This window comes from Pectobacterium sp. F1-1, from assembly GCF_025643735.1.
GTDB lineage: Bacteria > Pseudomonadota > Gammaproteobacteria > Enterobacterales > Enterobacteriaceae > Pectobacterium > Pectobacterium colocasium.
Genome location: NZ_CP104733.1, coordinates 3,056,583 through 3,114,253 on the forward strand (window position 1 = coordinate 3,056,583; position 57,671 = coordinate 3,114,253).

At 46.0% G+C, this 57,671-nt stretch carries 59 protein-coding genes and 2 pseudogenes (2 of these 61 cut by a window edge); 25 read left to right on the forward strand and 36 right to left on the reverse strand.

Going from position 1 to position 57,671, the window contains the following annotated elements:
* Positions 1-969, forward strand: partial view of a glycosyltransferase gene (locus NAL19_RS13540; RefSeq protein WP_263057630.1) — the 3' portion only. Its footprint begins 72 nt before the window's first position; 969 of the gene's 1,041 nt are visible here — the last part of the coding sequence; the start codon falls outside the window, past its left edge; its stop codon occupies positions 967-969.
* Between the two features lie 272 nt (positions 970-1,241).
* Here the strand turns inward: NAL19_RS13540 and NAL19_RS13545 are convergent, their stop codons facing one another.
* The 6 genes from NAL19_RS13545 to NAL19_RS13570 form a co-directional block, all read right to left on the reverse strand.
* Positions 1,242-2,696, reverse strand: coding sequence for a class I SAM-dependent methyltransferase (locus NAL19_RS13545; RefSeq protein ID WP_263057631.1), 1,455 nt, complete (start codon positions 2,694-2,696; stop codon positions 1,242-1,244).
* Between the two features lie 34 nt (positions 2,697-2,730).
* The gene (locus tag NAL19_RS13550) at positions 2,731-3,057 is read right to left on the reverse strand and encodes a hypothetical protein (RefSeq protein WP_263057632.1); all 327 of its coding nucleotides are present in this window, start codon (positions 3,055-3,057) and stop codon (positions 2,731-2,733) included.
* The gene (locus NAL19_RS13555; protein WP_263057633.1) at positions 3,057-3,548 is read right to left on the reverse strand and encodes a glycosyltransferase family 2 protein; all 492 of its coding nucleotides are present in this window, start codon (positions 3,546-3,548) and stop codon (positions 3,057-3,059) included. The genes NAL19_RS13550 and NAL19_RS13555 overlap by 1 nt, the downstream gene beginning before the upstream one ends.
* A 22-nt stretch (positions 3,549-3,570) precedes the next feature.
* Positions 3,571-5,190 (reverse strand): glycosyltransferase, encoded by a 1,620-nt coding sequence (locus NAL19_RS13560; RefSeq protein WP_263059719.1) that lies wholly within the window; start codon positions 5,188-5,190, stop codon positions 3,571-3,573.
* The gene (locus tag NAL19_RS13565) at positions 5,187-7,250 is read right to left on the reverse strand and encodes a glycosyltransferase family 2 protein (protein WP_263057634.1); all 2,064 of its coding nucleotides are present in this window, start codon (positions 7,248-7,250) and stop codon (positions 5,187-5,189) included. The genes NAL19_RS13560 and NAL19_RS13565 overlap by 4 nt, the downstream gene beginning before the upstream one ends.
* Before the next feature lie 159 nt (positions 7,251-7,409).
* A complete protein-coding gene (locus NAL19_RS13570) occupies positions 7,410-8,285 on the reverse strand; it encodes a flagellin (protein WP_317630286.1) in 876 nt (291 codons plus the stop codon).
* Positions 8,286-8,547: 262 nt separating this feature from the next.
* Between NAL19_RS13570 and fliD the strand changes: the two genes are divergently transcribed.
* From fliD to NAL19_RS13590, 4 genes are read left to right on the forward strand one after another with little or no spacing between them, the layout of a single operon-like run.
* Entirely contained in the window at positions 8,548-9,936 is a 1,389-nt protein-coding gene (gene fliD / locus NAL19_RS13575) for a flagellar filament capping protein FliD (protein WP_225085069.1), read from the forward strand.
* Between the two features lie 30 nt (positions 9,937-9,966).
* The gene (gene fliS, locus NAL19_RS13580) at positions 9,967-10,377 is read left to right on the forward strand and encodes a flagellar export chaperone FliS (RefSeq protein ID WP_225085070.1); all 411 of its coding nucleotides are present in this window, start codon (positions 9,967-9,969) and stop codon (positions 10,375-10,377) included.
* The gene (gene fliT / locus NAL19_RS13585) at positions 10,377-10,757 is read left to right on the forward strand and encodes a flagella biosynthesis regulatory protein FliT (RefSeq protein ID WP_225085071.1); all 381 of its coding nucleotides are present in this window, start codon (positions 10,377-10,379) and stop codon (positions 10,755-10,757) included. The genes fliS and fliT overlap by 1 nt, the downstream gene beginning before the upstream one ends.
* Before the next feature lie 55 nt (positions 10,758-10,812).
* On the forward strand, positions 10,813-11,013 hold the full coding sequence (locus tag NAL19_RS13590) for a hypothetical protein (RefSeq protein ID WP_225085072.1): 201 nt from the start codon (positions 10,813-10,815) through the stop codon (positions 11,011-11,013).
* Positions 11,014-11,020: 7 nt separating this feature from the next.
* Here NAL19_RS13590 and fliE read toward each other — a convergent pair whose 3' ends face one another.
* Complete coding sequence (fliE, locus tag NAL19_RS13595) at positions 11,021-11,335, reverse strand: flagellar hook-basal body complex protein FliE (RefSeq protein WP_225085073.1); 315 nt, start codon at positions 11,333-11,335, stop codon at positions 11,021-11,023.
* Between the two features lie 260 nt (positions 11,336-11,595).
* On the opposite strand from fliE, the gene fliF reads away from it, so the two are divergent.
* From fliF to fliR, 13 genes are all read left to right on the forward strand, one after another.
* Entirely contained in the window at positions 11,596-13,320 is a 1,725-nt protein-coding gene (fliF, locus tag NAL19_RS13600; protein ID WP_263057635.1) for a flagellar basal-body MS-ring/collar protein FliF, read from the forward strand.
* Positions 13,317-14,309 carry a flagellar motor switch protein FliG gene (gene fliG / locus NAL19_RS13605; RefSeq protein ID WP_181844700.1) on the forward strand — a complete coding sequence of 331 codons (993 nt, stop codon included), beginning with the start codon at positions 13,317-13,319 and terminating at the stop codon, positions 14,307-14,309. Before fliF ends, fliG begins: the two co-directional genes overlap by 4 nt.
* The gene (fliH, locus tag NAL19_RS13610; protein WP_263057636.1) at positions 14,302-15,027 is read left to right on the forward strand and encodes a flagellar assembly protein FliH; all 726 of its coding nucleotides are present in this window, start codon (positions 14,302-14,304) and stop codon (positions 15,025-15,027) included. The genes fliG and fliH overlap by 8 nt, the downstream gene beginning before the upstream one ends.
* The gene (gene fliI, locus NAL19_RS13615; protein ID WP_015840783.1) at positions 15,027-16,397 is read left to right on the forward strand and encodes a flagellar protein export ATPase FliI; all 1,371 of its coding nucleotides are present in this window, start codon (positions 15,027-15,029) and stop codon (positions 16,395-16,397) included. Before fliH ends, fliI begins: the two co-directional genes overlap by 1 nt.
* Positions 16,398-16,405: 8 nt before the next feature.
* Positions 16,406-16,852 (forward strand): flagellar export protein FliJ, encoded by a 447-nt coding sequence (gene fliJ, locus NAL19_RS13620; RefSeq protein ID WP_263057637.1) that lies wholly within the window; start codon positions 16,406-16,408, stop codon positions 16,850-16,852.
* Positions 16,849-18,147: a flagellar hook-length control protein FliK gene (locus tag NAL19_RS13625; RefSeq protein ID WP_263057638.1), complete on the forward strand. Its 1,299-nt coding sequence runs from the start codon at positions 16,849-16,851 to the stop codon at positions 18,145-18,147. Before fliJ ends, NAL19_RS13625 begins: the two co-directional genes overlap by 4 nt.
* Positions 18,148-18,302: 155 nt before the next feature.
* The gene (gene fliL, locus NAL19_RS13630) at positions 18,303-18,782 is read left to right on the forward strand and encodes a flagellar basal body-associated protein FliL (RefSeq protein ID WP_225085078.1); all 480 of its coding nucleotides are present in this window, start codon (positions 18,303-18,305) and stop codon (positions 18,780-18,782) included.
* Between the two features lie 5 nt (positions 18,783-18,787).
* Positions 18,788-19,801, forward strand: a complete 1,014-nt coding sequence (gene fliM, locus NAL19_RS13635; protein ID WP_225085079.1) for a flagellar motor switch protein FliM — start codon at positions 18,788-18,790, stop codon at positions 19,799-19,801.
* On the forward strand, positions 19,794-20,207 hold the full coding sequence (gene fliN / locus NAL19_RS13640) for a flagellar motor switch protein FliN (RefSeq protein ID WP_015840788.1): 414 nt from the start codon (positions 19,794-19,796) through the stop codon (positions 20,205-20,207). The genes fliM and fliN overlap by 8 nt, the downstream gene beginning before the upstream one ends.
* On the forward strand, positions 20,207-20,629 hold the full coding sequence (gene fliO / locus NAL19_RS13645) for a flagellar biosynthetic protein FliO (protein ID WP_263057639.1): 423 nt from the start codon (positions 20,207-20,209) through the stop codon (positions 20,627-20,629). The genes fliN and fliO overlap by 1 nt, the downstream gene beginning before the upstream one ends.
* A 77-nt stretch (positions 20,630-20,706) precedes the next feature.
* Positions 20,707-21,402 carry a flagellar type III secretion system pore protein FliP gene (fliP, locus tag NAL19_RS13650; RefSeq protein ID WP_263059721.1) on the forward strand — a complete coding sequence of 232 codons (696 nt, stop codon included), beginning with the start codon at positions 20,707-20,709 and terminating at the stop codon, positions 21,400-21,402.
* 20 nt (positions 21,403-21,422) lie between these two features.
* Positions 21,423-21,692, forward strand: coding sequence for a flagellar biosynthesis protein FliQ (fliQ, locus tag NAL19_RS13655; RefSeq protein WP_015840791.1), 270 nt, complete (start codon positions 21,423-21,425; stop codon positions 21,690-21,692).
* A 2-nt stretch (positions 21,693-21,694) separates the two neighbouring features.
* Positions 21,695-22,480 carry a flagellar biosynthetic protein FliR gene (gene fliR, locus NAL19_RS13660; RefSeq protein ID WP_225085081.1) on the forward strand — a complete coding sequence of 262 codons (786 nt, stop codon included), beginning with the start codon at positions 21,695-21,697 and terminating at the stop codon, positions 22,478-22,480.
* Positions 22,481-22,796: 316 nt separating this feature from the next.
* On the opposite strand, the gene flgL is transcribed toward fliR, so the two are convergent.
* From flgL to flgB, 11 genes and pseudogenes are all read right to left on the reverse strand, one after another.
* Positions 22,797-23,750 carry a flagellar hook-associated protein FlgL gene (gene flgL / locus NAL19_RS13665; RefSeq protein WP_225085082.1) on the reverse strand — a complete coding sequence of 318 codons (954 nt, stop codon included), beginning with the start codon at positions 23,748-23,750 and terminating at the stop codon, positions 22,797-22,799.
* 31 nt (positions 23,751-23,781) lie between these two features.
* Positions 23,782-25,476 (reverse strand): flagellar hook-associated protein FlgK, encoded by a 1,695-nt coding sequence (gene flgK / locus NAL19_RS13670; protein ID WP_225085083.1) that lies wholly within the window; start codon positions 25,474-25,476, stop codon positions 23,782-23,784.
* Positions 25,477-25,600: 124 nt separating this feature from the next.
* The gene (flgJ, locus tag NAL19_RS13675) at positions 25,601-26,563 is read right to left on the reverse strand and encodes a flagellar assembly peptidoglycan hydrolase FlgJ (RefSeq protein WP_225085084.1); all 963 of its coding nucleotides are present in this window, start codon (positions 26,561-26,563) and stop codon (positions 25,601-25,603) included.
* The gene (locus NAL19_RS13680) at positions 26,563-27,672 is read right to left on the reverse strand and encodes a flagellar basal body P-ring protein FlgI (protein WP_225085085.1); all 1,110 of its coding nucleotides are present in this window, start codon (positions 27,670-27,672) and stop codon (positions 26,563-26,565) included. The genes flgJ and NAL19_RS13680 overlap by 1 nt, the downstream gene beginning before the upstream one ends.
* 16 nt (positions 27,673-27,688) lie before the next feature.
* Positions 27,689-28,401, reverse strand: a pseudogene (locus NAL19_RS13685) (flagellar basal body L-ring protein FlgH).
* Positions 28,402-28,581: 180 nt separating this feature from the next.
* Positions 28,582-29,364 (reverse strand): flagellar basal-body rod protein FlgG, encoded by a 783-nt coding sequence (flgG, locus tag NAL19_RS13690; RefSeq protein WP_039359858.1) that lies wholly within the window; start codon positions 29,362-29,364, stop codon positions 28,582-28,584.
* Positions 29,365-29,391: 27 nt separating this feature from the next.
* A complete protein-coding gene (locus NAL19_RS13695) occupies positions 29,392-30,147 on the reverse strand; it encodes a flagellar basal body rod protein FlgF (protein ID WP_010301656.1) in 756 nt (251 codons plus the stop codon).
* Positions 30,148-30,168: 21 nt separating this feature from the next.
* Positions 30,169-31,371, reverse strand: coding sequence for a flagellar hook protein FlgE (flgE, locus tag NAL19_RS13700; RefSeq protein ID WP_263057640.1), 1,203 nt, complete (start codon positions 31,369-31,371; stop codon positions 30,169-30,171).
* A gap of 75 nt (positions 31,372-31,446) precedes the next feature.
* Positions 31,447-32,127 carry a flagellar hook assembly protein FlgD gene (gene flgD, locus NAL19_RS13705; RefSeq protein ID WP_225085088.1) on the reverse strand — a complete coding sequence of 227 codons (681 nt, stop codon included), beginning with the start codon at positions 32,125-32,127 and terminating at the stop codon, positions 31,447-31,449.
* A 15-nt stretch (positions 32,128-32,142) separates the two neighbouring features.
* On the reverse strand, positions 32,143-32,547 hold the full coding sequence (gene flgC, locus NAL19_RS13710) for a flagellar basal body rod protein FlgC (protein ID WP_039347429.1): 405 nt from the start codon (positions 32,545-32,547) through the stop codon (positions 32,143-32,145).
* A gap of 28 nt (positions 32,548-32,575) precedes the next feature.
* Positions 32,576-32,992 (reverse strand): flagellar basal body rod protein FlgB, encoded by a 417-nt coding sequence (gene flgB / locus NAL19_RS13715; RefSeq protein ID WP_039298683.1) that lies wholly within the window; start codon positions 32,990-32,992, stop codon positions 32,576-32,578.
* A gap of 165 nt (positions 32,993-33,157) precedes the next feature.
* Between flgB and flgA the strand changes: the two genes are divergently transcribed.
* The 3 genes from flgA (at position 33,158) to NAL19_RS13730 (ending at position 34,705) form a co-directional block, all read left to right on the forward strand.
* A complete protein-coding gene (gene flgA, locus NAL19_RS13720; RefSeq protein WP_263057641.1) occupies positions 33,158-33,826 on the forward strand; it encodes a flagellar basal body P-ring formation chaperone FlgA in 669 nt (222 codons plus the stop codon).
* A 142-nt stretch (positions 33,827-33,968) separates the two neighbouring features.
* Positions 33,969-34,265 (forward strand): flagellar biosynthesis anti-sigma factor FlgM, encoded by a 297-nt coding sequence (gene flgM, locus NAL19_RS13725; protein ID WP_225085090.1) that lies wholly within the window; start codon positions 33,969-33,971, stop codon positions 34,263-34,265.
* A 5-nt stretch (positions 34,266-34,270) separates the two neighbouring features.
* The gene (locus NAL19_RS13730; protein WP_225085091.1) at positions 34,271-34,705 is read left to right on the forward strand and encodes a flagella synthesis protein FlgN; all 435 of its coding nucleotides are present in this window, start codon (positions 34,271-34,273) and stop codon (positions 34,703-34,705) included.
* Between the two features lie 60 nt (positions 34,706-34,765).
* Here the strand turns inward: NAL19_RS13730 and NAL19_RS13735 are convergent, their stop codons facing one another.
* From NAL19_RS13735 to NAL19_RS13805, 15 genes and pseudogenes are all read right to left on the reverse strand, one after another.
* Positions 34,766-35,128: a flagellar protein FlhE gene (locus NAL19_RS13735; protein WP_225088182.1), complete on the reverse strand. Its 363-nt coding sequence runs from the start codon at positions 35,126-35,128 to the stop codon at positions 34,766-34,768.
* 53 nt (positions 35,129-35,181) lie between these two features.
* On the reverse strand, positions 35,182-37,266 hold the full coding sequence (gene flhA, locus NAL19_RS13740) for a flagellar biosynthesis protein FlhA (RefSeq protein ID WP_225085092.1): 2,085 nt from the start codon (positions 37,264-37,266) through the stop codon (positions 35,182-35,184).
* Positions 37,259-38,410 carry a flagellar biosynthesis protein FlhB gene (flhB, locus tag NAL19_RS13745; RefSeq protein WP_225085093.1) on the reverse strand — a complete coding sequence of 384 codons (1,152 nt, stop codon included), beginning with the start codon at positions 38,408-38,410 and terminating at the stop codon, positions 37,259-37,261. The genes flhA and flhB overlap by 8 nt, the downstream gene beginning before the upstream one ends.
* Before the next feature lie 243 nt (positions 38,411-38,653).
* On the reverse strand, positions 38,654-39,298 hold the full coding sequence (cheZ, locus tag NAL19_RS13750) for a protein phosphatase CheZ (RefSeq protein WP_225085094.1): 645 nt from the start codon (positions 39,296-39,298) through the stop codon (positions 38,654-38,656).
* A gap of 9 nt (positions 39,299-39,307) precedes the next feature.
* A complete protein-coding gene (gene cheY / locus NAL19_RS13755) occupies positions 39,308-39,697 on the reverse strand; it encodes a chemotaxis response regulator CheY (RefSeq protein ID WP_005970714.1) in 390 nt (129 codons plus the stop codon).
* Positions 39,698-39,735: 38 nt separating this feature from the next.
* On the reverse strand, positions 39,736-40,788 hold the full coding sequence (locus tag NAL19_RS13760) for a chemotaxis response regulator protein-glutamate methylesterase (RefSeq protein WP_180742564.1): 1,053 nt from the start codon (positions 40,786-40,788) through the stop codon (positions 39,736-39,738).
* The gene (gene cheR / locus NAL19_RS13765) at positions 40,788-41,660 is read right to left on the reverse strand and encodes a protein-glutamate O-methyltransferase CheR (protein ID WP_198998679.1); all 873 of its coding nucleotides are present in this window, start codon (positions 41,658-41,660) and stop codon (positions 40,788-40,790) included. Before cheR ends, NAL19_RS13760 begins: the two co-directional genes overlap by 1 nt.
* A 514-nt stretch (positions 41,661-42,174) precedes the next feature.
* Entirely contained in the window at positions 42,175-43,860 is a 1,686-nt protein-coding gene (locus NAL19_RS13770) for a methyl-accepting chemotaxis protein (RefSeq protein WP_225085095.1), read from the reverse strand.
* Between the two features lie 135 nt (positions 43,861-43,995).
* A complete protein-coding gene (gene cheW / locus NAL19_RS13775) occupies positions 43,996-44,493 on the reverse strand; it encodes a chemotaxis protein CheW (protein WP_005970723.1) in 498 nt (165 codons plus the stop codon).
* A gap of 31 nt (positions 44,494-44,524) precedes the next feature.
* Complete coding sequence (cheA, locus tag NAL19_RS13780; RefSeq protein WP_411561434.1) at positions 44,525-46,522, reverse strand: chemotaxis protein CheA; 1,998 nt, start codon at positions 46,520-46,522, stop codon at positions 44,525-44,527.
* 33 nt (positions 46,523-46,555) lie between these two features.
* Positions 46,556-47,607: pseudogene (motB, locus tag NAL19_RS13785) on the reverse strand (flagellar motor protein MotB).
* Positions 47,604-48,491 carry a flagellar motor stator protein MotA gene (motA, locus tag NAL19_RS13790; protein ID WP_225085097.1) on the reverse strand — a complete coding sequence of 296 codons (888 nt, stop codon included), beginning with the start codon at positions 48,489-48,491 and terminating at the stop codon, positions 47,604-47,606. Before motA ends, motB begins: the two are co-directional and overlap by 4 nt.
* 134 nt (positions 48,492-48,625) lie before the next feature.
* Positions 48,626-49,204: a flagellar transcriptional regulator FlhC gene (gene flhC, locus NAL19_RS13795; RefSeq protein ID WP_015840815.1), complete on the reverse strand. Its 579-nt coding sequence runs from the start codon at positions 49,202-49,204 to the stop codon at positions 48,626-48,628.
* A 3-nt stretch (positions 49,205-49,207) separates the two neighbouring features.
* Positions 49,208-49,558 (reverse strand): flagellar transcriptional regulator FlhD, encoded by a 351-nt coding sequence (gene flhD / locus NAL19_RS13800; RefSeq protein WP_015840816.1) that lies wholly within the window; start codon positions 49,556-49,558, stop codon positions 49,208-49,210.
* An 810-nt stretch (positions 49,559-50,368) separates the two neighbouring features.
* The gene (locus NAL19_RS13805; protein WP_263057642.1) at positions 50,369-51,301 is read right to left on the reverse strand and encodes a DMT family transporter; all 933 of its coding nucleotides are present in this window, start codon (positions 51,299-51,301) and stop codon (positions 50,369-50,371) included.
* A gap of 310 nt (positions 51,302-51,611) precedes the next feature.
* On the opposite strand from NAL19_RS13805, the gene NAL19_RS13810 reads away from it, so the two are divergent.
* Entirely contained in the window at positions 51,612-53,333 is a 1,722-nt protein-coding gene (locus NAL19_RS13810; RefSeq protein WP_225085099.1) for a methyl-accepting chemotaxis protein, read from the forward strand.
* A 68-nt stretch (positions 53,334-53,401) separates the two neighbouring features.
* On the opposite strand, the gene dsrB is transcribed toward NAL19_RS13810, so the two are convergent.
* The gene (gene dsrB / locus NAL19_RS13815) at positions 53,402-53,605 is read right to left on the reverse strand and encodes a protein DsrB (protein ID WP_225085100.1); all 204 of its coding nucleotides are present in this window, start codon (positions 53,603-53,605) and stop codon (positions 53,402-53,404) included.
* A gap of 210 nt (positions 53,606-53,815) precedes the next feature.
* On the opposite strand from dsrB, the gene NAL19_RS13820 reads away from it, so the two are divergent.
* The 3 genes from NAL19_RS13820 (at position 53,816) to NAL19_RS13830 (ending at position 56,284) form a co-directional block, all read left to right on the forward strand.
* Positions 53,816-55,231: a diguanylate cyclase gene (locus tag NAL19_RS13820; RefSeq protein ID WP_263057643.1), complete on the forward strand. Its 1,416-nt coding sequence runs from the start codon at positions 53,816-53,818 to the stop codon at positions 55,229-55,231.
* A 277-nt stretch (positions 55,232-55,508) separates the two neighbouring features.
* Positions 55,509-55,727, forward strand: a complete 219-nt coding sequence (locus NAL19_RS13825; protein ID WP_263057644.1) for a KTSC domain-containing protein — start codon at positions 55,509-55,511, stop codon at positions 55,725-55,727.
* A 398-nt stretch (positions 55,728-56,125) separates the two neighbouring features.
* Positions 56,126-56,284 carry a hypothetical protein gene (locus NAL19_RS13830; protein ID WP_263057645.1) on the forward strand — a complete coding sequence of 53 codons (159 nt, stop codon included), beginning with the start codon at positions 56,126-56,128 and terminating at the stop codon, positions 56,282-56,284.
* Positions 56,285-56,886: 602 nt separating this feature from the next.
* Here the strand turns inward: NAL19_RS13830 and NAL19_RS13835 are convergent.
* Entirely contained in the window at positions 56,887-57,084 is a 198-nt protein-coding gene (locus NAL19_RS13835) for an AbrB/MazE/SpoVT family DNA-binding domain-containing protein (RefSeq protein WP_263057646.1), read from the reverse strand.
* 133 nt (positions 57,085-57,217) lie between these two features.
* Positions 57,218-57,671, reverse strand: partial view of a DUF4942 domain-containing protein gene (locus NAL19_RS13840; protein ID WP_137742060.1) — the 3' portion only. 380 nt of this gene lie beyond the right edge of the window; only the last 454 of its 834 coding nucleotides appear in the window; its start codon lies off the right edge, out of view; its stop codon occupies positions 57,218-57,220.

Below are 57,671 nucleotides of genomic sequence, written 5' to 3' on the forward strand. Positions count from 1 at the left end.
GTTGTCGTTGACACAGGTTCGACCGATAACTCAAAAAATATCGCCAGAAGTTTTACTGACAAAGTTTATGACTTTGAATGGATATCAGATTTCTCTGCTGCGAGAAATTACTCACTGCAATTTGCCAAGTATGATTGGATTTTAGTTGTTGATGCCGATGAAGTGATTAATAAATTTGATGTAGCATTGCTTTCAGAGCTTATTAACACACATCCGACACAGGTAGGCGCTGTAGAAATTGCCAGCGTAACTAATGATGAAAGTTCGGAAGAAGCAGATTTAATTCAAGAACGTATAAGTCGCATTTTCAATAAAAATTATTATGAATTTTTCGGTATTATTCATGAACAAATTTATAAGAAAAATACGGGAAAAGCACCAGATGGACGTTTTGACGCCCCTCTATCCTTTATTCATAATGGTTACACAAAAGAAGTTATAGAAAACAAAAACAAGATCGCTCGAAATATTACATTACTCCAACACGCCATCAATAAAACAAGTGATGACGCTTACCTACATTATCAATTAGGAAAAAGTTACTATCTGGGGAAAGATTATGAGCGAGCAGCACAAAGTTTTGAAACATCACTACATCTACAAAAAGGTATGCATCAGGATTACAATGAAGTCCTGATTGAATGCTACGGTTATTGTTTAATTAACACCGCACAGTATGAAAAAGCATTAGAAATTTTACAATATGAAGATCTCTGCTCCTCAACCGACTTCATGTTTTTAAAAGCATTAATACTCATGAATAACGCTGATTTTCAGAATGCTATCAATGCATTTCAGCTCTGCACGAAGATGGGGCCAGGTCGAAAACAAGGTGTTGGAACGTATAAAGCCAATTACAACATAGCAGTTATATTGGAGTGTTTTGGTATGAAGTCTGAAGCTCTTGATTATTACCAACGATGCGGGAAGTATAAGTTGGCGCTTGATGGGATAAAAAGAATAAAATAGATAAAATCGCAACAGTATAAAAATCAGTTTCTTTTCTGAGTCAATAAAATCTGCCTATTAATCAGGTTTGATTTTAATTAATTCATTTCCGTGCATTCACACAGCACTTAACAATTTCATATTGATAGTATAATCATAAAGTGAAAAAACCCGATGCGAAACTCTGAGTTTTAAAATTTTCAGAGTGATAGTAATTAAACCAAACGTAATCTGACAGTTACCATTATAAATAATCAGTAACTGCCAGAGCTAATACACTTTATGCTTAAAATTCAGTAATCAAATATTGTCCCCACCCCTCCCATGTCCGCTTGCATTGTTCGTGCTAAACATTTTTCCTGAAGTGTAGTTGGTGTTTTTTCTAAAATAACTCTCATAAATGCAGCCGTGTGTTCTCGGCATTGAGAAAGATTTATATCAAGATAACATGATTCAATCATTTTGAATTTAAACTCAAACCAACCAAGATACCAGAACCAATCGGTGTAATATATCCATGAGTTAGAATTCAATGCTCTTACATGCGTAGGATCTTGCCAAGCCGTATCAGATTTTTCATATGGAACTTCGATAAAAAAACGCCCACCAACTCTTAGCAAAGAGAGGCAATTACCCATCATAGTAACAAGGTCTGGCACGTGTTCTAAAACATTGTTTGCATATATAAAGTCGTAATGATTTTCTTTAAATAAAACCTCTCCATAAAATGGAGACTTCTTAATGACTGGGAATGATTGTTCCCTGCTCAAATCTAGAATGACATCAGGAGAGGCACTCTTTGATATATCAATATTAATCCATCCTGGCTTATAATCTTTACCTGACCCTATGTGTATTTTTTTAATTTCATCAGAAATTCTTACAAAATTTATTTTATTTATAAGAGAATCACCCAGATCAATTATATTTTGATAATATGAAGAGACATCAACTAACTTAAACCGTTCAAGCTTAGCATAAACATCATCATAAAAACTTGATGTTCCGAATACATCCCTAAAGTAATTAACTAACTCATCCTCTTTAACAAAAACAACACTATCTTTATATTGAGTTGGGATAATTTCGTCATCATCAATCAATGAAATAAATGGCGTTGATTGTGATAACACATTGAAAGCCCTAACTTCTTCAAATAAAGAAGAATCATAATAGTGGCAATTGAATACACATTTTGCGTTTTTTATAAAGTAATCTTTCTCTGGCCCATATAATGGACTATCAAACGTACTAACTGAAAGACCGGTAGACTCTATAATTTGAATAATTCGCTTTCTTTTTTCATTCATAGACCCAATAAAGAGAATGTCAATCTCTCGATTTTCAATGGGCTGGACATCAATATCTAAGTAAGAAGCATAACCAAAAGGGACATGATATATGTTTTTTTTGTTTTTTAAATTATTAATATTCAAAACACTGTAATCAATAACTGTTGCTTCTTTTATTAACTCTTTATACTCATCACTTGCATTAAATCCACCATCAGTTAATTGTTCAAGGTTGACGAATAAGCAACAATATTTATTCCAATTTTCGGGTATAACATCATTCGCACCAAAAATGATGTTGATAGAATCGAAAACCAACCTATTTTTTGTTAATGTAACAAACCTTCCCATCTTTTCTATTTGATACTTATAAAATAGTGCTGCGTCTAAGAACCCAAGGCTACTCATATTACCAACATTCTGCATTATAACGATATTAACTTTAGTCTGAATCATAAAAATCCTGCCTTCTCTTTTAAAATAAAATAGATTATTTCTTAAAAAAAATGTTCACTTGAGTATACTTTGCTCTTATTCCTTTCAGCATAGCAATAACTTTCCCTTGATCCTTCTCCATAAATTCTATAGGAAAGCATCCATGTTTTTCTTTAAAAAACTCTACCGCAGCAGATCTTAAATCATTATAACCATCTTTTCGACATATTGTTGATTGAGACTCACTCCATTCCTCATCACCAATATATTCCCAAGAGTTAGGAATGTCTGGAAAATAGCCAAATTGTGGGTGCAACCCAGCCTTAAAAGCAGAAACAGTATGGTCAACATGTTCCATTGCGTTATAATAACCCTCATCCATTAAACCAATCTTATCCAAACATCTTTTGGTATAATACGAAATGCACCAACACAGAATCCATATAAAGGCAACTCCAGCCCTTCATATGCAACTTTCAGGTTTACAATAGGCTTTCCGTTTGTATCTTTATTATTATTACCATGTTGGCTAAAATTCAAATGCTGTATACCTGTTTTCTTTGAAACCGATATATAGGTTTCAAACACATTTTTGTCTTTTATAAAAACATCATCTTCGATCAAAAAGAAGTGTTCGACTTTTTTAGATTGAAGATACTTCAATGCTATATTTTTGCTTTTCCCGACACCTAAATTAACATGATTATGAATCACATTGCAGGAAATTGAATCAAACTGGTTATGTTTTTCTCCATCATTGACAATAACCAATTCATCTATAAAATCAAGAGGAAGAGAGTTATATAGTTTCGACAGCCCTTCTGGCCGATTATACGTCACTATACCAACACCGACCTTTTTATTTCCAATCATAATTCACCTCAAAAAAATATATTTATTGCGGCAACCAGGCTTGTAACCAATCAGTTAAGCCATCACCTTCTAACATCCAATCCTGATAAACAGCATCACGTAGTTGATCGCCCATTTTCTCTGTAGCATCCCTATCAGCCAAATGCATACGTATTGCATCCACCCAATTTTTAAAACGGTTATCAACACGAGTTACAGGTAAACCACAGCGATAAGGCTCAATATCAGTACAAATTACAGGAATGCCACAAGCACCTAATTCCATCAAACGCAAGTTGCTTTTGCATTCATTAAATTGATTATATTCCAACGGGACCAATGCCAAATCAAGATTCAAACTCGCTGTCTTTTGTGGGTAGTAATCAATAGGAACACCCGAATGAAACTCACATTTCACGCCTTCGGGCTTCATCCCCATAAAGACCCATTCAACCTCATTTTCCAATTCTTTTACGACTGAGCGGAGAATCGCCAAATCGCCCTTATGGCTACTTCCCCCAGCCCAACCAACACGGGGCTTTTTACCTTGTCGACGTAAACTGACAAGCCCCTTCCACCACGATGCAGGTAAGCGGTTATAAGCAACACGAATATCAGTGTGATATTTAGAATAAGCCTCAGCTAGAGCTGGCGTCGACACCACCACCCAATCTACGGCGTCTAACGCTTTGCGGAAGTTTTTAATCAATTTTTGAGTGAAATGCTTTCTGTTACCACTATTAATTGGCACATTCAGAATATAGTCATCAAATTCAGCAACAACGGCAGCCTGAGTATATCGACGATATTGAGCTGCAACATTCGGCAATGCCACACCAGCTGCGCCTTGAATAATGACAACATCAGGTGCGATATCAACAACATCTACCGTCTTTATCAGACCATGTTTTAAGCCACCTTCAATATGCATTTCTCTTTCTAATTCCTGAAAAGGAAGTATTACTCTATAGTGACCACAACCATGCCAATCAGAGTGCACCCCCATGACGACAGGTAAAGGGCGGCCTGGGAGCGGCCGCTGGAAGCGCGACATTTCGGGTGTTAACGCAAAACCAGGGGAATATTTCCCATAAGCAGGATGATAACATGGGTCATTAGTGAGTTGTGGTAACCAACGTTCATAGAGTGCATCAATGTCTGTGATTTGTGGTTGAGAAGGTAAATTAAAGCGTTGCAATAGACGTGACGCCCCGCCCAAATGAATCAACTCAGCGTCTGGCGTCCAAACAACCAAATACCCTTGTTGTCGAGCTTTTAGCGCAAGATCGACATCGCCAAAATAAGTAGGGTACTGTTGCTCATCGAATCCCCCCAGTTCAAAGTAGACATCGCGGCGTATCATCATGCAAGCGGCACTCACTGCACTGACATTATGCGTCGTACATAAACGATTCATATAGCCTTTTGAGTCTGCAGGCGCCCCCTGAAAAGCAATCGCAGCACTGTCATTCATGCCCAAAACAATGCCACCGTGCTGAACTCGCCCATCCGCAAACGCTAATTTTGCGCCAACAATGCCTACCTCTGGGCGCAAAGCATGGTTTAGTAATGCAGCCAACCACGTTCCATTCGTGATTTCAGTGTCATTATTAAGAAAAAGTAACACATCTCCTTTCGCTTTTTCGGCTGCGAAATTATTTATGGCAGAAAATTAAACGGGTGTGGCCATGATAAAATCTGAATTTGGGCCAAATTCATCTCGGCAAGTTTGCTGAGATACTGACAAGTGCCTGGGTCTGTTGACTGATTATCGACAACCAACAATTCATAATAGGGATATTGTGTATGCTCCATCAGCGTTTCAATACACCGGCTGATTACAGAAAGATGATCACGGGTAGGAATGATGATCGATATCAGCGGTTTATGCTCATGATGATATTGAATATGGCACATTCCCTCTTTCTCGTCGGAAGCGATGTGCGCATCAATATTGCAACGAGTGAGATGCCGCTGAACGACATAGGAATAATCATTGCTCACGTCGCCACTGCGTAGCCAGTCAAACAAGGTTTGCTCAGTGTAAACTAGCACTTCAGGAACATGCCCTAATGCCTGCGGGCCTTCTTGTTCAATCAATTGCCAAACAGCATCATACAGTTCAAGACCACCATCAAGAGGAATAAACTCCTCCAGTGAACGTAATGATGGCACATCGAAAGCCAAGCTGCGCCCAATATAAGGGTAGCTGCGTAACATATCGATATTGCACTCAGGCTTAAGCAGAGGATTATCAGCCTTACCCTCTTTAATAATCGCTTCATCAAAATAGAATGCCCGAGCGGAAGGGAAACGCAATCGATATTCTGCCAGTAATAACAGCGCATGTGGCAAAAGTCGCTCGCCAGCAGGCAAAATAAATAAAAATGAAGACGATGTTTGATTAATAAGTTCATTTAATGTGTTGCTGGTATCAGTATTAGCAGATAGCCAGACGGCACCATCAGGAATGGTGCCACGGTTATCAATGTCATCTGCCAATACATAGACATGACTTGCTGCATAATACTGCGACTGCACACTGGCTAATGACAGTGATGTTGACAACTCATCACTTCCTTGAGCCATAATGACCACACCAATATTACCAACTTCTGGGTAAGCCTGAATAAACGCCTGCAAAAAATGACGCCGAGTTGGACTAATGCATCGTTCGCTTAGCCATTGATCAACAGAATAAAAAGGTTTGGTTTTATCGCGTAAAGTTAAATTATGGAGCGTAAGCCGCTGTAACTCTTGGTCCGTTATGGTTTTAAGCGCAGGCTCAGGGAGCGTTTTCAATAGCTCATCCAGAGCCGTGGAAAAATCCCAACGCGTCTTATAATAAGCCATCCGTTGTTGCGTGTATTCCACTGCGCGTTGATGGCCTTTAACGATGTCGTCTGCAACTTCTCTAGCCGAAAGCGGTTTTCCTGTTGTTTCCTCACGGAACACATTACCTTCAGTTAACTCTGTATTAACATAGCCAATAAACTCATTACCACGATATAAATAAACAGGTATACCCGAGCACAACACACACTGGCCAATGCGACCACTCGTGAGGACGGCATCGTAATCTTGCAGGTGTTCACTTTGAAGCCATTGATCTCGACTAAGCAAATCACAGTTAACGTAATGAGGCAAAAGTTCATCTGCAAGTGAGCCCAAAAAAGGTGAATTTGCATCAGCGATCACAAGCAATTTTTTAAGACCGCGTTTTCCTCGTGCGGTCACCTGTGCCTCATTATGTTTAGACACAGGAGTAGGGAAAACCTGGATAATTGATGGTTCAATACCGCCATCACGTAAAAAATTGCACAGTCGCGGCAATGTAACGAGTGCTTTATCTGCCAAGCGGTTTTCTAATGTAACATCCGCAGGCATCACTTCCCGTCCCTGCAATGACAGATGATCAAAAATAATATTTGTCGGTATGCCGCCGTTTAACAAGCGTCTGAGCAGGCTGGTATTCAACGATGTGTACTGTAACCAAAGGAGATCATAGTTCTCGATAAATTCGTATTCTGCGCTATCAGTTACAAACAGTGTTTTATCCACATACCGCTGCTCAATGAGCATTTTTACTTCGTTATCATATTGATGACAATAAACATCAACACACCAGCCTCTATCGAGAAATTCATTGATGAGGTCTAACGCTGCTAATGTCTCATCCTGATAGTCAGTAAGTTGAAGAGTGCTGATAAAAACACGTGGCATGACAGAAAACCTTCTACAAAAGGGAAGGACGACGATGCTATTATATTACTGGAAAAGAAGGGTATTTACCTATCAATAAACCTGCGTATGATTGCTTTATTTCAGACATAAAAAACCCGGCGCGTTGCCGGGTTATGAAATACCTTATTTTGCTGACAATTAACGCAGCAGAGACAGTACAGTCTGAGGAACCTGATTCGCCTGAGACAGGACAGATGTACCTGCCTGTTGTAGAATATTTGCTTTACTCATATTCGACACTTCGGTTGCATAATCTGCATCCTGAATTCGACCACGAGCATTAGACAGATTGTTGATAGTGTTGTTCACGTTAGTGATTGTGGATTCAAAACGGTTCTGAATCGCACCCAGGTTACTACGCGCGGTATCTACCGCTTGTAATGCCAAATCAACAGCAGCAACGAGCGCTTGAGCTGTACCACTTGAACCACCTACACCGCTGGTAGCAGTGGCATCAAAACTACTAATACCAGATGCAACACCAGATAAGCCACCACCAGTACCAGTGGTTGCATTAATCAATGCACCAGAGTCAATAGTAATGACTTCATTCGCACCGGTGTTAGCACCCACCTGGATATCAACGTTATTGCCCGACGCATTCAGGAGGCTTTTACCGTTAAAAGAGGCTGACTGAGCCACACGGTCAATCTCATTTAAGCGCAGTTGCATTTCTTTTTTGATAGAATCACGGTCAGTTGTACCGTTAGTATCACTCGCAGCCTGAACAGCCAACTCACGGATACGTTGCAAGTTGTTGTTGATTTCGTTCAGGTTACCTTCTGCAGTCTGCGTCAGAGAAATACCGTCGTTAGCGTTACGCGCTGCCTGAGTCAGGCCTTTAACCTGTGCAGTCATACGGTTAGCAATCGCCTGACCAGCAGCATCGTCTTTCGCGCTGTTGATACGCAAGCCAGAAGACAAACGCTCAATAGCAGTACCCAGAGAAGATTGTGATTTGTTCAGGTTGTTCTGGGTAACCAGAGACATCATGTTAGTGTTAATACCGGCCATAATAGATTTCCTTAATCGATGAGATGTAAGTTTCGGGTTAGACCCACGGGTTCATCCCCGTCGCTAACATTTATCGGAACACTTTTCAGAAGCTTTAATTTTTTTTCCAAATTTTTTCCGAGAATAAAACATCTCGGTCTTAACCTTCCATATGCTAGTAGCCAACTCAGCATCGCATCTATGTTAATGCTAAACTTATTGACGACTCTGCCGATACTCATATAGGTAGATCAGTAACCCTGAACAATAAAAGGACTCGAACATGGCAAGTATTTCTTCTTTAGGAGTAGGCTCCGGTCTGGATTTGACGACGTTGCTAACTAATTTAAGAACCGCTGAAAATCAGCGTTTGACACCAATCACTACCCAGCAGAGCAGTTATAAAGCTCAGCTTACCGGCGTAAGTGCACTAAAAAGTGCTTTAGACAAACTCAATACGGCTAACAATGCCTTAGCCAAATCCGAGTCTTTTGGTATCGTTACGGGGTCTATTGACGCAATCACCAATACCAAAGTTTCAAGTACCAATAAAGCGTTCACTGCGACAACAGCGAGCAAAGCCGTTGCTGGAAGCTACAGCATAGAAGTAAAACAATTAGCGCAAGCACACTCGATTACTTCCTCGGTGCAAGCCAGTGCAACCACTGCATTAAGCGCAACGGATACTACGCTAAAGATTGCTCAAGCTGACGGAAAATCACTGACCATTGACATTAAGGGAGGAGAAACCTCACTCAATGATGTTCGCGATGCGATTAACAAAGCGAATGGTGGAGTGACCGCCAGCGTAGTGAAGGCGAAAGATAACGAATACTATTTAATGTTAACCGCTAAAAATAGCGGTGAAAAAGGTGAAATTACATTAACTGATAGTAGCAATGTTTTGGGTTCAACAACCGAGAAAGTCGCGGCACAAAACTCAGTAATTATTGCAAACGGTATCGAAATTGAACGCCAAAGTAATACGATCGATGATGCATTCGAAGGTGTCACGCTAACGTTACAAGCAAAAACAGAAGCAGACAAACCTGAAACCTTGACCATCGATCAAGATATTACTGGGATGAAAGACGCAGTTAAGGCATGGGTTGATGCTTATAATGCGTTACAAGACACTATTATTGCGCAAACAAAATATACCGCAGTTAAAGCGGGTGAGGATCAGTCCAGTAGTAACGGTGCGCTGATCGGCGACTCAACTATTCGTAGTATTCAAAACCAACTTAAAGCACAACTCACCACAATTCAAAGTGAAAGCGGTGAATTTCGTATTCTTGCTGATTTAGGCGTTACACAAAACTTTAAGACCGGTAAACTTGAAATAAATAATACTAAACTCGAAAAAGCACTAAAAGAAGAACCGGGCAAAGTTCAAACCTTTTTCGTCGGTGACAGTAAGGAAACCGGTTTTGCTACGCAAACCCGTAGCTATATGAAGGAACTTCTTGATACAACCGACGGAACGATTAAAAACAAGCAAGATAGCATTGATAAAACATTGAAATCACTGAGTACTCAGTACACGAACGTCAGTGACAGTATTGAACAAACGATTGCTCGTTATCAAAAACAATTCACCGCGTTAGATAAAGCAATGTCTAGCATGAACAGCACAGTCAGCCAGTTAACCAGCATGTTCAAGAATCTCTAAAGTTTGCCGATTAAGTAGATAGGTAACGAGATGTACAATATGAAAGGCAGCCAGGCCTACGCTCAGGTAGGCCTTGAGAGTAGTGTAATGAGCGCTAGCCCTCATCAGCTTATCGTTATGCTGTTTGATGGTGCGCGCAGTGCCATGGTGCGTGCACGCATCCTCATGGAGCAAGGCGACATACCCGGCAAAGGTATGGCCTTATCTAAAGCTATCGATATTATCACTAATGGACTGAAAGCTGGCTTAGATATGGAAAGGGGCGGAGAACTCGTTGAAAACCTGTCTGCTCTGTATGACTACATGTCTCAGCGTTTGCTGATTGCAAATTTACATAACGATGCAAAAGCGATAGAAGAAGTTGAAGCGTTGTTGGAAAATATCGCTGATGCCTGGCGGCAAATCGGTCCTAATTACAAACCAGAGCAGGAAGTACGTTAATGGCCTCCCCCCATCGGCTTCTAAAAGATTACCAACAACTTTTGTCTTTGAGTCAAAAAATTCTTCATTTGGCCATCACCGGTCAATGGGATACGTTGGTTGAACAAGAGATTGTTTATGTTCAGTCCGTTGAAGGCTTAGTGAACACGCCCATTCCTGACGAAATTGACAGTGTGATGCGTCTGCATCTGCGACAAATTTTGCAGGAAGTGATGGATAATGAAGCGAAAGTAAAACAACTTCTGCAGAAGCGGATGGACGAGTTAAGTTCGTTAATGGGGCAGTCACTGAAACAAAAGTCAATTAATACGACTTATAGCGAATTTTCGGGACAAAGACTGCTGCCTGGCGATGCCTTACCTGATGAAACACATTCATAGCACCACGTTATAGATATAACGTTCTCACAGCGCCTCTATTTTTGAGGCGCTTTTTTTGGCTGTTTTTAATCGACATGACCAAACACTATCGGCAGAACGACATCAGCGGGCGCTAAAAAAGCTGAAAATTAACGAGCGTGAAAACCAGGAAGAATCGGGTAAGAAATCAGTAGAAATAAAGATTGCGCGCAACCTCATCCGCATTAACAGCGAGATCGCGCACAATAACGTTGATAATTACAGCCTGATGCCATGAGGCGACATCAAACGGACATATTCATCACTTCCTGATACGCAGAGACCAGTTTATTGCGTACCTGAATGCCCATCTGCATTGAAATAGATGACTTCTGCAAATCCACCATCACGTCATTCAATGCTACACCAGGTACACCCAAGGTAAATTTCTCAGCCTGCGTACGAGCCGTTTGTTGCGTGTCGCTGATCTTATCGATCGCTGCCTTCAGCTCACTGGCGAAACCAGGTTCTACCGATGGTCTGTCTATTGGCGTACCCGCTGCCTGCAGGGCTTTGACCTGCATTTGCTGTAAAACGCCATCAATACCTTGAACCGACATAATACCTCACTAAACCATGCTGATTAGGCTTTTTCATAAACATTTATGACAGCGATACCCTATCACACCACGCTTAGGCTAAATGGGGTAATTAGCGTGAAAAATGCCACCTTATCGACCCATCGATTTTTCTTTTACGGAAAATAATGACATGCCGACAAATGTAGGCGAAATGTTTTATTGATTGCGCAATCAGGGAGTTCTGTTTTGTCACGTCACAACGTTAAGTATATCGTTCAACAACCAAGCAGAGATAGAGTATGAACGCCTCATTAACCGGCGCCGCTACCGGTAAAAATAGCTTTGGCGAAATACTCAACCGGTTACGCGCCAATCCGAAGATTCCGCTTTTGATCGCAGCTGCTGCGACCATTGCCATTGTCGTGGCCTTAACGCTATGGGCTAAAGGTCCAGATTATCGGGTTCTCTATAGCAATATCAATGACCGGGACGGCGGTGCGATTGTCAGCGAATTAACAAAGCTGAATATTCCTTATCGCTTTGCCGAGAGCGGCGGCGCGATCATGATTCCCGCCGAAAATGTCTATGAAACCCGACTCCGACTTGCTCAATTGGGACTGCCAAAAGGCGGCGCAGTTGGCTTTGAGTTGCTCGATCAGGAAAAATTTGGCATCAGCCAATTCAGCGAACAGATCAACTACCAGCGTGCGCTGGAAGGGGAGCTGTCCAGAACGATAGAAACGCTCGGCCCTGTTCAGAATGCACGAGTTCACCTTGCCATACCGAAGCCCTCACTGTTCGTTCGTGAGCAAAAAGCGCCCTCTTCTTCCGTCACACTGACGTTACAGCCGGGCCGTGCATTAGATGAAGGCCAAATCAATTCCATCGTTTACATGGTTTCCAGCAGCGTTGCGGGCTTGCCGCCAGACAATGTTACGGTCGTCGATCAAACCGGACGTCTGTTAACCCAGGCTGGCGGCAGCGGTCGCGATCTGAATGCCGCGCAGCTTAAGTACAGCAACGAAGTCGAATCGATGTACCAGCGCCGCATAGAATCAATCATCGCCCCTATGGTAGGTATGGGTAACGTGCATGCTCAAGTCACCGCACAAATTGATTTCTCTGCCCGCGAACAAACTGACGAACAGTATCAACCGAACCAACCGCCAGATAAAGCAGCCGTTCGCTCTCAGCAGACCAGCCAAAGTGAGCAGCGAGGCGGTCCGAACGTAGGTGGAGTTCCAGGTGCATTAACCAATCAACCAGCACCGGCTCCTACAGCGCCTATCGCAACGGCGCCAAATAATGCTAATGCCAATGCGAACAATCAGGCTGGCCAGCAAAACCAAAATAATGCGACAGGTGCGCAAGCCAATGCGGCAAACGCAAATACCGTCATTCAGACATCAAATATTCGTAACGACGCAACAACCAACTATGAAGTTGATAAGACAATTTTACATACCAAGCACAGCACGGGTGGTGTGAAACGTTTGTCTGCTGCTGTTATCGTTAACTATCAGCCACCGGGCGAAGATGGCAAACCAGTTGCACTCACAGAAGAACAGATTAAACAGATTGAAACGGTAGCACGTGAGGCCATGGGCTTTTCTGCTGAACGCGGTGATACATTGAATGTCGTGAATACGCCATTTATGGACAGCACCGACGGTTCTGGCGAACTCCCCTTCTGGCAAAAACAGGCATTCTTCGATCTCCTGATGGAAGCGGGTCGTTGGCTGCTGGTTCTGATCGTTGCCTGGATTCTGTGGCGTAAGCTGGTTCGTCCGCAATTGCAGAGAAAAGCACAGCAGCAAGAAGCAGCATTGGCAGCAGCAGCACTGTCTCAGGGCGCAGACAACGATGTTATGGTCAACCTGAGTAGTTCGGAAGTTGAACAGCAGCGGAAATCGCAACAACGTGTCAATGCAGAAATGCAAAGTAACCGCATACGTGAAATGGCAGAGAACGATCCACGTGTTGTCGCTCTGGTAATTCGTCAATGGATGAGTACTGAACTATGACCCTGACAGGAACAGAAAAAAGCGCCATCTTATTGATGACCATTGGTGAAGACCGCGCCGCAGAGGTGTTTACTCATCTTTCGACCAAAGAAGTACAGCATCTCAGTGCTGCAATGGCGAACATGAGGCAGGTATCACAACAGCAACTGCTCGAAATCCTAAGAGAATTTGAGGCAGACTCAGAGCAATATGCCGCGCTTAGCGTGAATGCCAGCGACTACCTGCGCTCCGTACTTGTCAAAGCGCTGGGTGAAGAACGTGCGTCTAGCTTACTGGAAGATATTCTGGAAAGCCGCGACTCTACGAGTGGGATGGAAACGCTCAACTTCATGGAGCCTCAGATTGCCGCAGACCTTATCCGCGACGAACACCCACAGATTATCGCCACCATTCTGGTACACCTGAAACGCGCTCAGGCTGCCGATATTTTAGCCCTGTTTGACGAACGTCTGCGCCATGACGTCATGCTCCGTATTGCGACATTCGGCGGCGTTCAGCCTTCCGCGCTGGCAGAATTGACAGACGTTCTGAATGGCTTGCTGGATGGTCAGAACCTCAAACGCAGCAAGATGGGTGGTGTTCGTACTGCGGCTGAAATTATCAACTTGATGAAAACGCAGCAGGAAGAAGCGGTTATCGATGCCGTACGCGAATTCGATGGAGAACTGGCACAGAAAATCATCGACGAAATGTTCCTGTTCGAAAACCTGGTGGACGTCGACGACCGCAGCATCCAGCGTCTTCTGCAAGAAGTCGAGTCCGAGTCTCTGCTGTTGGCATTGAAAGGTGCCGAAGAGCCTTTACGCGAGAAATTCCTGCGCAACATGTCTCAGCGTGCTGCAGAAATTCTTCGCGACGACCTCGCGACGCGTGGTCCAGTGCGCATGTCGCAGGTCGAAAACGAACAGAAAGCCATTCTGCTTATCGTTCGTCGACTGGCAGACAGCGGCGAGATGATTATCGGTGGCGGCGAGGATGCTTATGTCTAACGCCCCCAAGAACCTGGCCTGGCAGCCCTGGAAGCTCAACGATCTGGCCGAACCTGTTTCCAAGCCTGTCCTCCCAAGCTATCAGGTCAATCACGAACCAGAGCAGCCTGACATGGAGCGCTTTACTGAAGAAAGCGCCCTTTCAGCCGCTGAGGACGAATTAGCGTCTCTGCGTGAAAGCACGATGCAGCAAGCGCGAGAAACAGGTTTTGCGCAAGGGCACCAACAAGGCTATGACGCAGGTTATCAGGAAGGTTTAGCCAAGGGGCAACAGCAGGGTCTGCAGAATGCTTTACAGCAGCAGCAGCCGCTCATCGAGCAGATGCAGAATATGGTCACCGAATTTCAACAGACGTTGGATACGCTCGACAGTGTGATCCCAGCTCGTCTGATGCAGTTGGCTCTGACCGCAGCCAAGCAGATTTTGGGGCAACCTCCTGTATGCGATGGTAACGCGCTGCTCAGTCAGATACAGCAATTGATTCAGCAAGAACCCATGTTCTCGGGTAAAACGCAGTTGCGCGTTCACCCTTCAGATCTGGAACGTGTTGAACAGTATTTGGGCCCGACACTCAGCTTGCATGGCTGGAGATTGCTTGCCGATAGCCAACTTCATCCTGGCGGTTGTAAAGTCAGTGCGGAAGAAGGCGATCTGGATGCCAGTCTGGCGACACGCTGGCATGAGCTTTGCCGTCTAGCCGCTCCGGGAGAGTTATGATGACTTCACGCCTCGGACGCTGGCTTTCTTCTCTCGATTCATTTGAGAAGCGAATTGACGACACACCTTCGGTGCGTCGTTACGGCCGCTTAACCCGGGCGACAGGTTTGGTATTGGAAGCGACAGGGTTACATATGCCACTGGGTGCCACCTGTCTCATCGAACGGCAGAATGGCTCTCAGGTTGAAGAAATCGAAAGCGAAGTTGTCGGTTTCAACGGGCAAAAACTCTTTCTCATGCCGCTGGAAGAAGTTGAAGGCATTACCCCCGGCGCGCGCGTTTATGCCCGCGTTGGTCAGGACAGCAGCAGTCAGGGAAAACAATTGCCGTTAGGCCCTGAGCTACTTGGCCGGGTGCTAGATGGTAGCGCAAAACCGCTGGACGGTTTACCTGCGCCAGATACAGGCTATCGTGCACCGTTGATTACGCCGCCCTTCAATCCATTACAGAGAACGCCAATTGAAAGTGTTCTGGACGTGGGTGTCCGTGCCATCAACGCCCTGCTCACCGTAGGCCGTGGGCAGCGAATGGGTCTGTTTGCTGGTTCCGGGGTAGGTAAAAGTGTGCTGCTGGGGATGATGGCACGCTATACTCAAGCAGACGTTATCGTTGTTGGCCTGATCGGTGAACGTGGCCGAGAAGTAAAAGATTTTATCGAGAATATTCTGGGTACGGAAGGACGCGCGCGTTCCGTTGTTATCGCTGCGCCAGCAGATGTTTCTCCTTTATTAAGAATGCAAGGGGCGGCGTATGCCACACGTATTGCGGAAGATTTTCGCGATCGTGGGTATCATGTCTTGCTCATCATGGATTCGCTCACGCGTTATGCCATGGCACAGCGTGAAATTGCTTTAGCCATTGGCGAACCACCGGCAACCAAGGGTTACCCCCCTTCTGTCTTCGCCAAATTACCCGCGTTGGTAGAACGCGCAGGAAATGGTATTCATGGCGGTGGTTCAGTTACCGCCTTCTATACTGTTCTAACGGAAGGTGACGATCAGCAGGATCCAATCGCTGACTCTGCTCGTGCTATTCTGGACGGACACATTGTGTTGTCCCGTCAATTGGCTGAGTCAGGCCATTATCCGGCAATTGATATTGAAGCCTCGATTAGCCGTGCAATGACCGCGCTGATAGATGAAGGCCACTATGCTTCTGTAAGGCAGTTTAAACAGTTATTATCCAGTTACCAACGTAACCGTGATTTAGTCAGTGTTGGTGCTTACGCCGCGGGCAGTGACCCTATGCTCGACAAAGCAATTCGGCTCTATCCACATCTGGAAGCCTTCTTGCAGCAGGGTATGTTTGAACAAAGTAACTATGAAGAATCCTGCCAGGCGTTGCACACTATTTTCCCTCGTAACGAGTAGGAGAGCAGATGAAAACCCAGTCACCGCTGGTTACACTACGCGAACTGGCGCAGAAGGACGTTGAGAAAGCAGCAGGCCAGTTGGGACAGGTGCGTCAGGCGCATCAACAGGCAGAGCAGCAGCTCAATATGCTGTTAAACTATCAGGATGACTATCGTCAAAAATTGAACTCGACGATGTCTGCTGGTATGGCGAATAATAGTTGGCAAAATTATCAGCAGTTCATCCGAACGCTGGACAGTGCAATTGAGCAACACAGACAGCAGCTCTCGCAGTGGACATCACGTTTAGATTTAGCAATGAAGGCCTGGCAAGAGAAACAGCAGCGATTGAACGCTTTTGAGAAACTGCAAGATCGCGAACTGACAAGACAGCTTGCCAAAGAAAATAAAATAGAACAAAAACAAATGGATGAATTTGCCCAACGGGCCTCACAGAGGAAAACAGAATCATGAATCTGTCCGCGTTACCCATAGTTACTACTGCCAGCGATACGAGCAGTTCTTCTGCTTCTCTGCTGACACAGGGCGAGCTGCCAAAAGATTTTGTTGATCTGTTGAGCAAGCGCATATCGCAAATAGCCGATACATCGGATAAAAAAACACTCGATAAAGTGGACGAAGAAGCCCTGCTAAACGCGCTAGGGAAAGAGGGTGCGTCACTCAATCGTGATGATTTAAACGCGATGCTCTCTTCATTCAGTTCACTTACTGGCGCAGCGATTACCGCGGGTAAGCAAAACCCAGACGTTGCCGAGCAGGCGAAACTTAAGGGGCAGGACAAAAAAGACAGTACCAGCACGGCAGATAACGCTGTTGCTACGCAGGCACTGCTTGCCATGTTACAAACAACGCCGCTTGCTACACAGCCTGTTGCTGATAATATCGCCGCGACTGCCGTAAATACGGGGTCAACGATTCCGGGATTCATTAACGCTAAACGCCAGAATGAAAATCCAACATCAGTTCTAAACAATACGGATGAAAACGCCAAAAATACATTGGTAAAGCTGCTCGACACATCAGTAATGGCGGATAAAGATACAAGCCTATCACGCGATCTGCATCATACAGCGGGTAAGCAAACTACATCGGCAGCAACCGAGTCTGCGGATGGGGCTACAAAGTTTGCGCTAACGACGCCAGCGTCCCTTTCGGGCGATCGCAATGCATCTGAGTCGGTTTCAGCCTTAAATAATAACGTGTCTCAAACCACGCCACCTGTTGCACAGGCCATGCATGTTCAGCCAGCATCGGTGGGGACAACCACACCAGCCCCTCAGGCAACAAGCACACAGTTGAATGCTCCTTTTGGTTCGCCGCAATGGCAAGACGCATTGGGCCAGCAGATAGTTATGTTCAGCCGTAATGGGCAGCAAACCGCGGAGCTACGCTTAAATCCACAGGAACTGGGTACCCTGCATATCAGCCTAAAAATTGATGATAATCAGGCACAAATTCATCTGGCATCAGCGAGCAGTCAGGTTCGTTCAGCGCTGGAAGCTGCACTGCCACACCTGCGTAATGCGATGGCAGAAAGCGGAATTAACCTTGGCCAGAGTAGCGTAGGTAGTGATTCCTCTGCCTGGCAACAGCAAATGGCCAGTAATAATAACGACGGCAATAACCGTGGCCCGTCTTATCAGCAGCAATTTGGTCACTCAGCAGAAGGCACAAGTGAAGTACTAAATGTACCAGAACAGTTAAGATCAATGGCGTCATCGGTCAACGGCGTTGATATCTTTGCGTGAAACTGAAGTAAACGAATAAGTTAGCACGGTTTTCCCTGCCTATTCTCTGTATTGAACATAGCAATAGGCAGGATAATCATCGACATTACGCATTTATTTATTGTTGGTTTCATCCAGCAATAAGTATCGATAAGTAACGGGAACTATCTTTGGCTATGTCTGATATGCAAGTTCGACCAGGACGCAAACGGTCTCTTTGGCTAATACTACTGATTATCGTTGCTCTCGCTGCGGCTGGTGCTGCGGGTGCTGCCTGGTGGCTATTAAATCAGAAAAACTCAGCAACGGCCGAGCAGGAAGCACCGCCACCGCCAGAGCCTGTTTTCATGCCGCTGGATACCTTTACCGTTAACCTCGTCAATCCAGATAACGATCCTGACCGTGTACTGTATGTTGGTTTCACGCTGCGTTTACCAGATGAAGCAACCCGAACACGATTTATTAATTATCTGCCAGAGGTTCGTAGCAGACTGTTACTATTACTCTCTCGTCAGGACGCGATTGCGCTTGCTAATGAGCAAGGCAAACAGAAGCTGATAGAGCAAATTAAGCAAGTGCTAAGCCCACCATTAGTTCCTGGTCAACCTAACCAGGTCGTTACTGATGTTCTGTTCACGGCCTTTATACTGCGGTAACCATTATGGGCGATAGCATTCTTTCACAAGCAGAAATTGATGCACTATTAAATGGCGACAGCGGCGATAGCGACGCTGATGCGAATGCGTCGTCAAAAGCGGATGGTGGCGTAAAACCCTACGATCCGAATACGCAACGACGTGTTATCCGCGAGCGCTTACAGGCATTAGAAATCATTAATGAGCGTTTTGCGCGTCAATTCCGTATGGGGTTGTTTAACCTGTTGCGCCGCAGCCCTGACATCACCGTAGGTGCAATCAAGATCCAGCCATACCATGAGTTTGCCAGGAACCTTCCGGTACCGACAAACCTGAATCTGATTCATTTAAAACCGCTACGCGGCACGGCATTGTTTGTCTTTTCACCCAGCCTGGTGTTTATCGCCGTAGATAACCTTTTCGGCGGCGATGGGCGCTTCCCGACGAAAGTCGAAGGACGTGAATTTACCCATACAGAGCAACGTGTGGTTAAGCGTATGTTACGCTTGGCTCTGGAAGCCTATGGCGAAGCCTGGAATGCGATTTACAAACTTGACATCGAATACGTGCGTTCAGAAATGCAGGTCAAGTTTACCAACATCACAACGTCACCTAATGATATCGTCGTGACGACACCGTTTCATGTTGAAATCGGTTCACTAACTGGCGAATTTAACATCTGTATTCCTTTTTCAATGATCGAGCCGCTGCGCGAACTGCTGGCGAATCCACCATTGGAAAACTCACGTCAGGAAGATCAGAGCTGGCGAGACACCTTAGCCAAGCAGGTACAGCATTCCGAGTTGGAATTGGTCGCAAGCTTTGTTGATATTCCGTTGCGGTTGTCCAAGATTCTGAAACTTCAGCCTGGCGATGTGTTACCGATCGACAAACCTGACAAAATCATTGCCCATGTTGACGGCGTGCCGGTGCTGACCAGCCAATATGGCACGTTGAACGGGCAATATGCTCTACGTGTTGAACATTTGATTAACCCTATATTGAATTCTCTGGATAACGAGGAACAGCCCCATGAGTGACACCAAGAAACCGTCCGACGACAAGGAATCAGTGGACGATCTGTGGGCTGATGCATTTAACGAGCAACAGGCTGCAGAAAAACCGGCCGCGACAACCGAAGGTATTTTCAAGTCGCTGGAGGGTCATGATCCGCTGGGTGCCTTACAGGATATCGATCTCATCCTGGATATTCCTGTCAAACTCACCGTTGAGCTTGGCCGGACTAAAATGACGATAAAAGAACTCCTGCGACTCACCCAAGGCTCTGTTGTCGCACTTGATGGCCTGGCAGGTGAACCACTGGATATCCTGATCAACGGCTATCTGATCGCTCAGGGGGAAGTTGTCGTCGTATCTGACAAGTATGGTGTTCGTATTACCGATATCATCACACCATCCGAACGTATGCGCCGCCTGAGTCGTTAATGGCAATAGCCTCGGTGTCATCCCCGACGCCAGTAACAAGCCAGCAATCAACGCTTGTTACTGAGCCTCCACTTACCGGCAGCATGTTACTGACACAGGTTGGTAGCGTGCTTGCTGGTATTTTATTATTTATTCTGCTGATTGCCTGGCTAGTTCGCAAACTCGGGTTTGCCCCTCAAGCCAAACAAAACAAGTTGCTAAAAGTCGTATCCAGCTGCCCTGTCGGGCAACGTGAACGTGTCGTTATAGTAGAAGTTGATAATACCTGGCTAGTGTTAGGTGTTACGCCTCAACAGATCACGCCTCTGCATACACTCCCAGCACAGCCAACCAACGACAGTTCATCCACTGGCGACACCAAGCCGGTTGATTTCAATCAACTGTTAAAGAAAGTTTTAAAGCGTCCGGAAAAATCGGAATGAGTGCCTTACCTAATTATTTTCGTATTACCCCTCTGCTTCGCACGTTGCGCTATGGTTTAACCATCGGTTTATTGTTGATGGCACCATCGGTGTGGGCACAGCTTCCTGGAATTGTGACGCAACCGCTCCCTAATGGCGGACAGAGCTGGACGCTATCAGTACAAACGCTGGTTTTCCTCACATCATTAACGTTTATTCCTGCCGCATTGTTAATGATGACCAGCTTCACTCGGATTATTATCGTCCTGAGTTTGTTACGTAATGCGCTGGGTACGCCAACCGCGCCACCGAACCAAGTCTTGTTAGGGTTGACGCTTTTTCTGACCTTTTTCGTTATGTCGCCGGTACTAAACCGTGTTTATGAAGAAGCCTATCTTCCCTTCAGTCAGGATCAAATCAGCATGGAAGCCGCCATCGAACGCGGTGCCGAACCTGTGCGTGAGTTTATGCTACGGCAAACCCGGGAAACCGATTTAGCATTGTTTACCAGATTGGCTGAAATTCCAGAGATTCAGGGGCCTGAAGAAGTACCTATGCGTGTGCTTCTCCCCGCCTTTGTGACAAGTGAACTAAAAACTGCTTTCCAGATTGGCTTTACCATATTTATTCCTTTCCTCATCATTGACCTCGTTGTTGCCAGCGTATTGATGGCTCTAGGGATGATGATGGTTCCTCCGGCAACCATTTCCTTGCCTTTCAAACTGATGCTTTTTGTATTAGTTGATGGCTGGCAGCTGCTACTCGGTTCATTAGCCCAAAGTTTTTATAGTTAGACGGATAGAGGAATGCGACTATGACACCAGAATCGGTGATGGCGCTTGGCTATGAAGCAATGAAGATAGCATTAGCGCTGGCGGCCCCTCCGTTGATAGCGGCGCTACTCAGCGGGCTGACTATCAGCCTCTTGCAGGCGGCGACGCAGGTAAACGAAATGACACTCTCGTTTATCCCTAAAATCCTAACCGTATTTTTCACTTTAGTGATCGCAGGTCCCTGGATGTTAAACCTCATGCTGGACTACATGCGTACGCTATTCGGCCAGTTACCTAATATTATTGGGTAAGTATGCTGACGTTTAACAGTTGGGACATGGTGAATTGGGTCAGCCAATTTTTCTGGCCTTTTGTCAGAATTCTTGCGTTGATTAGTACTGCGCCTGTCTTCAACGAAAGAGCGATTGGGAACCGGGTGAAAATTGGTCTAGGCGTGCTGATCACCCTGCTCGTTGCGCCCTATTTGCCATTAAACACCACGCCTATTTTTTCCGTTGCGGGAATATGGCTGTTAATACAGCAAATTCTCATCGGCGTTACGCTCGGCCTGTCAATGCAGTTAGCATTTGCCGCTATTCGCCATGCCGGCGAACTTATTGGTTTACAGATGGGGCTCGCCTTTGCGACCTTTTTTGATCCAACCGGTGGCCCGAATATGCAGGTAATAGCGCGTTTCCTGAATATTCTTGCCATTTTACTATTCCTGACTTTTGATGGTCATCTCTGGATGATTTCATTGTTGGCAGACAGTTTTTATACTCTGCCTATCAGTGCCAATCCTATTAACAGCCATGCATTTCTCGCGCTTGCACGTGCCGGTGGACTGATTTTTATCAACGGATTAATGCTGGCGCTGCCTATCATCACCCTGCTGCTGACCATTAACCTGGCTTTAGGTATGCTCAATCGTATGGCGCCTCAACTCTCAATATTTGTCGTTGGCTTCCCGATTACCCTCACAGTGGGAATCATGACGTTAGGTTTATTACTCCCTTTAATCCCCCCCTTCGCAGAGCGTTTATTCAGCGAGGTATTCGATTTACTCGCTGACATTCTTACCCAGCTATCTAGCCCCTAATTCCCTATAAGTAAACATAAGCCGATGCGACTGGCTGTCAGGCATGTACTAGCCTGCCACCTATTAGCTATTTCACGTTTTTATATAATTAGCCTCCGTCGCGATCGTGAGGAATCGCATGTAGTACATACCATGTTGAATATTGATGAGCTATATAAGAAGAATGAGGACTAACAGAAGGAATTAGAGGAATGATTATAGGATAAAAAATGGCATGTCATTCAATATAATAAAGAGAATGACACGCCTAAAAAATACGCCCGGTTTAAGCGTATTCAAACCGTACAGTAGAATAGATAATTATTTTCTATTACTACTATTTCATCTGGAATAACGACATGCCCTGCATGTTTTGAAATGCTGTATAAGATGCTTCTAAAGAAGATTTTTGCATGATATAAGACGAAATTGCGTCATACCAATCAGTATCTTGCAACTGCCCCAATGCAGTCTTATTCGCTACATCACGATCTTTACCAATGGCATCAAGGTTGTCAATCTCATTGAGCTGAATACCTAACTCTGCACGAACGGCTGAAATATTATTAAATGAGTTTTTTAAACCGCGGTTTGCCGTCTCTAAGGCCGCTGCTACACTGGCTTTTGTTGCATCGTCAGCATTAGCAATAGGCGTTTCAAGCGCTTTGATTGCAATATCTAAAGTCTCAAACAAATCTGACTGGATACTACCATCTGGTTCTGCTTGAGCGTCACCAGTTGTGCCATTGAACACAGCAGAACCAATATGGCTGACTGTCATATTCCGAGACGCATCTACACGTTGTGAGATCGCCTGATTACCGCCTACATAATCCACGCCAGTAGTCCCCTCAACGAAAGGAACCTTGTCCGTGTTATAACCAGCAAAAATATAATTACCGTTACCGTCAGTGCTGTTAGCCATATTCAGCAGTTCAGCTTTCATACCACGTAAGGAAGTCGCGACCGATTTGCGATCGTCATCACTCAGAACACCGCCGCCTTTGATTACTTCGGTCAATGCGCTGCTAATCGTGTTCGTGCTCTTGTCCAAAATAGACTCTTCCAGAGACATACTTTGCTTAGCAAATGTGCGTGCCAGTGTGTACTGACTGTTCTCAGACTGAGCCTGACCAAGCATAATGATGCTCGCCGCCGCAATCGGATCGTCAGATGGGTTGACAACTCGTTTCCCGGTCGATAGTTGCTCGCCCGTTTTTTGCCACGCGGTCTGACCATTCAGAATGCCTTGCATATTTTGCTGATATATCATGCTGGTACTTAAGCGCATGGTATTAATTCCTCTCAATCAAATGGTCAAACTAGCTACGAGCCGCTAAAAGCGCATCGAATATGGATTGTGCTGTTTTGATAACCTGAGCATTAGCTATATAGTATTGCTGGTAACGCATCAGATCGCCGTATTCCTCATCCAGATTCACACCAGACACGGATTGCTGTTCTGCTGTTAATTGCTTAACAACGTTTTGCTGCGAGGTATTATTTATTTTCAACGTGCTAGTTTGGTTACCAATAGTACCGACTAGACTGGCGTAGGCACTGGAAACGCTCGCTTTCCCACCCACGATTTTCTCATTTTGCAGCGCAAGCAATGCCTTAGCATTCGTGTTATCACTCACACCACCAAAGACAGGGTTACCGCTTCCATCTACGACAGGATTACCCGAATCGTCAAGTTTAACTGACGCTGCAGCGATCTTGTTCGGATCGGAAATAGCCACTGACATATCGGTAATGACATCATTAACAGGTTTAAGCAGGAAACTGTCATTCGTTGTGGGCGTTCCCGTAATCGTCATCTTAATGCCATCAAAATTCAGGCTGTTATCAGAAGTATCAACCGTCGCCGTAAATTTTGAGTTGTCAGACAAACGGGTTACTTGCCAGTTAGCGCCATCATATTTAACCGCATAATTGGTTGCCTGCACCTCTTTGGTATTGGTGTAAGAGGGTGTTAATACCGCACTGCCGCCATTTTTACTGTCATTCAGGGCAACCGCTTTACCAAAGGAAAAGAAATCGCCACCTTTCAGACCGTTATAGTCGTAACCTTCCTGATGTTGGGCATTAAATGCATCAGCGAATGACAGGGCTAATTGCCCTAACTGATTACGTGCTTCATCCAGGGTTCCTGTACGGAAAGAAATCAATCCGCCTAATGAACCTCCGGTTAGCGTACTCTCATTCAATGTAACGACATCATTGGTCTGATCTTTATATCCAATGGTAAGACGAGCCGGATCGCTGCTGGAACTAATAGCAACCAATTGATTGCTGACTCCCGCCTGAACCAGATTAGTACCATTCTTCAATGCAACGTTGTAAACAGTCCCATCTTGAACAGTCACATCAACACCCACTAATTTATTGAGCTGATCGACCAAAAGATCTCGCTGATCGAGCAAATCGTTAGGCATCGTGCCGCTATTTGCTCCCATTAGTTTCGTGATTTCGTTATTTAGCGACGCAATCTGATTGCTATATGAATTAATTTGGCCAACAGTACTTTGAATCTGTGTATTCAAACCACTGTCCATATCACGTAAATATTTATCCGTAACTTTAAACTGATTAACCAGCCCTTCAGCTTTGCCCAATACCGTTTGGCGAGTAGATGAGTCACCTGAATTACTGGTGAGGTTCTGCAAATTGGAAAAGAAACCTTGTATCGTTGATGAAAGACTAGTGGTGCTACTGGCTAGCAGATTATCAATCTTAGAAATTTGTTCGTAGTAAGCATTGACAGAGCTGCTTGTTGTTTGCGCAGAACGTAATTGATTGGTAATAAACTCATTGTATTGGCGATTGATGCTAACAACATTAACACCATTACCAATATATCCGGCCGATGTACTGCTGCTGGTCGCCTGCTCAAGTATCGCATTTTGTCGGCTATACCCAGTAACAGCCTGATTACTGATGTTGTTACTCACGGTACTGAGCGCAACCTGTGCACCTTTTAAGCCACTCATCGCGGTATTAATTAAATTGGACATAGGGTGTTGTTCCTTTTACACAGGCTCTTTCGCCCTGTGCGATTAACAAAATGCTGAAAGCAATAAATACGCTACATAAGTTAATTACTTTATCGGCCAGGCAGCGCAAATCTTGAATAAAAAATCAAAATAGGCGGCTCAAATCGTGCGTATATGCTTTCGTCACTTTCTCACCTGAATTCTTCATTTGCTGGATCATGCTAACCAGCTTCTGAGCATATTGCGGGTCCGTTGCATAACCTGCTTTTTGTAGCGCATGAGCTGCCTGCTCCGCCGTTCCGGCACTCATGACCGCTGAATAGCGTGGGTTGTTGGTGAGCAATTTCACATAGTCACCAATCGCTTCAATATAGGAATCGTACACTCGGAAACTAGCCTTGACCTTCTTGGCCACGCCCTGCTCATACTCTGTCGTGGTAATCTCTGTTGTCGGCCCATTCCAGCTACTGCCTGCTTTGATACCGAACAAGTTGTGACTCGGGCGCCCATCTTCGGTAGGAATTTCACGCTGACCCCAACCAGACTCAAGTGCCGCCTGAGCAATAATAAGATGGTGAGGTATGCCGCTATGCTGGCTGGCAATCTGAGCGGGCAAGGAAATCTGAGACACAAAGTTACTATTGGATAACGGCAAGGCTGACCCCGTAGTGGGCAGCTTAGGTAACGCTTTACGCACCATCTGCTCCACTGCCGCAGTTGGCATGGTTTTTAGCACATCACCATCGAATGTTAATGGAACAGAAGGAACCGGAGCTTTAGCGGCTGTAGCATCGGGAGATTGCCGGGTTAATTGCTCAACCATGACATCCGCCAGCCCCAGTCCCTTGCCCTTCGTTGAGATCTCTTGGGCAATTTGCTGATCATACATTGAGGTATACAGACGCGTCTGATCGCTGTTGAAGAGCCCATCCTGCGGAATCGCAGAACGCATACTTTTCATCATCAATTGGACAAACACGCCTTCCATTTGTTGCGCCACTGCCCTGATACCCTCTTTACTTTGAGGATTGCCTGAAACCTCACGCTTCAGCGTATTCAGGGACTGCGCATCGTAGGCCGCATTATTCAGCGTCTGTATATCACTCATTAGATAATTTCCAGTTTGGCACGCAAGCAGCCAGCGCTTTGCATCGCCTGCAGAATAGACATCAGCTCCATCGGCGTCGCACCCAGGGAATTCAGTGCACGCACGACATTGTTGAGGTTGGCACTGGAATTGACTCGCTGTAAAGCACCGCCTGCTTGCTGAACAGAGATCTCGGTTTGAGGCGTTACCACCGTCTGGCCGCCACCAAATGGCGTATTAGGCTGGCTAACATTGGCTTGCTGGTTGATCGTCACAGAAAGGTTGCCCTGAGCGATAGCACAGCTCTCCAGCGTCACATCGCGGTTCATTACAACAGATCCGGTACGGGAGTTGATGATAACCTTGGCGTCCTGAATACCGACGTTCACTTCAATATTCTGGATATCGGCCAGAAAGCGAACCTGAGAGCTGTTACCATTCGGGGCAAGAACCTGAATAGTCCGAGAATCCAACGGACTCGCGGAACCACCGTATCCCGAGCGATTTATCGCATCACTCACCTTTTGCGCCATCGAAAAATCGTCGTTCTTCAACTGCAGCATGATGGTATTCGATGTGCCAAACGTGCTTGGCAACTCTCTCTCGATAACGGCACCATTACTGATTCGACCGCCGGCAAGCTGGTTAACCTGAACACTGCTTCCGCCAGCAGATGCACCTGCTCCACCAACCAACACGTTACCTTGAGCAAGGGCATAGACCTGATTATCAACCCCTTTTAATGGGGTCATTAACAACGTCCCGCCGCGCAAGCTCTTTGCATTACCAAGTGATGACACAACGACATCAATATTTTGGCCTGTTCTGCCAAAAGGCGGAAGCTCTGCCGTTACCATCACCGCTGCCACATTCTTCAACTGCATGTTGGTTCCGGCAGGAACGGTAATCCCTAACTGGGAAAGCATGTTAGTTAAGCTTTGCGTGGTAAACGGCGTCTGCATAGTCTGGTCACCAGAGCCGTCCAGACCAACCACTAAACCGTAACCAATTAACGCATTACCGCGTACGCCCTGGATATTCACCAGATCGCGAATTCTCTCTGCCGACACAGGGGCAATATTCAGCGTCAGTAACGTCAGCAGTACAGTGAAAAATGATGCAATCCGCATGGTAGGCCTCTTAAGCTTAGAACGGAGAAACATTGAGGAAAAACCGCTGTAACCAGCCCATGTTTTGCGCTTCGTTAATATAGCCATTACCGACATATTCAATGCGCGCGTCTGCAACCTGAGTGGATGGCACCGAGTTGCTGCCGCTAATCGTTCTCGGATTAACAACACCTGAGAAGCGGATAAACTCTGTTCCCTGATTAATGGCAATTTGTTTTTCGCCAACAACTTGCAGGTTACCATTGGCAAGAACCTGACCAACCGTAACCGTAATGGTGCCACTGAACGTGTTATTCGCATTCGCACCACCTTGACCTGTAAATTCGTTTGTTCCGGTGGCATTCAGAGCAGCTCGGTTATTGCCGAGTGGGCCTTCTAGATAACGAGGCGTCGCAGTCAGACCAAATGTGGACGAACCATCTCTGCTTGCATTGGCAGAGGAACTTTTACTGGCGCTAACATTTTCCTGCAACACGATCGTTAGTGTGTCACCAACATTACGTGGGCGGCGATCTTCAAACATCGGTTGATAGCCATAATTCATTGGCTGCACGGTTTGGAAAATAGAACCATTGGGTCCGGCCAGTACAGGCGATCCAGCTGGGCAGTCGTCGGCCCAGTGACAACTTTATCATGCGGAATATAGGCGCAACCGTTAAGTGCTAACATCGCGATCAATGCCAACAGACAGTGTCGGCGGAGTGGTTTGATAACCGACTTTGCATTCATTATCACTGCGGATATCGCCTTAAATTAATCTATTTCACATATTCACGGGGTAAATCAACACCATACCGGCCCACTCATCGGGTACCTATGGTCATCATTACCCCGTTAAACACTGTCTACATTGCTACTATCAGGCAACAAGAGCACCCGCCCTCGCTCCTGAAATTAGCGAATTACCCATTACAGTTGGGTCAATTTCTGCAACATTTGGTCAGAAGAAGAAATTGCCTTACTGTTGATTTCGTAAGCACGCTGCGTCTGAATCATCGATACCAACTCCTCTGCCACATTGACGTTGGAGGTTTCGACATATTTCTGATAAAGCAGACCCGCGCCATTCAAACCAGGGTTCGTTTCATTCGGCGCACCAGAGCTGGCAGTTTCCAGATACAGGTTTTCACCCATGCTCTCAAGGCCGCTATCGTTAATAAAGGTCGTCAGTGTCAACTGACCAATCTGGTTTGTTGCCGCCTGACCCTGCAGTTTAACGCTGACAATACCGTCACGACCGATATTCAGTTCTGTCGCATTAGCCGGAACAGTAATTGCAGGCTGAACCTGATAGCCGCTGGACGTCACTAACTGACCATTACCATCAAGCTGGAAAGCACCATCACGCGTATAAGCAGTGGTACCGTCAGGCAACTGAACCTGAAAGAAACCCTGCCCTTTAATGGCGACGTCTTTAGAGTTACCCGTTTCGGAAAACGTCCCTTGAGTATGAATACGCTCTGTTGATACGGGACGAACACCGGTGCCTAACTGTAAACCGGACGGTAGCATCGTTTGTTCTGAAGATTGAGCGCCAGGCTGACGAACTGTTTGATACATCAAGTCTTCAAATACCGCACGCTGACGCTTGAAACCATTGGTGCTGACGTTTGCCAAGTTATTGGAAATAACGTCCATATTGGTTTGCTGAGCATTCAAACCGGTTTTTGCAATCCACAAAGAACGGATCATTTATTCACTCCTGTGCGCACTCGGCGCTTAACCCATTGCTAATATCTGATTAGCGCGTTGTGCATTATCGTCGACGCTGCTAATGACTTTCATCTGCATTTCAAAGCGGCGAGCATTGGCAATCATATCGACCATAGTATCGACCGTGTTCACATTACTGCCTTCGATTACACCCGGCATAATACGTACGGTAGGATCGTTTTGCAGAACATTACCACGTTGTTGCTGAGCCTGTTGCGTCAAGCGGAATAATCCGTCATCGGACCGCTCAACTTCTTGTCCGGTAGCTTTTACAAGCTTCAAACGCCCCAATTGGGCAATCGTATTTGGCGGATCACCCGCATTAAGCGCAGAAATTGTACCGTCAGGAGAAATACTGATCTGAGCCTGCGGAGGAATATCAATCGGCCCACCGTCGCCCATCACTACACGCCCCTGGATAGTTAACTGCCCATCAGCGTTGATCTCCATATTACCATTACGGGTGTACGCTTCACCGCCGTTAGCGGTTTGTACTGCCAGCCAACTCTCTTTCGGTAAGGCGACATCCATTGCACGGCCAGTATAATTCATCACGCCTTCAGTCATATCAGCGCCAGGCGTTGAAGCAACAACCAGCGTACGGGTAGGCAATGTCAGCCCATTGACCGGTACAGCGCGCAGTGCTGAAAGCTGTGCCCGGAACCCCGGCGTTGAGGCGTTCGCCAAGTTGTTCGCAGTAATCGCCTGTTTTTCCAATGACTGGCTCGCGCCACCCATTGCCGTATAAATTGCGTGATCCATGCAATGTCCCCGTTAGGATAATTAACGCAGGCTAACCAGCGTTTGCAGAATGGAATCCTGCGTTTTGATGGTTTGCGCATTCGACTGGTAGTTACGCTGCGCAACGATCATGTTGACCAACTCTTTACTTAAGTCAACGTTCGAACTTTCGGTGGATTTGCCGATCAGCTTACCCAGGCTCCCAGAGCCAGCCAGACCAACCACCGCCTGACCAGAGCTTGCTGTTTCAGACCAAGCGTTATCACCCTCAGGTGACAAACCCTCTGGGTTGGCAAAACTAGCCAGCAGGATCTGACCCAACGCCTGTTTCTGACCGTTGCTATAGCTACCTTCGATCGTGCCATCATCATTGATAGCAAAACCAGTCAGCGATCCTGGGGCGTAACCGTTCTGGGTTGGGCTCTTATAGCTATATTCGGTATTTTGCTGCACGCTGCCAGTCAAATTAAGCCTAAACTGCCCATTCGCCGCACCATTGGTCCCTGTGAGGGTGATGTTGAAAGGCGTATGCCCTGTTAACGCCCCATTAGAAGCAAAGTTCAACGTTCCTGCGTTTTGATAATTAGCAGGACTAACAGAGTCATCCTTGGCATAGGTTTGCCAGGTATTATCCGCCGTTTTGACAAAGTACAGGGTAAAGTTGTGCACGTTACCCTGACTGTCATAGGTTGTCAGCGCCGTTTTACTATTATACGTACCTTCCGCACCAGGCGTTGTGGCCCAGGCGCTCGTTGGAACCGAATCTGAAGATTTCAGGTTAGCAACAATTGACGCCGTTGTTGTTTGGCTCGCCAGCATGTCACCATCGGGAACAGTCAACGGTACTGGGTCGGCACCCGTTTGAACAACTGGCGGCGTTCCCGCAGTCGGATACCCAGTTAATTGCATCCCCTGAGCGTTAACGATATTACGACCGTTCAGCATAAACTGACCATTACGGCTGTAATAGATGGAACCATTAGTATCTTGCAGACGGTAAAAACCGCCGCCGCTGATCGCGATATCCAGATCTCGTGAAGAGGAAGTTACGGTACCATTGCCGAAATCTTGCAATACCGATGCAACCTTAACACCCATACCCACTTTAGAACCTGCAAACATATCGGCAAATGTGACAGTACCGGATTTAAAACCCACTGTTGCTGAGTTAGCGATGTTATTACCGATAACATCCAGGTTATTAGATGCCGCGTTTAAGCCACTGACCGCCTGAGAAAAACCCATGTCGTTCTCCAGATGAATTGATTAAGTCATATTCTCGGTAATGCGTTTCACCGGAATACTGTGAAATTTATAGCGTTACAGAATCTGCCTGACATCGTCCATGGTGGCCCTGCCACGTAGTCCTAAATCCAGCAATGCACCACTCTCGCCGCGAACGACACTATTTACCACCGCATAGCTCAATGGCTGAACAACTTGCTGTGCGCCGCCCGTGCTAGCAGCGACAGTGAAGGTATAGGCCCCATCAGGCGCAACCGTGCCATCAGAAAGTTTACTATCCCAGTTAAATGAGTGAACGCCAGCCGAAAGCGTCCCCAGCTCGATTGTACGAACGGCTTTACCTGTCGCATCATTAATAGTGACGGTAACCACTTCTGCAGCTTTCTCCAGTTCCACGCCAAACGGTGTGCTGGTTTCTTTACCCACGAGAATGTCTTTTCCTGGGATCATGACACTGTGGCCAATCAGCGTTGTCGCCTGCATAGATTGGTTGTTATTGATTTGACCAGAAATAGAACCTAGGGTGGTATTCAATTTTTCAATACCACTCACCGTATTGAGCTGGGCAAGCTGGCTGACAAGCTGATCGTTGCTCATTGGGTTCGTCGGGTCCTGATTTTTCAACTGTGCCACCAGGAGGGTCAGAAACTGATTCTGTAGGTCGGCAGCGCTGCTAGTAGTGCCAACAGATGAGGTAGTACTCGATGTACTCTGTGTTTTTGTTGCCGAGGAAGTATCATTAATGGTTACAGACATTATTTCGTCTCCCGATTATTGCCCGATCGTTAACGTCTTCAGCATCATCGATTTTGTCGTATTCAAGACTTCGACGTTTGCCTGATAGCTGCGTGATGCAGAAATGGTATTTACCATCTCAGCCACTGGGTTAACATTCGGCATGCGAACGTATCCCTGTCCATCAGCAAGCGGGTTGCCTGGTTCGTAAACCAGACGTGCAGGTGATGGGTCTTCAATAACATTAGCAACGCGCACACCGCCAGTTGACTGGCCTGGGGCCGCATTCACTTCGAATACAACCTGCTTGGCACGATAAGGTTCGCCATCAGGACCCGTGACGCTGTCTGCGTTAGCCAGGTTGCTGGCGCTCACATTCAGACGCTGAGATTGCGCAGAAAGCGCTGAGCCTGAAATTTCGAATATATTTAATAACGACATGAATCTTTACCTTCTCATCGCGCTACGATCATGAACCTGATTGCAAGACCGACATCATACCTTTAATCTGCCCACCCAGAACGGTCAGGTTGGTTTGATATTTCAGGCTATTATCGGCAAAATTAGTACGTTCCCGGTCCATATCGACCGTATTACCATCCAATGCAGGCTGATCCGGCACACGATAGAGCAAATCAAGTTCCGGCGGCTGAAAATTCTGTGCCGGTATATGCCGTACAGATGTGGTTTTCAGCGCGATACCTGTGCCGTTCACCCGCCCTTGCTCCATCGTTTTACTGAGCTGGCTGGCAAAATCGATATCCCTGGCTTGATAGCCTGGTGTATCCGCATTAGCAATATTCGCGGCCAGAATTTCCTGCCGCTGGGCACGCAAGTTCAACGCTTCCTGCTGGAACCGCAACGAGGCGTCTAATTTATCAAGCATGCTCCCTCCGCAAGTTAGAATTTGGAGTGGGTAGGATAATTCTCATTATGGCTATGCCATCGGACGAATAGACACCAAATGCAGCGCTATTTATTGCCTTAACCTTGCGCTGACATCGTTACACTTATTGCCCGACATAATCGGAATCAGGAGCGCTGAACTGGAATGAAAACAATATATTATTCTCTCTGTCTGGCGGCGTCCTGTTTTTTCACCCTGTGTGCTCCTGTCAATGCAAACGACCTTCCGGCACAAATTAACCAATTCTTTGCCTCACGCTTTCAGGGAAGCCCAAACACCGTTAACGTTGTGATAAAATCGCCAGAGTCACAGTGGCCACAGTGCGAAGCGCCCCAAATTACGTTACCCGGGAATACGAAAATGTGGGGTAATGTGAGCCTGTCCGTACGTTGTGGGCAACAACGCCGCTTCATTCAAACCGAAGTGCAGGTCACGGGGAGTTATGTCACCAGTTCCCGGCCGATAAACCGCGGGACAACACTGACGGAAAAAGACATTCGTTTGACAAAAGGCAGACTCGATTTATTACCGTTGCGCCCTATACTGACGTTACAGGGCGCACAGGGTGCAGTCCTTCTACGCGATCTCACTCCGGGTCAGGCTATTACAGCTTCTATGATCAGACGCGCCTGGGTCGTTAAAGCAGGTCAGTCAGTGCAGATTATCGCTCAGGGAGAAGGTTTCACGATTAATGGCGAAGGAAAAGCCATGAACAACGCGGCAACTGGGCAGGCAGTCAGAGTCAGAACGGCAAATGGACAAATAATCAGCGGAATTGCGAACGACGATGGGATTATTCTGATCTCACAGTAATTAATTAAAGATTTGCTCACGTTTGCCGATGATAGTTACAGAGTCATTACTGACGACGTTTTAAAATTGAACACCAATGTGATGAAAAATCCTTCAACACATTGATGATTAACTATTTATCCTCAAATCAGAGGGATGTATTATGAGTATTGAACGCACCCAGTCACTGAAGCCGGTCAGTCAAGTGCAACAACGCGAATCTGGCGATATCGCTAAAACTAAACTTAAACAGGCTGAAGCACAGTCTGAAGTCAGCGCCACACAGGTAAAATTGAGTGATGCGCAGGCAAAATTAATGCAGCCAGGTACGCAGGATATCGACATGAACCGTGTTGAAACGCTGAAGCAAGCCATTCGTGATGGTTCACTTAAAATCGATGCCGGAAAAATCGCGGATGCATTGTTAAAAGAAACGCAGGATTTTTTAGCTGGTAATTAACACTTATGGAAAATCTGCAATCGATTCTGGAGCAACTGCTGCACAACCTGCGTGAGCTTGATGCAGTCATGTCTGACGAGCAAACATTGCTTTGCGCGGGGCATATTAATAGTATCGCTCTGCAACAAGTGACAGAGAATAAAACCTCCTTGCTGGCTACTATGCAGCATCTGGAAACACGACGTCATCAAACTGAATCAACACTTAAACTGCAAGCACCTTATGATGGCATTGAAAAGCTGTCTGCTTACTGGCAGCAGATACAAGAGTTAACCAGACGTCTGAACGATCAGAATAAGCACAACGGGCTCCTGCTGAATCGGCATATTGCCTATACCAATGAAGCGATAAATATACTGAAGCCCCGTCATCAGGGACTATATGGTCCTGATGGCCAGTCGAAAGGCGTAACAGTAGGCGGTAGAAAAATCACGTTCTAAAAGTCTCTGCATTTCAGCGGAGACTTTTCATTACTAAAACAGAAATTCATTTAAAAATAGCTACTTGTAGTTTACCGCAATATCTATCTTACGGACGCTGAACGTACGGTTAATACGTCCATTCCCTGCAATATAGTAGACAAAACGAAACTCATTGTTAGCCGCCAGGCCCTCAAATGCCTGAGTCTGTCCGTCACCACTTCCGCCTAAATCAACACAGCGCTGCGGCGTTTGTGAACAAAGCTTAACCACAAGCCCTGTCGGTATCTCTGAATCAATAAGATGCCGCCAATATATTGTCGTAATGGTTTCTTCTGGCTTAAGGGCGATGTTCGGAGAAAAAGCCGACGTCGTCACCATTTCACCACGGTAATCCAGTTTTATTCCGGCCATACTTCCGTTCCAGCTACCCGGCGTCGCCATAGCACAGAGCGGAAGTGCCAACACAGTTACAGACAGAAAGCGTATCACCGTCCTCACTTCTGAGCTTCCCCTATAATCGATGTCATACGGATCTGACGATGATCGCTGATTTCCAGATTAGAAAGCACGGCCATGTTTGGCAGGCTACGATGCAGGAAGCGGGCAAGCAAAGCACGCAAAGCATGGTTCACCAGCAGAACTGGTGGAGCCCCAAGCATTTCCTGCCGCTGTAGCGCTTGTTTTGCCTGTTCCAGCAGGCGATCGGCAAGCCCAGGCTCGAGACCACCGCCTCCCTGCAGCGCCTGCAACAGAAGACGTTCCAGCGATCCTTCTAGGCCGATAACCTGAAGTTCGCTGTCTCCCGGAAACCACTGCTGAGTGATAGCACGTCCCAGAGCAACCCTGACTACCGTAGTGAGTTCATAAGGATCTGGCTGCACTGGCGCATGTTCAGCCAATGTCTCCATGATAGTGCGCATATCCCTGATAGAAACTCTCTCACTGAGCAGATTTTGCAAGACTTTGTGCAACGTTGTTAGCGTCACCACGCCAGGAATAAAATCTTCGGTCAATTTTGGCATTTCTTGCGCAACACGTTCCATTAACTGCTGAGCTTCTTGTCTGCCAAACAGCTCACTGGCATGTAATGCAATTAAATGGTTCAGGTGTGTTGCCACCACCGTGCTTGCCTCTACGACCGTGAAGCCTTGTGCTTGAGCTTGTTCTTTCAGGGCATTATCAATCCAGACTGCTGGCAGCCCAAACGCAGGATCCTGCGTGATGTCTCCAGATAACGAACCAACCGCGTTACCCGGATTGATTGCCATCCAACGTCCAGGATGTGCCTCACCGCTTCCAACCTCAACCCCTTTCATCAATATGCGATAGCTGGCAGGCTGAAGCTCTAAATTATCCCGGATATGGACCACTGGCGGTAAATACCCCATCTCCTGAGCAAATTTCTTCCTGATACTACGAATCCTACCCAGTAGCTCGCCATCTTGTTGTGCGTCAACCATTGGAATCAAACGATAACCCACTTCCATGCCCAGCGGGTCTTCAAGCTGTACGTCAGACCAACTGGCTTCAATGACCTGATGTTTTTCCATCGCTGCTGGCATCGGCTGTATCACAGGTTCTTTTTGTTGTTCACCACGCATCCACCAGGCAAGCCCTAACAAAGATGCCGTGAATAATAGAAAGACAAAATTAGGCATTCCGGGAACCAGCCCAATAAGCCCGATCACAGCCGCACTCAACACCATAACTCGCGGGTTGTTGAACAACTGAGTGACCATCTGCTCGCCAACATCCTGATCGGTACTCACACGAGTTACAATAACACCCGCAGCGGTAGAAATAATCAGAGCAGGAATCTGGGCAACCAGGCCGTCACCGATGGTAAGCAACGTATAGCTTTCCGCTGCCTGACCTACTGGCATGTTGTGCTGTACAACACCGACGATCAACCCACCCACAATATTGATGACCATGATAATCAGTCCAGCGACAGCATCGCCGCGCACGAACTTACTGGCACCATCCATTGAACCGTAAAAATCTGATTCCTGAGTCACCTCAGCACGGCGTTTTTTCGCCTCTTCTTCACCAATGATCCCAGCATTAAGATCGGCATCGATCGCCATCTGTTTACCTGGCATACCGTCCAGCACAAAACGAGCGCCTACTTCAGCAATACGCCCGGCACCTTTGGTGATAACCATGAAGTTGATTAAGACAAGAATGATAAAGACCACAATACCGATGGCGAAATTCCCACCAACCAGAAAGTGGCCAAATGCTTCAACGACCTTACCAGCAGCAGCGGTGCCTGTATGGCCTTCCAGTAAAATAATACGGGTAGATGCAACGTTGAGTGACAAACGCAGCAATGTAGAAAACAGCAGGATAGTAGGGAATGCAGCAAATTCCAGCGTCCGCTGCGTGAACATCGCAACCAGCAATACCATGATGGATAGTGCGATGTTAAAGGTAAAAAGCAGATCCAAGATAAATGGCGGCAGCGGCAATACCATCATGGAAAGTATCAGCAGGATCAGTATAGGTCCGGCTAATATTTGCCATTGGGTACCTTTCATATTACTCGGTAAACGAAGCAAAGAGGCCAAATTAGCCATCAGTAGTATTCTCTTTAGCAAAATCCAGCGCATCAGGCACTGGTAAATGTTTCGGTTTTCTAGGAATTAATCCACCTTCCCGCTTCCAGCGTTTCAGTTGATAAACCCAAGCTAAGACTTCTGCGACAGCAGCATATAACGCAGCCGGAATGTGCTGCCCGACCTCTGAATGACGAAATAGCGCACGCGCCAACGGTGGCGCTTCTAAAATAGGGACACGATGCTCGGCCCCCAACTCACGAATACGCAATGCGATCTCACCTGCACCTTTAGCCAATACTTTCGGTGCATTCATTTTTTTCTCATCATAACGTAATGCTACCGCATAATGTGTCGGGTTAGTGACTATCACATCAGCCTTAGGAACATCAGCCATCATTCTGCGTTGGGCTATCGCCCTCTGTTGCTGACGAATACGACCTTTAACATGAGGATCGCCTTCACTCTGCTTGTGTTCATCACGAATTTCCTGCTTGCTCATCCGTAACTTTTTGATGTGGCTCCAAACCTGCCAAAACACATCAAAAGCGACCATGGGAATCAGACCCATGATGATGAGAAAGCCACACATTACTGCCAACTCTAAGGCATCACCTAACGCCGCAATCGGCGATTCGGATATTAAATGCAATATTTTTGGCCAGTTATGAATCAAGAACAAAGTACTAATGACCCCAACCATGACTGATTTTAATATTGCTTTAAAGAGCTCAGCCAGTGATTGAGCAGAAAACAATCGCTTCAGCCCAGAAATAGGATCTAATTTTTTGAAGTCAACTTTTAATGATTTGGTACTAAATAGCACCCCACCGAGCAGCAAAGGCGCAGAGAGTGCAACCAACACAGCCCCAAGCATAATAGGCATTAACGCCGATACTGCCTGACGTAATAATGAACCAACATGCCGTAGCATTTGGGTATCATCGCCAATCGTTGCGTAATCAAAATTTAACGACTGTGAGACAATTCTGGCCAACCGACCAGCCATCGCATCACCACCTATCCATAAAATAGCCAAGCCCGCGACCATCATCAGAACAGAAGTCAGCTCTCGAGATCGTGGGATCTGGCCTTCTTCACGCGCCTTTTCCTCCTTTTGGGGAGTGGGGGCTTCTGTTTTTTCTAGATCGCTATCATCTGCCACTATGGCGTTCCTGTTACGACTTTCAGGATAGGAATTTGCTGCCTAGCATGACAAATATGGAAAAGTTTTATGGCTGGAACAACGAGAAAAACCAACGCTTCTTTAACGAATAGTACGGATAACAAGGCGGGAAAAAACGGATTTAGCTATTTATGGCCATAGATACTGGCCATAAATAACTGGGCGACGATGTTCATCCTTTTTCATGAAAGGGAATCACTCCCTTTCATGAAGCAGGATGCATTAGAACCCAAGGCTATCCAGAAGGTCATCAACCTGATCCTGATTGGCAACAATACCTGCTGCACCTTTATCCAACTGTGGCCCATTCAACAGGCCATCATTTGCACGCTTAGGTGCATCTGGTTTTTCTGGGATATTTTCCAGCAACACCATCAGCAGTTGTTTTTCAATCTCCTGGACAACATCCATCATACGCTTGATGACCTGACCGGTAAGGTCCTGGAAATCCTGCGCCATCATAATTTCCAACAGTTGAGCGTTGGTAAATGAGGTATGCTGTGGTACATCTTCAAGATAGCTACGCGTATCCGTCACTAATTCACGCGCATCAGCCAGCTCGATTGGATTCTCAAACCATTCATCCCAACGAACTTTCAGAGACTTAGCATCAGCTTCTAGTTGGTTTTGACGTGGCTGTGCAGCCTCTACGCAGCTCAGCGCACGCTCTGCCGCTTGCGCAGTCATCTGGACAACATAGTCAAGACGATCACGGGCATCAGGAATAGCTTCTGCTGCTTCTGCTATCGCATTATCCAGCCCCAGCTCTTTCAAGCTGTCGCGCAGCATACGAGTCAATTGGCCAATACGCGAAATGATCTCGGTTGCTGAAGCAGTATCGTTCACGGACGGCATATGTGGCGTCATAAGATCCCCTTACATACCCAATTTTTCGAAAATCTTATTCAGTTTTTCTTCAAGGGTAGCTGCAGTAAATGGTTTAACTACATAGCCGCTAGCACCCGCTTGTGCTGCAGCGATAATGTTCTCTTTCTTCGCTTCCGCCGTTACCATCAGCACGGGAAGGCTGGAAAGTGCACCGTCAGCACGAATAGTCTGGAGCAGCTCCAGTCCATCCATGTTGGGCATATTCCAGTCAGAAATGACGAAATCAAAAGCACTAGCGCGAAGCTTGTTTAGCGCATCAGCACCATCTTCTGCCTCTTCTACGTTATTAAAGCCCAGTTCCTTCAGCAGGTTACGGACAATTCGGCGCATCGTCGAAAAATCATCCACTACCAGAAATCTGAGTTCTTTATCGGCCATACCTACTCCTAAAATATTTATTGCTCACCGAGAGCTGCTTATATACGTAATGCCTGTCCGGCAGAGATTTGTGCCAACATGCGCTGGCTCACCTGGTGCAAATCCACCACTTCATCAACGCCACCCATAGCAATCGCTTCACGTGGCATCCCGAAAACCACACAACTTGCTTCATTTTGGGCCAGAGTATAAGCACCAGCCTGATGGAGTTCCAACATGCCGGCCGCCCCATCATTGCCCATTCCAGTAAGGATTACCCCTACGGCATTTCGCCCGGCGTATTGTGCAACCGAACGGAATAACACATCGACTGATGGACGATGCCGATTAACGGGAGGTCCATCATTTAAACGTACCTGATAGTTTGCTCCGCTACGCGCCAGTTCAAGATGGCGAGCCCCCGGCGCAATGTAGGCATGACCAGGAAGAACACGTTCCCCGTCTTCTGCTTCTTTCACCGTAATCTGACACAGCTTATTCAGCCGCTCAGCGAAAGACTTCGTAAAGCCTGGCGGCATATGCTGTGTAATAAGTAATGCAGGGCTTGTCGGCGGCAGAGGCTGTAATACATGCCGTATCGCTTCCGTTCCCCCCGTTGATGCGCCAATCGCGATCAATTTCTCACTACTGAGTAGCGGCATATGCTGAATAATTTTTGTTGGCTCTGCTGCGGTACTACGCTGCGGCAAACGCGCCTTCGCTGCCATGCGAATTTTTTCCGCAATCAGCTCGCTATACGCCAGCATCCCCTCACGAATGCCTAACTGAGGTTTGGTGACAAAATCAATCGCACCAAGCTCCAAAGCGCGCAACGTAATTTCCGACCCTTTTCCCGTCAGGGACGACACCATGACAACCGGCATCGGGCGCAAACGCATAAGCTTCTCAAGAAAATCCAACCCATCCATACGTGGCATTTCAACATCCAGCGTTAACACCTGAGGGTTGAATTTTTTAATCAAATCACGAGCAACTAATGGATCTGGCGCAGTCGCGACAACTTCCATATCGGAATGGCTATTAATTATTTCAGTCATGATCTGACGCATGAGGGCAGAATCATCAACGCATAATACTCTTATCTTGCTCATTATCTTTCCTTAGCCAGCCCGTATACAGTTTGCCCACGCAAATAGAATTCGCGACTGATCTGGCTGAAATTCTCTGAATGCCCGGCAAATAACAATCCCCCCGGTTTAAGCATCGGGACGAATCGACGGAGAATACGCTCCTGAGTTTCTTTATCGAAATAAATCATTACATTACGACAAAAAATAGCATCGAATGGCGCGGGAACAGACCAATCAGGCGCGAGCAGATTTAGTTGTTGGAAATGTACCATTGACGCAAGCTCAGGACGAACGCGCACCAAACCACTATGTGGCCCAGTACCGCGTAAAAAGAATCGCTGTAGCTGCTGTGGAGAAAGAGAGCGCAACTCTTCCTGACGATAGATGCCAGTCGTTGCCTTTTCTAATACCTGGGTATCAATATCACTGGCCCATACCTGGCATCCACTCGCTTTATTACCTAAGACTTCTGCAAGCGTCATCGCCAGCGAATAAGGCTCTTCCCCTGTTGAAGCCGCCGTACTCCAGATAGTGTAACCATTTGGACGTTTTCTGGCATGCTCCGCCAAGATAGGAAAATGATGCGCTTCACGGAAAAACGCCGTTAGGTTAGTGGTTAAGGCATTAACAAAAGCCTGCCATTCTGCACTGTTAGGATCTGACTCCAATAGGGCTAAATACTGACCGAAATCATTGATTCCAAGCAAACGGAGGCGTCTAACTAAACGGTTATAAACCATTTCGCGTTTGTGATCGGCCAGGACAATACCGGCACGCTGATATATTAATTGGCTGATTCGCCGGAAATGCGTGTCCGACAACGGCAAGCGATCAACCATCTGCGTCAGAATAGAGGCAGATTCAGGGCGATTTTGCGATGGTGTACTTTTCATATCAAACCGCTCGAATAGTGTTTTTTGCTATGGTTTTTTTCAATCTGAACTTTCCTTTACAGCTAACGCAGGTTTTTTATTGTCATTCGTCAATTGCTCATCGCATGGCGATTAAAACTGACACTGTATTGGTAATACGCTCTACACGTTCTGCAAGCAGAGCCGGTTAGCGTGTTCGTTCTACCAAAGCCACATGCTGTCGGGTGGCATTTCCCTCTCATCACAGCTGTGCTACCTGCTTTATTCTTTGGCTTTAATACCAAAGCCAGCCTCACCCCATCATATCCATAACATAAGTTACAGATTGAACAATACCATGAATTATCCTGCGTCAAATTACCATGAGCGATATCGCTTACAAACCCAGACACGCAGCGATAAATTACTCGCATATTCGTTTTTCAAATTATGCCGAGTAAACAATCACCCAGCCACCTTAATACATAAGTGGCTGGGGATGGGCTCAGTAACACGCCTACAGCTTGGTTATTTATAGCCTATACGACGGTTTTTATCAGAATGTTTCCCAATTATCATTGGATGAACCTTCTTTCGCTTTCTTACCGCCATTTGCTGATGGCGCCAGTAATACAGGCTTTTGGCCCGTCGTTACTGGTGTCGTTCTTCTAAAAGACCCCGCCTCTTCAGACAGACGGAATACAGCAACAGCCTGATTCAGCACTTTAACCTGCTCTTCCAGAGCAACCGCTGCGGCCGCAGACTCTTCAACCAAGGAGGCGTTTTGTTGCGTTACGCGATCCATTTCAGTCACAGCCTGACCAACCTGATCGATACCTTTACTTTGCTCATCTGAAGCTGAGGCAATTTCGCCCATGATATCTGTTACACGAGTGACCGCACTGACGATTTCTCCCATCGTCTCGCCGGCACTCTCAACCAGTACAGAACCTTCATCGACTCGGCTGACAGAATCTTCAATCAGACTTTTAATTTCTTTCGCAGCCTGAGCACTACGCTGTGCCAAACTACGCACTTCGCCCGCAACAACCGCAAACCCACGGCCTTGTTCCCCTGCTCTGGCCGCCTCAACTGCCGCGTTCAGTGCAAGAATGTTGGTTTGGAAAGCAATACCATCAATCACACTAGTAATATCGGCAATTTTTTGCGAACTTCCAGCGATATTGTGCATGGTTTTGACAACATTATCGACGACCTTGCCGCCCTTCTGCGCCGTTTCTGATGCACTCAGCGCCAACTGACTGGCCTGACGAGCATTTTCCGCATTCTGTTTAACGGTTGCGGTCAACTGTTCCATACTGGCTGCGGTTTCTTCCAGCGAGGCTGCCTGCTGCTCTGTACGCGAAGAAAGATCGTTATTTCCGGCGCTAATTTCTGTTGCACCGGTATAAATCGCATCGGCCCCCTGTCGAACCGCGCTAACCGTTGCAACAAACTCACTTTGCATATGGCGAATACTGTCAGCCAGAATCCCCATTTCATTGCTGCTGTGAAAGTGAGTTGTTTTTGTCAAATCACCTTTCGCAATGTGACGAATGTGTTCAACAATATTATTTAGCGGCCTGATTAATAGTTGTTGAATACCAATCCAGGAAATCAGAGCTAACGCGAAAACCAGCACGATAATGAAACCAAGGATCCAGAGCGCAGAGTCGTAAGCTTCATCGTTTTTCGCTATGCCAGCCTGATAAAGCTTATCGCTTTCAGCTTTATAGGCATAATACGCTTTTTCAAAATTATCCTGAAAACGCTGTGTTGGTTGCTCAATAAATTTTTTAAATTCCCCTGCATTCAAAAACTGAATTAATTCGGTTAACGCCCCATTAAGAGCCACATAATTCTCTTTTACTTCCCGAGCGATACTTTCATTCTGACGAGCGTCTTGTGGCACGTTTTCATAGCGGGAGAAAAAATCGTTAGCGACGGACAGTTGCTTTTGGGCCGAAGCCAAAAGCTCTTTCCCGCCCACACCGGCTCCCGTACCGCTTGCATCGAGCGCAAAACGCGTACCCGCGCGGTTAAGTGTATTGCGGGTCTGTAATAAATATGACCATGCAGAATCTAGCTCTGAACGCTTCTGGTTAATCACCTGCGTTGAGCTGAAGATATCCTTATCATTTTTTAATGCACTGAAGAATAAACCACCAGAAATAAGTTGCAGAGCTCCAAACAACACCAGTACAAGCATCAAACCTGTGACAACTTTTATACGGTTAAACATATAACGCCTTTTGAGTAGACCAACCACCGATGATATCGGCATTATTTTGGATATCTTTACGAATTTCTGAACAGACAAGGATACGGCTAAGGAAGGTTTTCGGGGCCACTTTCGTAGCCCCTGAAGGCCGATGGATTAGGCTTTCAATACGCTATCAACCAGCGCCATTTCTTCGCTGCTCAACAGTTTTTCGATATCAACCAAAATCAACATTCTCTCGCCCAGAGAACCCAAACCAGTCAGGTACTCTGTTGACAGGGTTACGGCAAACTCTGGTGCAGGGCGAATTTGATCTGCGGTCAATGACAACACATCCGACACGCCATCAACGACAATACCTACAACACGCTGACCAAGATTCAGAACGATAACAACCGTGTTGTCATCATATTCAACGTCCTGCTTGGCGAATTTAATACGCAAGTCAACGATCGGTACAATAACGCCGCGCAGATTGGTAACACCTTTGATGAAGGAAGGTGTGTTGGCAATGCGCGTTACCTGGTCATAACCGCGAATTTCTTGTACTTTTAAAATATCAACGCCGTACTCTTCGTCACCCAGCGTAAAAATCAGGAATTCCTGTCCTACTGTTTCGCCAGTTAATTTCGTGACGCTTGCAAGTCCAGTCATGTTTTCCACCCTTTATTAACGATCTGTTTTATTAAGCAGCAGTTTCAACCACACGCTTTTCACGATTAAGCGCTTGTAACGCTGAAACATCCACAATCAGCGCAACACTGCCATCACCAAGAATGGTAGCGGCTGAAACGCCTGGTACCTTGCGATAATTACTTTCCAGGTTTTTAACGACGACCTGATGTTGACCGATCAACTGATCAACCAACAAGGCATAACGCCGGCCTGCACTCTGCAGGATCACGACTATACCCTGAGTAGCATCCGTTTTAGCCCCATCCACATCAAAAATATGGAATAGCTCAACTAGAGGTAAATATTCACCACGAACTTGTAGTACGCGCTCGCCACCGGCTAATGGGTACAGGTCTTCCGACTGAGGCTGCAGGGATTCCATGACAGCATTAAGCGGGAGAATAAAGACTTCATTGTTAACTTTAACGGACATACCATCGAGGATGGCTAACGTTAATGGTAACAAGATTCTGATAGTCGTACCTTTTCCAGCCTGGAAATGGATTTCGACATGCCCACCCATTTCCTGGATATTCCGCTTAACCACATCCATGCCGACACCGCGACCAGAAACGTCTGTAACCTTCTCTGCAGTGGAGAAGCCAGGGGCAAAAATCAACATGCCCACTTCTTCATCAGACATCGTGTCGCTCACGGCTAACCCTTGAGACAGGGCTTTAGCCAGAATTCTTTCGCGGTTAAGACCTGCGCCATCATCAATAACTTCAATACAGATGTTACCGCCCTGGTGTTCCGCAGAAAGCGTCAAGTTACCCACCGCAGATTTACCTGCAGCAACGCGTTTATCTGGAGATTCGATACCGTGATCAAGACTGTTACGTACCAGGTGTGTCAGAGGATCGATAATACGTTCGATCAAACTCTTATCCAATTCAGTCGAACTTCCCATCAGCGTTAGCTCGACCTGCTTATCCAATTTGGCAGCGAGGTCACGGACCAAACGAGGGAAACGGCTAAATACATATTCCATCGGCATCATACGGATAGACATGACCGATTCTTGCAGATCGCGAGCGTTACGTTCCAACTGCCCCATACTGTTGAGCAGGTCGCCATGCGCCACAGGGTCGAGTTCGCTTGAGCGCTGTGCCAGCATAGATTGCGTAATGACTAACTCACCAACGAGGTTGATAAGCTGGTCAACTTTCTCAACCGCTACACGAATACTGGTATCACCGGTTTTTGCTTTATTTTTTCCATTTTCCGGTACAGCTTGCGGTTTTGCAGCCGCTGGCGCAGACGGAGCTACGGGGGGCGGAGCTTCAACAACAGCGGGTATATCCACAACTTCAGCGACGACAGGTTGGCTGGCTACGGCAGATTTGAAGCTGATTTGCTCAGGTTCAAGAACAAAACACAGTACAGCACTAATATCGTCTTCGCTTTCAGACGTGACCAATGTCACTTCTACGCTGGTGTCGGTCTGGTGAGGATCTTTAACGGTTCCCAGATTACCAAGCTCTTCCAGCATCTGAGGTATTTCCTGAGATTTCAGGCCAGTTAATGCAATACGCATCTCACCTTTACCTGCAGCGCTAGAGGCTGGGCTGGCGGTATGCTGTGCAGCAGGTGCCTCTGCCTGGGCAACGTCACCATCAGCTTTAGACTCCAGAGCAAGCTGGCGCAGGGCCTGACAGATATACTCAAAGCTTTCAGCATTGGGTTCCTGCGCGGTTTTATAAGCGTCCAACTGATCCTGCATAATGTCTTTTGTTTCCAGAAACAGGTTGATGATATCAGTGCTAAGACGCATTTCTCCGCGTCTTGCCCCATCGAGTAAATTTTCTAAAATGTGTGTAGTTTCCTGCAATACTTTAAAACCGAACGTGCCTGCCCCCCCTTTGATGGAGTGAGCTGCTCGGAAAATCGCATTCAATTGCTCGGTATCAGGCTCTGACGGATCCAACAATAATAAATGTTGTTCCATATCTGCCAGTAATTCATCTGCTTCATCAAAGAACGTTTGATAGAAAGCACTCATGTCCATGCTCACGTGGTCACCTCTGCTGTGAATCGCGGCTTATTGAGAAGGCGTCGCCTGACTATCGGGCGCAGCAGGCAACGCAGTGGTTGGCTGTTGACGCTCTGGAGCAGGAACTCCATTAGTTGGTTGTGGCGATACACCACCACTTCCACTCGTATTATTATCACTATTTTCGGCAGCCGGAGTGGTAGGTTTAGGCTTATCCAACTCCATATTTTGTAAATTTTCCGCCTTGTCTATATTTACAGCAGAGCTTTCTGCATTTTCTTCTTCAATATCCTTTTGAGCTTGTCTGCTCAATACCAGCAAACTGATGCGTCGGTTAATCGCATCATTTCCACTTGTCGCCTGTTTAAGGTTCATTGTCGCAGCCATACCCACCACGCGCAAAACTTTTCCCTCAGACAAACCACCAAAAATAAGCTCTCGACGTGATGCGTTGGCACGATCTGCAGACAATTCCCAGTTACTATACCCACGTTCCCCTGTCGTATACTGAACATCATCGGTATGGCCTGAGATGCTCAGCTTGTTTGGAAAGTCATTCAGGATAGGCGCTATCGCACGCAGGATATCTCGCATATAAGGCTCAACCTGCGCGCTCCCGGTTTTAAACATTGGGCGGTTTTGACTGTCGATGATTTGGATGCGTAACCCTTCATCGATCATTTCAATTAGCAGATGTGGACGCAGTGCGCGTAGCCGCGGATCGGCCTCAATTAACTGATCCAGACGTTCACGCAATCGATTAAGCCGAACTTCATCCAGCTTTTTTTCCACGTTGTCTGTTTTGATGGCTTTTTTGACTTCACCGTCTTGCTGGGTTGGATCGTTTCCTCCACCCGGAATCGGGCTGGAACTGTCGCTTGATTTAGAACCTGAAGTTAACGCAACCTTTAATGGGGTACGGAAATACTCTGCAATTTGGGCCAACTGCATTGGTGTAGAAATTGCGATAAGCCACATTACAAGAAACAATGCCATCATTGCTGTCATAAAGTCAGCGTAGGCAATCTTCCAGGAGCCACCATGGTGGCCCCATGTCCAGACTTACGCTTTTTGCGAATAATGGGATGTTGATGTTTCATGCGTTACTGTCCGACGCTTGCTGAGTCGGCGATTTCACACGACGAATGTGTTCTTCCAATTCGGTAAAGGAAGGACGCTCCGTTGAGTACAGCGTTTTACGACCAAATTCAACGGCAATTTGCGGAGCATAGCCATTAAGGCTAGACAGTAAAGTGACCTTAATACACTGTAATACTTTGATTTTTTCTGCGTTTTTTTGACGCAGCAATGCGGCCAATGGAGAGACAAAGCCGTAAGCAAGTAAAATCCCTAGGAAAGTACCCACCATGGCGTGAGCGATCATCATCCCCAGCTCAGCAGCAGGTCGGTCAACATAGGCCAGCGAGTGAACCACGCCCATAACGGCAGCGACGATACCAAATGCAGGAAGACCATCCCCCATCATCGTCAAACTGGAAGCCGGCACTTCACTTTCATGTTCAATCGTTTCGATTTCTTCATCCATGAGCGTTTCAATCTCAAACGCATTCATGTTGCCGCTGACCATCAAACGCAAATAATCGGTAATAAATTCAACGATGGTGTTATCAGCAAGGATGTTCGGATAGCTAGAGAAAATTTCACTCTCACGAGGGTTATCAATATCAAACTCCAGGGAAAGCATGCCTTGCTGGCGGGATTTGGCCATCACACGAAAGAGTAAGGACATGAGATCCATATATAATGCTTTATTATACTTGGAACTTTTGACCAAAAGCGGTAACGCACGTAGTGTTGCTTTTATCGCCTTTCCATTGTTACCCACGATGAAAGCACCTACCGCAGCACCACCGATAATCAGCAGCTCCGAAGGTTGATAAAGCGCACCCAAGGCCCCACCGACCATGAGATAACCGCCGAGTATCGAGGCCACAATTACGATATAACCCAATATAACCAGCACAAGGAATCCTTATAATAAAAAAGGTGGGCGGAAAGTGAGATAAAACTGCGGAGCCGTAGCCGGGACGTTCTTAAAGGAGAAATCTATCACTGCCTGCACAACCAACAGTGATAGATTCACAAATCGCTACAGGCTCAGACTGCGTGTTTTACCTGTTCATCCAGCAGTTGAGGTATTATATCGGCAAGATTTTGCGAAAGTTTACGCTTTTTTACCGCTCTGGAAGGGGGTTGGCACAAACTACAAACAAAACTGTTTTTAGGTTGATGAGCATGAGTAATGAACATCCCTTTGCAGCAATTGCATGACGACAGTTGCAGCATACCGCTGTCAACAAACCGGACTAATGTCCAGGCTCGTGTCAATGCCAACAGTGGAGAATCGCTCTGCGGCGCACACTGTTCGAGATAAAGCCGGTAAGATTTAATAACCGCCTCAACACCACTGCACTGTCCATTCTTGATTAAAAAGCTGTATGCGTTGTAGAACATTGATGAATGAATATTCTGTTCCCAGGTCATAAACCAATCCGTTGAAAAAGGTAGCATTCCCTTGGGCGGCGGACTTCCTCTCAGTTCTTTATACAGTTTAATCAAACGTCCGCGACTTAGCTGAGTTTCACTTTCTAACATCTGTAAACGAGCGCCAAGCGAAATGAGTTCCATTGCTAATTGGATATCTTTCGCTTCCTGAACAATACTTTTCTCCGCCATTACTTATGCCCTTTTCTTAGGCAGGTTTTCTTCTTTCGAAGTTAACTGTTGTAATAAGTGGCTCGACAACAGAATCCCGGTATGAATTTGCTGTAAATCATCCACGCGCGATTCCTGAGTCAACACTTTGATTGTATTGTGATCGTTAAAACGGAAATGGCATATCAACTGGTTAGTTTCTGCCAATTTCACCATCTGCGGTAAAGTCAGTTGCATCAAGGTATCTGCCATCTCGTCATTGATTCCAAGACGGAACATCGCAGAAGCTTTTTCATCATTAATTAAGCGTTGCGCCAGTAACAAATAAGACAGATTAATGTCATAAATGTGTTTGAGTAATTCAGAGGTACCCATATTTCCCATCCCGACAGGCTATGTTTAAAACATAAGTTAGGTGATAGACCATATCGCCCAGTTCGAAAATCACTCTCCATTGATGGCATAAAAAACTATCGGTGCCAGATACTGCGAGTTACTACTTTATCATTTCTTATTCGGGCAATCGTTACTTGCCAACTTTACGCATCACGCTGCGAATCCGTTCATCCGTTGCTTTTTAGTTCCATCCAGGAGACCCACTCCAATCAAAGCATAGGATTAATCCTAAAACAGCGCAACTGTACCGCCTAATCCGTAGCACATACAACGCGACTGAATAAGGATTTTGGTCATTATGTGATACAGATCACACAAATGAAAGCATTATGAGCCAAGCCGTGTCTGGTCAGATCACTTTTGCGCCTATTTTTACGCCAAAAACGCGCACGAAACGTTACAAAAAAGATCCTTGAAAATAATAAAAAAGAAACGATTTGCTTGCTATGTAAGTGATAGATATACAAAAAATCCCTTGCATCTAAAACGCACACCGTTATGTAAGTTTATACCTTTCACGAAAAATTTACACTTTTTACCCAAAAAACTCTTAGCGGCATGTTCTGAAGCAAAATTTGTCTCTCTTCTGCCAGAGCACTGCTGTAACGACAACAGAACATATAGATATGACAGGAAAACGTAAGGAAGAAGATACTGCATTGATATTAAAGAAATTGGTGAGCGACTGAGACTGATTGAGGGGGCTGTAGCATGAAATCGTTCTGCTCTCAAATTTCACGCTACAGGCCTTGTCTTCAGTGCGCTATGTGGGTTGGATGACTGAAACATTTACCGATCGCTTTTCACAACCCGATTGACCAGCCAAATACCTGAACACACCAGGACGAGTGCAAAGAAATATTTCCACTCCAGGATGCTTTCATTAAGGAACAGTGCTGACAGCAACGTGCCAGATACCGGGATGAGGAAATTAAATGGCGCAACCATACCGACTCGATTGTATTTCAGCAGTTGACTCCATAATGAAAAAGCGACTGACGAGAGCAAAATAAGATAGCCCAGCATCAGTACCGCTTTCCAATCCGGCATGATCAATGTTCCACCAGTACAGTATCCCGATATCGTTAAAATGATCCCGCCAATAGCCAGTTGATAACCGGTCATCACCGTTGGATCCATCGTTTGCGATATTCGCTTACCATATATAGTAGATGCTGACAAAATAAATGCTGCAATAACAACGAACCCATCACCCAACAGCGTAAAACTGGTGCTCATTCCGTTACTGTTGATATTAACGACCATCACACCGACAAAGCCTAATATACAGCCAGTTAGCTTGTTGATATTTAATTTATCATTCTGGTATAAATAATGAGCAAGCAGCACGCTGAAAAAAGTACTGGTTGCATTCATGATCGAACCTTTAACGCCCGTGGTATAAGCCAGACCGATATAGAAGAAAACGTACTGCAGTGATGTCTGGAATATTCCCAGGATGCTTAGCTGGACTAACTGCCCGCGCTGGAAGCGCCCGATAGATCGCCCACTTAGCACGGCAAGCACTAGCAGCAACAGCCCGGCAAACGCGAATCGGTAGCCTGCAAAAACAAGTTTTCCAGGAATATCATTATCTGCAATGTGAAACAGTTCATAACCATTTTTAATTGCCGGATAAGCACTTCCCCAGAGCAAACAGCATAATGTGGCGATAAAAAAAACAACTTTTTTATCAGAGAAAAAATGCGGACGCTTTTCCAAGAAAAATTCCTCCGAAGATAGATTCGACATAATAGCGTTGAACCCCAGACAAATAAAGTTAGGAAACCAGACTCTTTATTTTTTATTATCATTCTGTATGATTTCGCATCACGTATTTCTCTTTTCTTTTTAAAGAGTTAAAAACGTGATCGGGATCGCACCGAATTTGATTAAGGTTTCTCAATATATGCCGATTACCTTTTACATTGGTTGTTTAGCTAATGGATTGTCATTAATGTAGACACTAAAACCTAAACGCCAATGCCACCACTAGTGGCATGGTAAATCATAAACTCCTGAGAATGAGTGAATGGATATGAAAATAACTTCAAGGTCTGAGCAGCACGCCGAGGCTGGCATGCTGAGCAATTTACGGCTAGTTCCCTTATTCGTCATTATTCTGGGTGGAATCATGCTGTTATTTGCAGCATCTATTGGCACATCCAGCTATTTTCTACAAAGCAGCAATCAATCATTAGACGACGTTACACAAGAAATTGATACCCGAATGGGGATCTCAAACAGTTCCAACCATCTTCGTACCGCACGTCTGTTGCTAATCCAGGCTGCTGCAGCTGCGCGTATTGGTGATTCTCAGGTCTTCAATGACAACCTGAAGCAAGCTGAACAGCGGCTGGAACAGTCAAAAAAAGCATTTATGGTCTATGAAGAGCGCCCGGTTAAAACACCGCAAGATATGGCGTTGGACGGCGATCTGCGCAAATCCTATGATGCTTATGTCAATCAAGGTCTGATGTTAATGCTTACTGCGGCAAAACAGGGGTTGTTTGAAGAGGTTATCACTCTCGAATCTGAAGAAACCCGTGTTTTGGATTTGGCCTATAACAAATATTTGTTAGAAGCTGTCGCTTACCGTACGCAAAGAGCGAAAGAATTAAACGAAACTGCGCGTAAAAACGCGCTACTCGGGTATTCATTGATGGGGGGCAGCTTTACTCTGGCAACGGTTTTAACGCTTCTGACGTTCTTACTTCTCAGAAGTATTCTCATCAAACCAATGAATCAGTTGGTGACGCGAATTCAGCGAATTGCACAAGGCGATTTGACTCAAATGTCAGAGCGTTATGGCAGTAATGAGATCGGTACGCTAGCCAGCAACGTTCAGCAAATGCAGTCTTCTCTGGTCACAACCGTCACTACAGTCCGAGAAAGTGCAGATTCTATTTATCAAGGTTCGACGGAGATTTCATCCGGTAATACAGACCTTTCCTCGCGAACCGAACAGCAAGCCGCAGCGCTTGAACAGACTGCCGCAAGCATGGAGCAATTGACTGCAACTGTGAAGCAAAACTCAGAAAACGCGCATCACGCAAGCCAGCTCGCGGCGAATGCTTCTGGAAAAGCTAAACAGGGTGGCGAGATCGTTGCAAATGTCGTCAACACGATGAACAGTATTTCGGGTAGTTCAAAGAAAATCTCTGAAATTACCAATGTTATTAACAGCATTGCATTCCAGACGAATATCCTTGCGCTAAATGCGGCGGTTGAAGCGGCCAGAGCGGGAGAACAGGGACGTGGTTTTGCCGTCGTCGCCAGCGAGGTTCGTAGTCTTGCCCAGCGTAGTGCACAAGCCGCAAAAGAGATAGAAACGCTGATTTCCGAATCCGTCAATCTGGTCAATAGTGGCTCTGTTCTGGTTGATAACGCAGGTCAAACCATGAAAGAGATCGTCGATGCCGTTACTAACGTCACTGACATCATGGGTGAGATTGCCTCTGCGTCTGACGAACAAAGCCGGGGAATCACTCAAGTCGGCCAGGCAATATCTGAAATGGATAGCGTAACACAGCAGAATGCTGCACTTGTTCAGGAAGCCAGTGCAGCAGCCGCATCGCTGGAAGAGCAAGCTGCCCTGCTGACCCGCGCAGTTGCAACATTTAAGCTATCTGGACATTTATCAAGTGCACCTTCAACCCCTGCCCAGCCGAACGCTCTGGCCGCGAAGGATCGCTCCTCACTTGCCCTCCCCCGTAAAACCAATACAGAAAACGGTAACTGGGAAACGTTCTAATACTGGATAGCCAATCCACTACGAGCATTGTTCATACACGGACAATGCTCGTCATCGACATCTTCCCATTACTCTTTTTGCGGCAACGTTTTTGGCTCAACAAACGTACCATCTTTACTGTCAGCCTCATTGAAAAACCAAATACCGGCTGGGTAATCTTTTAATGCAACTAAGTACATTATCCCTTCCTGGAACGTTTCCACAGCCAGAATCGTCCCTTCCCGGCGCGTTTTCCCATCGGTTTTAACTGTAACCAGATCATTAACTTTCATAAATTTATCTCAAAATAGCTTCTAACATCAAAAAAACAGCATTATCATTTACAACAACGGTAGTAATAGTACCTGTATGAAATGATTAATTTTATTTGTTTTTAACAACGCCATATTGACCCTCTCTGTCATTAAATATCGATTATTCAGGCAAAAAATTGATTGTTTCTATCCTAGTACATCCGACATATTCGCAAAAGAGATTAAAAGTTGAACGAACTATTGAACGTTAATGAACAGAGAGATAACGGTGAGTTGGACTACAATCAAGTCATAACATCAGAATGGATGCAATTGATAGCCACAACCTCACAGAAATCTTTTAATCTACTGCAAATCCTCTCCGATCAGAAGGCGTCCGACTTTGCTGACGAGTTCTACTCTTACATGCTCAAAGATCAGGGGGCCTCCCTTTTTCTTTCCAGCCAGCAAGTCCACGATCGTCTCCATGGCTCGATGAGCCAGTGGATAGCAGATATTCTAACGAATACCGGGAAACATCTGGCTGACCTGATTAATCATCAAAAGAAAATTGGCCAGATTCATGCACGCATTGGTATTCCCGTCGATCTGGTCGAGCGCGGCGCTCGGCGCCTAAAATGGCACCTTTATGAAGAGATCGGGCTGGTTGCAGAGGATAAAGCGCTATGTTTTGATGCCATGCGTTTTGCCTCTATCTCTATGGATATCGCCCTAGAGATCATGAGTAAAACCTATTCACAATCGCACGATCTCGCCGCCAAAAATGAAGAATCCTATCGGCTATTTTCTATTCTGGAAAACGCCAGTATGGAGAGAGAGCGTCAGAATGCATCGCTACTAAACTGGGAAAATGCTTTTATTTTCAGCGTCGCGACAGGTACACCGCTTTACAGCATCCAAGACCTGAGTGATTCAGAGTTTGGGCTGTGGTTTAACCATAAGGGGAAATCCAGTTTCAGTAACATTCAGGGGATACGTACTATCGCCTCAATCATGACGGAAACGGATGAGTATATTCACAGCTATAGCACTACCGCACTACTGACGCAGCAGGATTACGCCCCGCTACTTAAAGCTGTCAGAAGCAAAATTTATAAAATAAATATGCTGCTGAGATCGCTATTTGACGAAGTCCAAAAGTTGGAAAGCGGTAAGGATACGTTGACCCTTCTGCTAAACCGTCGCTTCCTGCCAACCATTCTTCGGCATGAAATATCGCTGGCCATGCACTCAAATGCCCCGCTCAGCATTGCCATGATTGATATTGACCACTTTAAAACCGTCAATGACACTTATGGCCATGCAGCTGGTGATAACATCCTGAAAAGGATTGCAGAAGTGCTTTATGAAAGCACGAGGAACAGCGACTATGTTTTCCGTTACGGCGGGGAAGAATTCATGATCGTGCTTATTGAAACACCCAAAGTTGCCGCCCACACCATCATTGATCGATTGAGAAAGAAAATTCAGGATCACCCGATTTATCTCCAAAGCGGTGAAAGCGTTACAATAACCATAAGCGCAGGTATCGCCGTGTATAGCGGCCATCCAGATTATGAATGTCTGATAAAAGCAGCAGACGATGCGCTCTATCAGGCAAAAGCCAATGGAAGAAACCGGATCGAATACGCCCCGGAAGAATAACTATTTTACCTTGCTGCAAGCCTGCGCTTCTGGCCACAAGCGAAAAAGAATAGTCAGCTATTCATCATCGCAGGTTTGTATCCCCTCGCTAAGCAAGCAGTTAGATTCTTCCATTCATTGAACAAATTCACAGCATAAAAACGATAAACCACCGATTTTACTAACCAATCCGCCAGAAATTTGATACATATTCAATAAATAAGCATGATCGTCGACAATGCATCATGCAGTGAATCTTTGATAGTTTGATCTTATTTACGCAGGGGAGGAACGAGCATTGCAGCGACAGCAGGTTTCATCGTCACGAATTTATTCCATTGGGTACGATCCAAAGACGCATAACCTTGAGATAGAATTTCATAATAAAGAGATCTATCAATATGTTGACGTACCTGAATCTATCTATAAAAAATTTATTTCTGACGCTGTCGTCTCTAAAGGCCGTTTCTTTGATGGCGTGATAAAAGATAAATTTTTATGCCGAAAAATCAGATAAAAATTTAGCCATCATCGCGTCGATATTTGTCGTCGTTTCTTAACGACGACGTAAAGCCCACCAGCTTGCCCCAACTTTCTCAACCGTCTTTCTGCCCCACAACTCATCATGTGAATTAAACCTATATCCAGACGGTATCTTACCGATAACATCCCTTCAGACTGTGTGAGTATCTATCCTGTCTAACTAAGGAGAGTTCATATGATCGCATCGGATATTCAGGGGGCTAATCTTGTATTTGCTCAGTCCAGTAAGCACACTATTACACCAGATGAAGATACTTTCAAAATGGCACTTGAGAAGGCGAAGGATAGCGGACAGCTCTCCGACACGAGCCCAGCGCTAAAATTGAGCCCCTGCGTTCGAAAGCAGCACAGGAATTTATGGACTGGGTCTCCATGTCTCATGAAGAAAGATTATTCTTCTCCGTACTTGCATCCATGGGAATATCCAAGGAGCAATATGAGGCAATGCCGGTAGAAGAACGCATGGCGTTAGATCTAAAAGTACAAGAGCGTATAAAAGAAATGCTGGAACAAGGCCAACAACTCGCGTAAGTACAATGAACACGCCGGTTACAGAGATACGGCGGCAACCTTAGCGTCATTAACCTTATCGCTCGCCAAAATGCGAACCAGAACACCAATACGCCCGTCGTAAAAGCAGGCCAGCGCACGATGCTTCCCAGAGGTATGGTGTACGGAAGCATCATGCTGTCATTCGCTTGCAAAGTTGCCCATGACATCCACTTCTCTAGTGCCGGCTCTTCGCTACCACTCGCCCTTTTTCAGGCACAAAAAAACCGCCTTTCGGCGGTCTGTAACATTGCACATAAGTGCTTGTTTTAATTCTTTTTAAAACAATGGTGCCGGGGCGGGACTTGAAAAACAATCCCATCTTATTGAAAATAAAGACACATCATAAGTGAACATAGACGATATATCCTCATTTGTATACTCAGTCTTTTTCCCTTCACACCAACGACTACTCGCCCTACAATTCAACAGTGATTGTAAAAATGTTGCGATGCAAAATCTGATGTATGAATAACATCGGTACAACTTCATTCAGCGGTTAGATGCTATCGCGGTTTAATGTAGATAGCAAAACCGTTATCAAAATAACAAGTGCATCTCTGGCTATCGGTTCTCCGCCATCATCAGGTCTGAGATGCTTTAGGCTGCTCCCTATCCTCCATAAAATCTGAAGTGGCATTTTCAGTAGCAAACCAACTATCCCAGCCCTCCCCCGATGACATAATGATACGCGAGTGATCGATCGCAGTCGTATCTGCATCTTTCACGTCATCGGTTAATGCAGCAGTTTTTGAGATACTAATATTCCCTTTTCTCATCATCGCCCTTCTCCCGCCAAACGACACGTGACACACAACATGCCGCATCCTCTTTTACATTACCAGATTAGCATTAACAGCATCGTAGCCATGAGGTGCGTAACATTAAACATTCCACACCTCAGCCTGTCGAACACTACCTTGCCGCCAACATCCCCGGATAATGTTTGGCAATAATGTCGTTCATCTGCTCGATCAAGTCGGGGCGTTTAAAAGTGAGATGCCCGGTGCCTTTCTGAAAGTAACGCACGCTAAAATACTCATCTTCATATTCCTGCTGATGAGGATTATCGCGAATATGGTCCATCAGCCGGATAGTGACATCGCCTCGATTGTCGGGAATAGGTTTGCCATCCAGCAAGTAAAGCATACGCTCTAGGTCGGCCAGTTGATCGCGTCGCCAGCCCCAGTTCAGGCCAAAGCCCCAACGGTTGTAGGTCACCAGATTGCTGATGATGATTTTCTTGTCGAAGAAACAAGGGTGATTGGTCTTGTAATCCCACGATAGCCCTTTGAATACATTGATTACCCCACGCTCGAATACCTCCTGCTTGCTCTGGTGAAGTTGCTCAAAGGTGCTGAGGATATTG

What these genes read in the sequence shown, in the direction of transcription:
- fliN (WP_015840788.1), top strand. Translation starts at nt 19,794, where the DNA reads ATGAGTGACACCAAGAAACCGTCCGACGACAAGGAATCAGTGGACGAT.
- flgM (WP_225085090.1), top strand. Translation starts at nt 33,969, where the DNA reads ATGAGTATTGAACGCACCCAGTCACTGAAGCCGGTCAGTCAAGTGCAA.
- fliO (WP_263057639.1), top strand. Translation starts at nt 20,207, where the DNA reads ATGGCAATAGCCTCGGTGTCATCCCCGACGCCAGTAACAAGCCAGCAA.
- NAL19_RS13730 (WP_225085091.1), top strand. Translation starts at nt 34,271, where the DNA reads ATGGAAAATCTGCAATCGATTCTGGAGCAACTGCTGCACAACCTGCGT.
- NAL19_RS13570 (WP_317630286.1), bottom strand. Translation starts at nt 8,285, where the DNA reads ATGGCCGGTATTAACACTAACATGATGTCTCTGGTTACCCAGAACAAC.
- flhA (WP_225085092.1), bottom strand. Translation starts at nt 37,266, where the DNA reads ATGGCTAATTTGGCCTCTTTGCTTCGTTTACCGAGTAATATGAAAGGT.
- flgJ (WP_225085084.1), bottom strand. Translation starts at nt 26,563, where the DNA reads ATGAGTGATATACAGACGCTGAATAATGCGGCCTACGATGCGCAGTCC.
- NAL19_RS13735 (WP_225088182.1), bottom strand. Translation starts at nt 35,128, where the DNA reads ATGGCGACGCCGGGTAGCTGGAACGGAAGTATGGCCGGAATAAAACTG.
- cheZ (WP_225085094.1), bottom strand. Translation starts at nt 39,298, where the DNA reads ATGACGCCACATATGCCGTCCGTGAACGATACTGCTTCAGCAACCGAG.
- flgB (WP_039298683.1), bottom strand. Translation starts at nt 32,992, where the DNA reads ATGCTTGATAAATTAGACGCCTCGTTGCGGTTCCAGCAGGAAGCGTTG.
- fliE (WP_225085073.1), bottom strand. Translation starts at nt 11,335, where the DNA reads ATGTCGGTTCAAGGTATTGATGGCGTTTTACAGCAAATGCAGGTCAAA.
- fliH (WP_263057636.1), top strand. Translation starts at nt 14,302, where the DNA reads ATGTCTAACGCCCCCAAGAACCTGGCCTGGCAGCCCTGGAAGCTCAAC.
- flgK (WP_225085083.1), bottom strand. Translation starts at nt 25,476, where the DNA reads ATGTCCAATTTAATTAATACCGCGATGAGTGGCTTAAAAGGTGCACAG.
- flgL (WP_225085082.1), bottom strand. Translation starts at nt 23,750, where the DNA reads ATGCGCTTAAGTACCAGCATGATATATCAGCAAAATATGCAAGGCATT.
- NAL19_RS13695 (WP_010301656.1), bottom strand. Translation starts at nt 30,147, where the DNA reads ATGGATCACGCAATTTATACGGCAATGGGTGGCGCGAGCCAGTCATTG.
- NAL19_RS13760 (WP_180742564.1), bottom strand. Translation starts at nt 40,788, where the DNA reads ATGAGCAAGATAAGAGTATTATGCGTTGATGATTCTGCCCTCATGCGT.
- fliI (WP_015840783.1), top strand. Translation starts at nt 15,027, where the DNA reads ATGACTTCACGCCTCGGACGCTGGCTTTCTTCTCTCGATTCATTTGAG.
- NAL19_RS13810 (WP_225085099.1), top strand. Translation starts at nt 51,612, where the DNA reads ATGGATATGAAAATAACTTCAAGGTCTGAGCAGCACGCCGAGGCTGGC.
- fliR (WP_225085081.1), top strand. Translation starts at nt 21,695, where the DNA reads ATGCTGACGTTTAACAGTTGGGACATGGTGAATTGGGTCAGCCAATTT.
- fliJ (WP_263057637.1), top strand. Translation starts at nt 16,406, where the DNA reads ATGAAAACCCAGTCACCGCTGGTTACACTACGCGAACTGGCGCAGAAG.
- cheA (WP_411561434.1), bottom strand. Translation starts at nt 46,522, where the DNA reads ATGGACATGAGTGCTTTCTATCAAACGTTCTTTGATGAAGCAGATGAA.
- fliM (WP_225085079.1), top strand. Translation starts at nt 18,788, where the DNA reads ATGGGCGATAGCATTCTTTCACAAGCAGAAATTGATGCACTATTAAAT.
- dsrB (WP_225085100.1), bottom strand. Translation starts at nt 53,605, where the DNA reads ATGAAAGTTAATGATCTGGTTACAGTTAAAACCGATGGGAAAACGCGC.
- flgA (WP_263057641.1), top strand. Translation starts at nt 33,158, where the DNA reads ATGAAAACAATATATTATTCTCTCTGTCTGGCGGCGTCCTGTTTTTTC.
- NAL19_RS13625 (WP_263057638.1), top strand. Translation starts at nt 16,849, where the DNA reads ATGAATCTGTCCGCGTTACCCATAGTTACTACTGCCAGCGATACGAGC.
- fliL (WP_225085078.1), top strand. Translation starts at nt 18,303, where the DNA reads ATGTCTGATATGCAAGTTCGACCAGGACGCAAACGGTCTCTTTGGCTA.
- fliG (WP_181844700.1), top strand. Translation starts at nt 13,317, where the DNA reads ATGACCCTGACAGGAACAGAAAAAAGCGCCATCTTATTGATGACCATT.
- fliP (WP_263059721.1), top strand. Translation starts at nt 20,707, where the DNA reads ATGGCACCATCGGTGTGGGCACAGCTTCCTGGAATTGTGACGCAACCG.
- flgG (WP_039359858.1), bottom strand. Translation starts at nt 29,364, where the DNA reads ATGATCCGTTCTTTGTGGATTGCAAAAACCGGTTTGAATGCTCAGCAA.
- NAL19_RS13550 (WP_263057632.1), bottom strand. Translation starts at nt 3,057, where the DNA reads ATGGATGAGGGTTATTATAACGCAATGGAACATGTTGACCATACTGTT.
- flhC (WP_015840815.1), bottom strand. Translation starts at nt 49,204, where the DNA reads ATGGCGGAGAAAAGTATTGTTCAGGAAGCGAAAGATATCCAATTAGCA.
- cheW (WP_005970723.1), bottom strand. Translation starts at nt 44,493, where the DNA reads ATGACTGGACTTGCAAGCGTCACGAAATTAACTGGCGAAACAGTAGGA.
- fliT (WP_225085071.1), top strand. Translation starts at nt 10,377, where the DNA reads ATGGCCTCCCCCCATCGGCTTCTAAAAGATTACCAACAACTTTTGTCT.
- NAL19_RS13555 (WP_263057633.1), bottom strand. Translation starts at nt 3,548, where the DNA reads ATGATTGGAAATAAAAAGGTCGGTGTTGGTATAGTGACGTATAATCGG.
- cheR (WP_198998679.1), bottom strand. Translation starts at nt 41,660, where the DNA reads ATGAAAAGTACACCATCGCAAAATCGCCCTGAATCTGCCTCTATTCTG.
- cheY (WP_005970714.1), bottom strand. Translation starts at nt 39,697, where the DNA reads ATGGCCGATAAAGAACTCAGATTTCTGGTAGTGGATGATTTTTCGACG.
- fliQ (WP_015840791.1), top strand. Translation starts at nt 21,423, where the DNA reads ATGACACCAGAATCGGTGATGGCGCTTGGCTATGAAGCAATGAAGATA.
- NAL19_RS13565 (WP_263057634.1), bottom strand. Translation starts at nt 7,250, where the DNA reads ATGCCACGTGTTTTTATCAGCACTCTTCAACTTACTGACTATCAGGAT.
- NAL19_RS13545 (WP_263057631.1), bottom strand. Translation starts at nt 2,696, where the DNA reads ATGATTCAGACTAAAGTTAATATCGTTATAATGCAGAATGTTGGTAAT.
- flgD (WP_225085088.1), bottom strand. Translation starts at nt 32,127, where the DNA reads ATGTCTGTAACCATTAATGATACTTCCTCGGCAACAAAAACACAGAGT.
- fliD (WP_225085069.1), top strand. Translation starts at nt 8,548, where the DNA reads ATGGCAAGTATTTCTTCTTTAGGAGTAGGCTCCGGTCTGGATTTGACG.
- NAL19_RS13835 (WP_263057646.1), bottom strand. Translation starts at nt 57,084, where the DNA reads ATGATGAGAAAAGGGAATATTAGTATCTCAAAAACTGCTGCATTAACC.
- flgC (WP_039347429.1), bottom strand. Translation starts at nt 32,547, where the DNA reads ATGTCGTTATTAAATATATTCGAAATTTCAGGCTCAGCGCTTTCTGCG.
- NAL19_RS13680 (WP_225085085.1), bottom strand. Translation starts at nt 27,672, where the DNA reads ATGCGGATTGCATCATTTTTCACTGTACTGCTGACGTTACTGACGCTG.
- NAL19_RS13770 (WP_225085095.1), bottom strand. Translation starts at nt 43,860, where the DNA reads ATGTTTAACCGTATAAAAGTTGTCACAGGTTTGATGCTTGTACTGGTG.
- fliS (WP_225085070.1), top strand. Translation starts at nt 9,967, where the DNA reads ATGTACAATATGAAAGGCAGCCAGGCCTACGCTCAGGTAGGCCTTGAG.
- flgE (WP_263057640.1), bottom strand. Translation starts at nt 31,371, where the DNA reads ATGGGTTTTTCTCAGGCGGTCAGTGGCTTAAACGCGGCATCTAATAAC.
- fliF (WP_263057635.1), top strand. Translation starts at nt 11,596, where the DNA reads ATGAACGCCTCATTAACCGGCGCCGCTACCGGTAAAAATAGCTTTGGC.
- flhD (WP_015840816.1), bottom strand. Translation starts at nt 49,558, where the DNA reads ATGGGTACCTCTGAATTACTCAAACACATTTATGACATTAATCTGTCT.
- NAL19_RS13830 (WP_263057645.1), top strand. Translation starts at nt 56,126, where the DNA reads ATGTCTCATGAAGAAAGATTATTCTTCTCCGTACTTGCATCCATGGGA.